Source organism: Microbacterium sp. Bi98, from assembly GCF_918698045.1.
Taxonomy (GTDB): Bacteria; Actinomycetota; Actinomycetes; order Actinomycetales; family Microbacteriaceae; genus Microbacterium.
The window spans coordinates 1-54,691 of sequence record NZ_CAKKLK010000002.1 but is presented as its reverse complement, the minus strand read 5'-3'; the positions used below and the strand labels follow the sequence as shown (position 1 = coordinate 54,691).

General features: G+C 66.6%; 60 protein-coding genes (1 of these 60 cut by a window edge). 39 read left to right on the top strand and 21 right to left on the bottom strand.

The features are described 5' to 3' along the window. The 3 genes in view from LQZ85_RS04010 to LQZ85_RS04000 are tightly spaced (each overlapping or abutting the next) and all read left to right on the top strand, a layout consistent with a single transcriptional unit that may run on beyond the window. On the top strand, positions 1-392 hold the 3' portion of the coding sequence (locus tag LQZ85_RS04010) for a lysophospholipid acyltransferase family protein (RefSeq protein WP_230100552.1). The gene continues 364 nt to the left of window position 1, outside the view; 392 of the gene's 756 nt are visible here — the last part of the coding sequence; its start codon lies off the left edge, out of view; its stop codon occupies positions 390-392. Continuing rightward, positions 358-1,515, top strand: a complete 1,158-nt coding sequence (locus LQZ85_RS04005) for an NAD(P)H-dependent glycerol-3-phosphate dehydrogenase (RefSeq protein WP_230100551.1) — start codon at positions 358-360, stop codon at positions 1,513-1,515. Before LQZ85_RS04010 ends, LQZ85_RS04005 begins: the two co-directional genes overlap by 35 nt. Next, positions 1,421-2,503, top strand: coding sequence for a D-alanine--D-alanine ligase family protein (locus LQZ85_RS04000; protein WP_230100550.1), 1,083 nt, complete (start codon positions 1,421-1,423; stop codon positions 2,501-2,503). Before LQZ85_RS04005 ends, LQZ85_RS04000 begins: the two co-directional genes overlap by 95 nt. An 11-nt stretch (positions 2,504-2,514) precedes the next feature. On the opposite strand, the gene LQZ85_RS03995 is transcribed toward LQZ85_RS04000, so the two are convergent. Then, positions 2,515-3,021, bottom strand: coding sequence for a DUF3515 family protein (locus LQZ85_RS03995; RefSeq protein ID WP_187249561.1), 507 nt, complete (start codon positions 3,019-3,021; stop codon positions 2,515-2,517). Positions 3,022-3,044: 23 nt separating this feature from the next. Here LQZ85_RS03995 and thiL point away from each other — a divergent pair, with 23 nt between their 5' ends. After that, complete coding sequence (thiL, locus tag LQZ85_RS03990; protein WP_056278657.1) at positions 3,045-4,040, top strand: thiamine-phosphate kinase; 996 nt, start codon at positions 3,045-3,047, stop codon at positions 4,038-4,040. On the opposite strand, the gene rsmD is transcribed toward thiL, so the two are convergent. Continuing rightward, entirely contained in the window at positions 4,010-4,612 is a 603-nt protein-coding gene (rsmD, locus tag LQZ85_RS03985) for a 16S rRNA (guanine(966)-N(2))-methyltransferase RsmD (RefSeq protein WP_056278658.1), read from the bottom strand. The genes thiL and rsmD overlap by 31 nt on opposite strands. Positions 4,613-4,673: 61 nt before the next feature. On the opposite strand from rsmD, the gene LQZ85_RS03980 reads away from it, so the two are divergent. The 6 genes from LQZ85_RS03980 (at position 4,674) to mutM (ending at position 9,785) form a co-directional block, all read left to right on the top strand. After that, positions 4,674-6,848 (top strand): ATP-dependent DNA helicase RecG, encoded by a 2,175-nt coding sequence (locus tag LQZ85_RS03980; protein ID WP_230100549.1) that lies wholly within the window; start codon positions 4,674-4,676, stop codon positions 6,846-6,848. A gap of 30 nt (positions 6,849-6,878) precedes the next feature. Further along, positions 6,879-7,376, top strand: a complete 498-nt coding sequence (gene coaD / locus LQZ85_RS03975; protein ID WP_053095905.1) for a pantetheine-phosphate adenylyltransferase — start codon at positions 6,879-6,881, stop codon at positions 7,374-7,376. Positions 7,377-7,458: 82 nt separating this feature from the next. Then, on the top strand, positions 7,459-8,007 hold the full coding sequence (locus tag LQZ85_RS03970; RefSeq protein WP_230100686.1) for a DUF177 domain-containing protein: 549 nt from the start codon (positions 7,459-7,461) through the stop codon (positions 8,005-8,007). 2 nt (positions 8,008-8,009) lie between these two features. Further along, positions 8,010-8,219, top strand: a complete 210-nt coding sequence (gene rpmF, locus LQZ85_RS03965) for a 50S ribosomal protein L32 (protein ID WP_017830754.1) — start codon at positions 8,010-8,012, stop codon at positions 8,217-8,219. Positions 8,220-8,236: 17 nt separating this feature from the next. Further along, a complete protein-coding gene (gene rnc, locus LQZ85_RS03960) occupies positions 8,237-8,929 on the top strand; it encodes a ribonuclease III (protein WP_053095908.1) in 693 nt (230 codons plus the stop codon). Continuing rightward, positions 8,922-9,785 carry a bifunctional DNA-formamidopyrimidine glycosylase/DNA-(apurinic or apyrimidinic site) lyase gene (gene mutM, locus LQZ85_RS03955; RefSeq protein ID WP_230100548.1) on the top strand — a complete coding sequence of 288 codons (864 nt, stop codon included), beginning with the start codon at positions 8,922-8,924 and terminating at the stop codon, positions 9,783-9,785. The genes rnc and mutM overlap by 8 nt, the downstream gene beginning before the upstream one ends. A 3-nt stretch (positions 9,786-9,788) precedes the next feature. On the opposite strand, the gene LQZ85_RS03950 is transcribed toward mutM, so the two are convergent. The 5 genes from LQZ85_RS03950 to LQZ85_RS03930 all read right to left on the bottom strand — a co-directional run bounded on the left by LQZ85_RS03950 (position 9,789) and on the right by LQZ85_RS03930 (position 14,349). After that, positions 9,789-11,111 carry an FtsX-like permease family protein gene (locus LQZ85_RS03950; RefSeq protein ID WP_230100547.1) on the bottom strand — a complete coding sequence of 441 codons (1,323 nt, stop codon included), beginning with the start codon at positions 11,109-11,111 and terminating at the stop codon, positions 9,789-9,791. After that, positions 11,108-11,803: an ABC transporter ATP-binding protein gene (locus LQZ85_RS03945; protein WP_053099093.1), complete on the bottom strand. Its 696-nt coding sequence runs from the start codon at positions 11,801-11,803 to the stop codon at positions 11,108-11,110. Before LQZ85_RS03945 ends, LQZ85_RS03950 begins: the two co-directional genes overlap by 4 nt. An 89-nt stretch (positions 11,804-11,892) precedes the next feature. Next, on the bottom strand, positions 11,893-12,972 hold the full coding sequence (locus LQZ85_RS03940) for a GNAT family N-acetyltransferase (RefSeq protein ID WP_230100546.1): 1,080 nt from the start codon (positions 12,970-12,972) through the stop codon (positions 11,893-11,895). Beyond that, a complete protein-coding gene (locus LQZ85_RS03935; RefSeq protein WP_230100545.1) occupies positions 12,969-14,057 on the bottom strand; it encodes a GNAT family N-acetyltransferase in 1,089 nt (362 codons plus the stop codon). Before LQZ85_RS03935 ends, LQZ85_RS03940 begins: the two co-directional genes overlap by 4 nt. Positions 14,058-14,070: 13 nt before the next feature. Further along, complete coding sequence (locus LQZ85_RS03930) at positions 14,071-14,349, bottom strand: hypothetical protein (protein WP_053095916.1); 279 nt, start codon at positions 14,347-14,349, stop codon at positions 14,071-14,073. A gap of 543 nt (positions 14,350-14,892) precedes the next feature. On the opposite strand from LQZ85_RS03930, the gene smc reads away from it, so the two are divergent. The 3 genes from smc to LQZ85_RS03915 are packed head-to-tail and all read left to right on the top strand — an operon-like array spanning position 14,893 to position 19,874. Next, positions 14,893-18,432: a chromosome segregation protein SMC gene (gene smc / locus LQZ85_RS03925; protein ID WP_230100544.1), complete on the top strand. Its 3,540-nt coding sequence runs from the start codon at positions 14,893-14,895 to the stop codon at positions 18,430-18,432. Positions 18,433-18,456: 24 nt separating this feature from the next. Then, the gene (gene ftsY / locus LQZ85_RS03920; RefSeq protein WP_053095919.1) at positions 18,457-19,329 is read left to right on the top strand and encodes a signal recognition particle-docking protein FtsY; all 873 of its coding nucleotides are present in this window, start codon (positions 18,457-18,459) and stop codon (positions 19,327-19,329) included. A gap of 44 nt (positions 19,330-19,373) precedes the next feature. After that, positions 19,374-19,874, top strand: a complete 501-nt coding sequence (locus LQZ85_RS03915; RefSeq protein ID WP_053095921.1) for a DUF2004 domain-containing protein — start codon at positions 19,374-19,376, stop codon at positions 19,872-19,874. 16 nt (positions 19,875-19,890) lie between these two features. On the opposite strand, the gene lipA is transcribed toward LQZ85_RS03915, so the two are convergent. Then, a complete protein-coding gene (gene lipA / locus LQZ85_RS03910) occupies positions 19,891-20,880 on the bottom strand; it encodes a lipoyl synthase (RefSeq protein WP_056278665.1) in 990 nt (329 codons plus the stop codon). After that, positions 20,877-21,530, bottom strand: a complete 654-nt coding sequence (gene lipB / locus LQZ85_RS03905) for a lipoyl(octanoyl) transferase LipB (protein WP_053095925.1) — start codon at positions 21,528-21,530, stop codon at positions 20,877-20,879. Before lipB ends, lipA begins: the two co-directional genes overlap by 4 nt. A gap of 93 nt (positions 21,531-21,623) precedes the next feature. On the opposite strand from lipB, the gene LQZ85_RS03900 reads away from it, so the two are divergent. Together LQZ85_RS03900 and ffh are read left to right on the top strand one after the other, a co-directional pair. Further along, complete coding sequence (locus LQZ85_RS03900) at positions 21,624-22,244, top strand: TetR/AcrR family transcriptional regulator (RefSeq protein WP_053095926.1); 621 nt, start codon at positions 21,624-21,626, stop codon at positions 22,242-22,244. Positions 22,245-22,257: 13 nt separating this feature from the next. Then, positions 22,258-23,811 carry a signal recognition particle protein gene (gene ffh, locus LQZ85_RS03895; protein WP_053095928.1) on the top strand — a complete coding sequence of 518 codons (1,554 nt, stop codon included), beginning with the start codon at positions 22,258-22,260 and terminating at the stop codon, positions 23,809-23,811. A 9-nt stretch (positions 23,812-23,820) separates the two neighbouring features. Here ffh and LQZ85_RS03890 read toward each other — a convergent pair whose 3' ends face one another. Continuing rightward, positions 23,821-24,729 (bottom strand): EamA family transporter, encoded by a 909-nt coding sequence (locus LQZ85_RS03890; protein ID WP_056278667.1) that lies wholly within the window; start codon positions 24,727-24,729, stop codon positions 23,821-23,823. Between the two features lie 78 nt (positions 24,730-24,807). Between LQZ85_RS03890 and LQZ85_RS03885 the strand changes: the two genes are divergently transcribed. Beyond that, positions 24,808-25,743 (top strand): LysR family transcriptional regulator, encoded by a 936-nt coding sequence (locus LQZ85_RS03885; RefSeq protein WP_056278668.1) that lies wholly within the window; start codon positions 24,808-24,810, stop codon positions 25,741-25,743. Between the two features lie 2 nt (positions 25,744-25,745). Here the strand turns inward: LQZ85_RS03885 and glpK are convergent, their stop codons facing one another. From glpK to LQZ85_RS03870, 3 genes are all read right to left on the bottom strand, one after another. Continuing rightward, on the bottom strand, positions 25,746-27,260 hold the full coding sequence (gene glpK, locus LQZ85_RS03880; RefSeq protein ID WP_053095934.1) for a glycerol kinase GlpK: 1,515 nt from the start codon (positions 27,258-27,260) through the stop codon (positions 25,746-25,748). Between the two features lie 29 nt (positions 27,261-27,289). Continuing rightward, positions 27,290-28,042, bottom strand: a complete 753-nt coding sequence (locus LQZ85_RS03875) for an MIP/aquaporin family protein (protein ID WP_053095936.1) — start codon at positions 28,040-28,042, stop codon at positions 27,290-27,292. A gap of 92 nt (positions 28,043-28,134) precedes the next feature. Next, entirely contained in the window at positions 28,135-29,844 is a 1,710-nt protein-coding gene (locus LQZ85_RS03870) for a glycerol-3-phosphate dehydrogenase/oxidase (protein ID WP_053095938.1), read from the bottom strand. 100 nt (positions 29,845-29,944) lie between these two features. Between LQZ85_RS03870 and LQZ85_RS03865 the strand changes: the two genes are divergently transcribed. Then, entirely contained in the window at positions 29,945-30,916 is a 972-nt protein-coding gene (locus LQZ85_RS03865; protein ID WP_053099094.1) for a sugar-binding domain-containing protein, read from the top strand. 2 nt (positions 30,917-30,918) lie between these two features. Here LQZ85_RS03865 and LQZ85_RS03860 read toward each other — a convergent pair whose 3' ends face one another. Continuing rightward, positions 30,919-32,070 carry a glutamate--cysteine ligase gene (locus LQZ85_RS03860; protein WP_053099095.1) on the bottom strand — a complete coding sequence of 384 codons (1,152 nt, stop codon included), beginning with the start codon at positions 32,068-32,070 and terminating at the stop codon, positions 30,919-30,921. A 209-nt stretch (positions 32,071-32,279) separates the two neighbouring features. Here LQZ85_RS03860 and rpsP point away from each other — a divergent pair, with 209 nt between their 5' ends. From rpsP to trmD, 4 genes are read left to right on the top strand one after another with little or no spacing between them, the layout of a single operon-like run. Continuing rightward, positions 32,280-32,714: a 30S ribosomal protein S16 gene (rpsP, locus tag LQZ85_RS03855; RefSeq protein ID WP_053095939.1), complete on the top strand. Its 435-nt coding sequence runs from the start codon at positions 32,280-32,282 to the stop codon at positions 32,712-32,714. A 6-nt stretch (positions 32,715-32,720) separates the two neighbouring features. Further along, complete coding sequence (locus LQZ85_RS03850; RefSeq protein ID WP_053095941.1) at positions 32,721-32,951, top strand: RNA-binding protein; 231 nt, start codon at positions 32,721-32,723, stop codon at positions 32,949-32,951. Further along, positions 32,944-33,555, top strand: a complete 612-nt coding sequence (gene rimM, locus LQZ85_RS03845) for a ribosome maturation factor RimM (protein ID WP_053095943.1) — start codon at positions 32,944-32,946, stop codon at positions 33,553-33,555. The genes LQZ85_RS03850 and rimM overlap by 8 nt, the downstream gene beginning before the upstream one ends. Before the next feature lie 19 nt (positions 33,556-33,574). Next, positions 33,575-34,285, top strand: a complete 711-nt coding sequence (gene trmD, locus LQZ85_RS03840) for a tRNA (guanosine(37)-N1)-methyltransferase TrmD (RefSeq protein ID WP_053095944.1) — start codon at positions 33,575-33,577, stop codon at positions 34,283-34,285. Here trmD and LQZ85_RS03835 read toward each other — a convergent pair. Further along, the gene (locus tag LQZ85_RS03835) at positions 34,282-34,854 is read right to left on the bottom strand and encodes a histidine phosphatase family protein (protein WP_056279048.1); all 573 of its coding nucleotides are present in this window, start codon (positions 34,852-34,854) and stop codon (positions 34,282-34,284) included. The two genes, trmD and LQZ85_RS03835, sit on opposite strands and share 4 nt — an antisense overlap. An 88-nt stretch (positions 34,855-34,942) precedes the next feature. Here LQZ85_RS03835 and LQZ85_RS03830 point away from each other — a divergent pair, with 88 nt between their 5' ends. Together LQZ85_RS03830 and LQZ85_RS03825 are read left to right on the top strand one after the other, a co-directional pair. Continuing rightward, positions 34,943-35,680 carry a class I SAM-dependent methyltransferase gene (locus tag LQZ85_RS03830; RefSeq protein ID WP_056278669.1) on the top strand — a complete coding sequence of 246 codons (738 nt, stop codon included), beginning with the start codon at positions 34,943-34,945 and terminating at the stop codon, positions 35,678-35,680. Then, positions 35,677-36,153 carry a pyrimidine dimer DNA glycosylase/endonuclease V gene (locus tag LQZ85_RS03825; RefSeq protein ID WP_053095948.1) on the top strand — a complete coding sequence of 159 codons (477 nt, stop codon included), beginning with the start codon at positions 35,677-35,679 and terminating at the stop codon, positions 36,151-36,153. Before LQZ85_RS03830 ends, LQZ85_RS03825 begins: the two co-directional genes overlap by 4 nt. Here LQZ85_RS03825 and map read toward each other — a convergent pair. Further along, complete coding sequence (gene map / locus LQZ85_RS03820; RefSeq protein ID WP_053095949.1) at positions 36,133-36,915, bottom strand: type I methionyl aminopeptidase; 783 nt, start codon at positions 36,913-36,915, stop codon at positions 36,133-36,135. The two genes, LQZ85_RS03825 and map, sit on opposite strands and share 21 nt — an antisense overlap. 121 nt (positions 36,916-37,036) lie before the next feature. Here map and LQZ85_RS03815 point away from each other — a divergent pair, with 121 nt between their 5' ends. The 8 genes from LQZ85_RS03815 (at position 37,037) to dprA (ending at position 42,953) form a co-directional block, all read left to right on the top strand. After that, positions 37,037-37,525, top strand: coding sequence for a hypothetical protein (locus tag LQZ85_RS03815; RefSeq protein WP_056278670.1), 489 nt, complete (start codon positions 37,037-37,039; stop codon positions 37,523-37,525). A 179-nt stretch (positions 37,526-37,704) separates the two neighbouring features. Further along, positions 37,705-38,052: a 50S ribosomal protein L19 gene (rplS, locus tag LQZ85_RS03810; RefSeq protein WP_053099097.1), complete on the top strand. Its 348-nt coding sequence runs from the start codon at positions 37,705-37,707 to the stop codon at positions 38,050-38,052. Positions 38,053-38,170: 118 nt separating this feature from the next. After that, positions 38,171-38,905, top strand: coding sequence for a signal peptidase I (gene lepB / locus LQZ85_RS03805; RefSeq protein WP_053095952.1), 735 nt, complete (start codon positions 38,171-38,173; stop codon positions 38,903-38,905). After that, positions 38,902-39,561, top strand: coding sequence for a ribonuclease HII (locus tag LQZ85_RS03800; protein WP_053095954.1), 660 nt, complete (start codon positions 38,902-38,904; stop codon positions 39,559-39,561). The genes lepB and LQZ85_RS03800 overlap by 4 nt, the downstream gene beginning before the upstream one ends. Positions 39,562-39,608: 47 nt before the next feature. Next, positions 39,609-39,935 (top strand): DUF2469 family protein, encoded by a 327-nt coding sequence (locus LQZ85_RS03795; RefSeq protein ID WP_042541663.1) that lies wholly within the window; start codon positions 39,609-39,611, stop codon positions 39,933-39,935. Between the two features lie 101 nt (positions 39,936-40,036). Beyond that, complete coding sequence (locus tag LQZ85_RS03790; protein ID WP_056278671.1) at positions 40,037-40,399, top strand: YraN family protein; 363 nt, start codon at positions 40,037-40,039, stop codon at positions 40,397-40,399. Further along, positions 40,396-41,925: a YifB family Mg chelatase-like AAA ATPase gene (locus tag LQZ85_RS03785; RefSeq protein ID WP_082586578.1), complete on the top strand. Its 1,530-nt coding sequence runs from the start codon at positions 40,396-40,398 to the stop codon at positions 41,923-41,925. The genes LQZ85_RS03790 and LQZ85_RS03785 overlap by 4 nt, the downstream gene beginning before the upstream one ends. Then, complete coding sequence (gene dprA, locus LQZ85_RS03780) at positions 41,922-42,953, top strand: DNA-processing protein DprA (protein WP_230100543.1); 1,032 nt, start codon at positions 41,922-41,924, stop codon at positions 42,951-42,953. Before LQZ85_RS03785 ends, dprA begins: the two co-directional genes overlap by 4 nt. Positions 42,954-43,177: 224 nt before the next feature. Here dprA and LQZ85_RS03775 read toward each other — a convergent pair whose 3' ends face one another. Next, positions 43,178-44,626 carry an ATP-binding protein gene (locus tag LQZ85_RS03775; RefSeq protein ID WP_230100542.1) on the bottom strand — a complete coding sequence of 483 codons (1,449 nt, stop codon included), beginning with the start codon at positions 44,624-44,626 and terminating at the stop codon, positions 43,178-43,180. A gap of 122 nt (positions 44,627-44,748) precedes the next feature. Here LQZ85_RS03775 and LQZ85_RS03770 point away from each other — a divergent pair, with 122 nt between their 5' ends. Together LQZ85_RS03770 and LQZ85_RS03765 are read left to right on the top strand one after the other, a co-directional pair. Then, positions 44,749-45,006 carry a hypothetical protein gene (locus LQZ85_RS03770; protein WP_230100541.1) on the top strand — a complete coding sequence of 86 codons (258 nt, stop codon included), beginning with the start codon at positions 44,749-44,751 and terminating at the stop codon, positions 45,004-45,006. Between the two features lie 162 nt (positions 45,007-45,168). Continuing rightward, complete coding sequence (locus tag LQZ85_RS03765; RefSeq protein WP_230100540.1) at positions 45,169-46,896, top strand: hypothetical protein; 1,728 nt, start codon at positions 45,169-45,171, stop codon at positions 46,894-46,896. Between the two features lie 304 nt (positions 46,897-47,200). Here the strand turns inward: LQZ85_RS03765 and LQZ85_RS03760 are convergent, their stop codons facing one another. The 3 genes from LQZ85_RS03760 to LQZ85_RS03750 all read right to left on the bottom strand — a co-directional run bounded on the left by LQZ85_RS03760 (position 47,201) and on the right by LQZ85_RS03750 (position 49,606). Further along, positions 47,201-47,656, bottom strand: coding sequence for a response regulator transcription factor (locus tag LQZ85_RS03760; RefSeq protein ID WP_230100539.1), 456 nt, complete (start codon positions 47,654-47,656; stop codon positions 47,201-47,203). Between the two features lie 601 nt (positions 47,657-48,257). Further along, positions 48,258-49,145 (bottom strand): prolipoprotein diacylglyceryl transferase, encoded by an 888-nt coding sequence (gene lgt, locus LQZ85_RS03755; RefSeq protein ID WP_230100538.1) that lies wholly within the window; start codon positions 49,143-49,145, stop codon positions 48,258-48,260. Between the two features lie 167 nt (positions 49,146-49,312). Beyond that, on the bottom strand, positions 49,313-49,606 hold the full coding sequence (locus LQZ85_RS03750) for a metal-sensitive transcriptional regulator (RefSeq protein WP_230100537.1): 294 nt from the start codon (positions 49,604-49,606) through the stop codon (positions 49,313-49,315). Between the two features lie 294 nt (positions 49,607-49,900). On the opposite strand from LQZ85_RS03750, the gene trxA reads away from it, so the two are divergent. From trxA to LQZ85_RS03715, 6 genes are all read left to right on the top strand, one after another. Beyond that, positions 49,901-50,272, top strand: a complete 372-nt coding sequence (gene trxA, locus LQZ85_RS03740) for a thioredoxin (protein ID WP_230100535.1) — start codon at positions 49,901-49,903, stop codon at positions 50,270-50,272. 157 nt (positions 50,273-50,429) lie between these two features. Further along, complete coding sequence (locus LQZ85_RS03735) at positions 50,430-51,839, top strand: MBL fold metallo-hydrolase (RefSeq protein ID WP_230100534.1); 1,410 nt, start codon at positions 50,430-50,432, stop codon at positions 51,837-51,839. Positions 51,840-51,878: 39 nt separating this feature from the next. Further along, positions 51,879-52,625, top strand: a complete 747-nt coding sequence (locus LQZ85_RS03730) for a sulfite exporter TauE/SafE family protein (RefSeq protein ID WP_230100533.1) — start codon at positions 51,879-51,881, stop codon at positions 52,623-52,625. Positions 52,626-52,645: 20 nt separating this feature from the next. Then, a complete protein-coding gene (locus LQZ85_RS03725; protein ID WP_230100532.1) occupies positions 52,646-53,164 on the top strand; it encodes a DUF4395 domain-containing protein in 519 nt (172 codons plus the stop codon). Positions 53,165-53,195: 31 nt separating this feature from the next. Further along, positions 53,196-53,561, top strand: a complete 366-nt coding sequence (locus LQZ85_RS03720) for a rhodanese-like domain-containing protein (RefSeq protein ID WP_230100531.1) — start codon at positions 53,196-53,198, stop codon at positions 53,559-53,561. Between the two features lie 524 nt (positions 53,562-54,085). Continuing rightward, positions 54,086-54,430, top strand: a complete 345-nt coding sequence (locus LQZ85_RS03715; protein ID WP_230100530.1) for a hypothetical protein — start codon at positions 54,086-54,088, stop codon at positions 54,428-54,430. On the opposite strand, the gene LQZ85_RS03710 is transcribed toward LQZ85_RS03715, so the two are convergent. Then, positions 54,431-54,637: a hypothetical protein gene (locus LQZ85_RS03710; protein WP_230100529.1), complete on the bottom strand. Its 207-nt coding sequence runs from the start codon at positions 54,635-54,637 to the stop codon at positions 54,431-54,433. It lies immediately after the preceding gene. Positions 54,638-54,691 lie beyond the last annotated feature (54 nt).

Here is a 54,691-nt window from a genome sequence, read left to right as displayed (position 1 = left end):
GTGTGATCGTCTATCCGGAGGGCACGCTGACCCGCGACCCCGACATGTGGCCGATGCGCGGAAAGTCCGGGGCTGTCCGGCTCGCGCTGACCGACGGCATCCCGCTCATCCCGATGGCCCACTGGGGCACCCAGCGGATCATGGGGCGCTACCAGAAGGGGCTCAGCCTCTGGCCGCTGCGCAAGCCCGTGGACGTCGTCATCGGCGATCCCGTCGATCTGTCGGACCTCCGTGGTCGTGCGGGCGAGGCATCTGCGCTGAACGAAGCCACCGAACGACTGATGCAGGCCATCACGACGCTGCTCGAGGACCTGCGTGACGAGAAGGCTCCGGCCGAGCGCTGGAACCCGTCCGCCCATGGACAGAAGGAGACGGGTCGCCTTGACTCCTAAGCGCAACGCTCCCGCAGGACCACGCGTCGCGGTGATCGGTGCCGGAAGCTGGGGCACCACGTTCGGAAAGATCCTCGCCGACGGCGGGGCGCAGGTCACGATGTGGGCGCGCCGAGCCGAACTCGCCCACGAGATCGACGAGGCCAAGCGCAACTCCCGCTATCTGCCCGGCATCAACCTGCCGCGCACGATGTCCGCGACGCACGAGCTGGCGATCGCGCTCCGCGATGTCAACCAGGTGTACCTCTCGGTGCCGAGTCAGTCGCTGCGGGAGAATCTCAAGGCGCTTCGGCCGCTGCTCGCCGACAATGACGCGAAGATCGTCAGCCTGATGAAGGGCGTCGAGCGCACGACGGGGCTCCGGATGAGCCAGGTCATCGAGCAGGAGCTGCGCTGCGATCCCGACCGTATCGCGGTCGCCTCCGGGCCGAACCTCGCGCTCGAGATCGCTCGCGAGCAGCCCACGGCCGCCGTGATCTCCTCACGCAGTCGGGAGACCGCCGAGGAGGTCGCGCGCGCGGCACGTAACGGCTACTTCCGGACGTTCGTGAACACCGACGTGATCGGCACGGAGTTCGGGGGAGTGCTGAAGAACCTCATCGCGGTGGCCATCGGCATCGTCGACGGCGTCGGGTACGGCGAGAACACCAAGGCGTCGATCATCACCCGCGGTCTCGTGGAGATGACCGATTTCGCCGTCGCCAACGGCGCTCACCCCGAGACCCTGCAGGGACTCGCGGGCCTGGGCGACCTCATCGCGACATGTCAGTCCCCGCTGAGCCGCAACAACACCGCCGGGCGCCTTCTCGGCCAGGGATACAGCTTCCAGGACGTCGTGAAGCAGATGCAGCAGACCGCTGAGGGCCTCGCGTCCGTGGCGCCGGTGCTGCAACTCGCCCGAGAGTCCGACGTGCACATGCCCATCGTCGAGCAGGTGAAGATGGTGCTCGACGGCAAGATGAACCCCCGCGACATCGCACCCCACCTGACGACGGACGACGACACCCCGCAGGGTGAGAGGACCAACCATGGACAAGCAGACGGTGGTGGTGCTCTTCGGAGGGCGCTCCAGCGAGCATTCGATCAGTTCCGCAACGGCGGGCGGAGTGCTGGGCGCGATTGATCGCGATCGGTACGCCGTGATCCCGGTCGGGATCACCCGCGACGGCGCCTTCGTCCTCGAGGACGACGACCCGGCGAAGTTCCCGCTGGATGCCGCTCACCTGCCCGAGGTCGCCGACAACGGCACACGGGTGCTGTGGCCGGAACCCGGCGGAGACCGCAGCCTGCGCGTCGTGCGCACCGACGGCACCACCGAATCCCTCGGCGAGATCGATATCGTGCTGCCGATCCTCCACGGCCCGCACGGCGAGGACGGCACCATCCAGGGGTACTTCGACACCCTCGAGGTCCCCTACGCCGGCGGCGGGGTGCTCGACTCCGCACTGTGCATGGACAAGCACTTCATGAAGATCGCGCTGCGGGCCGCCGGTATCGCGGTGGCGGCCGGACTGACGGTGCGCGCGCGCCAGTGGGAACAGGATGCCGTCGCGATCCGCGACTCGGCGGCGGCGCTCGGCCTGCCGCTCTTCGTGAAGCCGGCTCGCGCGGGATCCAGCGTGGGCGTCTCGAAGGTCGAGAGCGCCGACGAGCTCGATGCGGCGCTGGCGATCGCGTTCGCAGAAGACGACAAGGTCCTGATCGAGGCGGGCGTGGTCGGCCGCGAGATCGAGGTCGCCGTGCTCGAAGGCGCCGACGGCGTCCGAGCGTCGCTTCCTGGCGAGATCGTGCTGACGACTCGAGGGTTCTACGACTTCGAGGGAAAGTACCTCGGCGGCGACGGCGTCGACGTCGTGTGCCCGGCGGCCCTCGAGGAATCCGAGGTCGCGGCCATTCAGGATGCCGCAGTCCGTGCGTTCGAGGCGGTGGACGGGCGAGGTCTTGCGCGCGTCGACATGTTCCTCACGCCTACGGGAGAGCTCGTGGTCAACGAGCTGAACACGATGCCCGGATTCACTCCGATCTCGATGTTCCCGAAGTGCTGGGTGGCGTCCGGACTCAGCTACGGCGACCTGATCTCCGAGTTGATCGAGGCGGGCCTGCGCCGCTGACCCTCGACGCGTCAGCCTTCGGTCGATCCGTCGTCCGGGTTCTCGTCGGTGGGCACCCGGTCGGTGCAGCGTGCCGTGGCCGGTGCGAGGCCCGACTGGATGCTCGTGGAGAGGCTCTCGACGACCGTACGGAAGTCGATCTCCTCGCCACGGCGGATGATCACCTCGATGGCGGGCTCGCGACCGTACGTCACGAGACGCTGCCGGTCTTCCTCCTGATCGAGAACGAGCCAGTCGACGCTGCCGATGGTCGTGCACACCTCTGTCGACGGCGCCGGCGGTTCGACGCCGCAGCGCAGCACGACGGTCGGGTCGCCCCAGGCTCCGGTCGCCTGAGCATCGGTCCACACCCGATCGAGATCGCCGACGGCGTCGGGGAGGAGCACGGACACCTCGGCGCAGGCCGGATCGTTGGCGTCCTCAGCGGGTTCGAGGTGGATCGTCGTCGAGCAGCCGGACAGTGCGGCGAGGAGGACCAGCGAGCCCGCGACGACGGCGAGACGGCGAGAGCGGGGCATGCATCCAGGCTACCTTTGACTGCATGTCCTCCCGACCTCGCGACGATGATCCGACCCTCGGCGAACTGTCGGAGGGGGAGATCCTCAGAGCGATCCTGGCGAGGACGGCGCGGGCCTCTCACACGCTCGTCGGACCCGGCGACGATGCGGCGGTGATAGCCGCTCCCTCGGGTTCGGTGGTCGCCACGACGGACACTCTCGTGCACGGCCCGGACTTCCGGCTCGCGTGGTCGTCGGGGTACGACCTCGGTTGGAAGGCCGCCGCAGTCAACCTCGCCGACGTGGCGGCCATGGGCGCGCGGCCGACGGCGCTCCTGGTGGCGCTGGCCGTTCCCCGCGACCTTCGACTGTCGTTCATCGAGCGCCTCGCAGACGGCTTCCGAGAAGCCTGCGCCGCACTCGCACCGGAATGCGCGGTGGTCGGCGGCGATCTCACGGTCTCGGACGTCCTGACCGTGGCCGTCACCGCGCTCGGCGATCTCGAGGGCCGGCCGCCCGTGACCCGGTCGGGCGCACGGGTCGGTGACGCGGTCGCGGTCGCAGGCGAACTGGGGCACGCCGCTCACGGACTCTCGGTGCTCTTCGGAAGGTTCCGCGAGGGGGAGGCGCCGGTCCCCGTCGATGCGTCCCTGCTCGCCCCGGGTGAGAGCGCTGCTCTGGCGGCTCAGCTCCGTCCATCGCCGCCGATCGGTCTCGGCCCTTTCGCTGCCACTGCGGGCGCGACCGCGATGATGGACATCTCAGACGGGCTCGCGCTCGACGCGCGACGGATGGCAGCGGCCTCCGAGGTCACCATCGCACTCGACAGCGCAGCCCTCGGCGACAGCCCCCAGCGAGCTCTCGCCGGTGGCGAGGATCACGCCCTTCTCGCCTGCTTCCCGCCGGGGATCGTGCCGGCGGGCTTCCGCGTCATCGGCACTGTCGTGCCCCGGGGCGAGCACGAGCTGCTGGTCGACGGCGCACCCGCGGATGTCAGCGGCTGGGATCCCTATCGCGACTGGGACTCGGCCTCGGGCTGAGACGACTCCGTCGCGGGAGTGGGCTCGGCCCACCAGAGGGCGGTGTCGCCGTAGGCCTTCTCGCGGATCAGCTCCAGTCCGGCCGCAGCGAGGTCGGGAGGGGTCGATCGCCGGGCGCGCTCGATGATCACGAGGGCGTCGGGAGTGAGAAGCGGCGCGAGCGTGACGAGGTCCGCCGTCATCGCCTCGTCGTCGAGGTCGTACGGGGGATCCGAGAACACGAGGTCGTACGGGCCGGAGGCGCGCAGCAGGAACGATCGGACGGTGCTCTGGTGCACCCTCGCGCTCGGCGCTCCGGCCTTCGCGACGGTGGCGGCGTTGCGGCGGACCACCGACGCCGCCTCTCGGCCGTGCTCGACGAGATCCGCGCTCGTCGCGCCGCGGCTGAGGGTCTCCAGTCCCAGCGCACCCGAGCCGGCATAGAGGTCGAGCACCCGCGCGCCGACGATGGCATCCGCCGACTCCAGCGCTCCGAAGAGCGACTCCCGCACGCGGTCGCTGGTGGGTCTCGTTCCCGCGCGGGGCACGTCGAGCCGCGCGCCGCGCGCTGTTCCGGCGATGATCCTCGTCACCCGTTCACGATACGACAGCTGCGGCGCACGTCGTGTCCGTGCGGCCTCCTAGACTCGGATCATGTCGCTCACGCTGGATTCGTCGCTCGAGGAGGCGCTGGGCGCCACGCCGGCGAAGTCTCTCGACAGAGCCTTCAGCATGAAGACGGTCGGCGATCTCGTGTCGCACTATCCCCGACGGTACGCGGATCCGGGCGAGCTGACCCCGATCCGTGAACTCCCTCTGGGCGAGACGGTGACGATCGTCGCCGAGGTGCTGTCCTCCAGCGCCAGGGCGATGCGCAACCGTCGTGGTGCGATGGTCGACGTCGTGATCGGCGACGGCATCGGCAAGATGTCTCTGACGTTCTTCGCGAAGAACCTGGGCGCGGCCAAGTGGCGCTCCGAGGACCTCGCGGTCGGACGTCGAGGTGTCTTCTCGGGCAAGGTCGGCGAGTTCAACGGCATGACGCAGTTCGCGCATCCCGAGTACGAGCTGTTCGACGACGAGGATGCGGCCAGACGCCGGGCGGACGCGCGCGCTGCCGTGCTGATTCCCATCTATCCCGCGACGTCGACGCTGCAGACGTGGCAGATCGCGAAGTTCATCACGCGGGCGCTCGACGGCCTCGGCGACGTGCCGGAGCCTCTCGCCCCCGATGTCCGCGCGCGGGAGGAACTTCTGACCGCCCGAGAGGCGCTCGAGCAGATTCACCGCCCGAAGACCCGCAACGACATCGATCCTGCGGTCCGCACCCTGCGGATGCACGAGGCGCTCACTCTCCAGACCGCCCTCCTGCAGCAGCGCGATGCGGTGCGATCGCTGTCGGCGACCGCGCGTCCGTCGAAGCCCGGTGGGCTGCTCGAGCGCTTCGACGCCTCGCTGCCGCACGACCTCACGCCCGACCAGAAGACGGTCGGCGAGCAGGTGGCGAGCGACCTCGTCGCCGCCTGGCCGATGAATCGTCTCGTGCAGGGCGAGGTCGGGTCCGGGAAGACCCTCGTCGCGCTGCGCGCGATGCTCCAGGTGGCCGAGTCCGGCGGTCAGGCGGCGCTGATCGCCCCGACCGAGGTGCTCGCAGGGCAGCATCTGCGATCGATCGCGAAGATGCTCGGGCCGCAGATGTCGCCGCTCGTGATGCCCACCCTGCTCACCGGTCAGATGCCGGCCGCCGAGCGTCGCAAGGCTGCGCTCCGCGTCGCCTCCGGACAGGCGCTGATCGTCGTGGGCACGCACGCGCTGCTCGGCGAGAAGACGACCTTCGCTGATCTCGGCCTCGTCGTCGTCGACGAGCAGCATCGGTTCGGAGTCGAGCAACGAGAGGCGCTCCGCGCGAAGGGGTCCAGCCCGCACGCGCTGGTTCTCACCGCGACCCCGATCCCGCGGACGGTCGCGATGACGGTGTTCGGCGATCTCGATACCTCCGTGATCCGCACGATGCCCAAGGGACGAGCCGGAATCGAGTCCTTCGTCGCTCCGCTCGCAGAGCATCCCGGCTGGTTCAATCGAGTCTGGGAGCGCGCCGCCGAGGAGATCTCTCAGGGCCGACAGGTGTTCGCGGTTTGCGCGGCGATCGACACGACCAAGAAGACGGCGGAAGCGGGGGAGCAGCCCGTGATCCCGCCCGAGGGTGCACCAGGTCCTCGCTGGGGCGTGGTGCAGCTCGATGAGGCCCTGGCGACGCACCCCCGGCTCGGGAACGTCCGACGGGCCGTGCTGCACGGTCGCATGCCGTCCGACGAGAAGGACGCCGTCATGCAGTCCTTCGCGCGCGGCGAGATCGACCTGCTGGTGGCGACGACCGTGATCGAGGTCGGCGTCGACGTCCCGAACGCCTCGACCATGATCGTTCTCGACGCCGATCGGTTCGGGGTGTCGCAGCTGCACCAGCTGAGGGGCCGTGTCGGTCGAGGAGGCGTTCCAGGGCTCTGCCTGTTGGTCACCGAAGCCGAAGAGGGGTCAGTGGCGCGCGAACGCGTGGACGCGGTGGCAGCGACTCTCGACGGCTTCGCTCTCGCGGAGGTCGATCTCGAGCTCCGCGGTGAAGGTGACGTGCTCGGTGCCGCACAGGCTGGAGCTCGGTCCTCCCTGAAGCTGCTGCGGGTCGTCAAGGACTCGGGCCTGATCGTCCGAGCCCGGGAGCTCGCGGAGGGCATCCTCTCCGACGACCCGGATCTGCGGGCGAATCCCGGACTCCGCTCGGCGATCGAGCGACGCGTGAGCGACGACGACCGGGCGGCACTCGCGAAGAACTGACCGCGGCACCGCGTGCTTTAGGCTGGGGGCATGAGCAGCCGGATCGCCGTCGTCCCTGGATCGTTCGATCCGCCGACCCTGGGTCATCTCGACGTGATCCGTCGCGCAGCCAAGCTGTACGACGAACTCCACGTGCTCGTGGTGCACAACCCCGGCAAAGAGGCGCTGCTCCCGATCGCTCAGCGGATGTCGCTGCTCGAGCAGTCGATCGCTGAGGACGGGATCGGCGACAACGTCGTCGTGGGCTCCTGGAGCATGGGGCTGCTCGTGGACTACGCCCGCGACGTCGGCGCGGGAGTTCTCGTGAAGGGCATCCGTTCGCAGATCGACGTCGCGTACGAATCCCCGATGGCGATCGTCAACCGTCATCTCGCCGACATCGAGACGGTCTTCCTCCTGCCCGACCCCGCGCATGCCCTGGTCTCCAGCTCCCTGGTCCGCCAGGTGGCAGGCCTCGGCGGTGACGTGTCGCCGTTCGTGCCTCCGGCGGTCGCCTCCTTCCTCGACACCGGATCACGCGGGATCTGATTTCCGGAGGCGCCGTCTCCACACAGCGCGGAACCAGCCTCCATCCCGCAGGAGCCGGTACCATTGCCGGGTGCGTTCCCGAATGAATGGTCCCTTCGTCCTGCCCGTCCGTGACATCGTCCGCAAGCCGGGCGAGATGCGCGAGCACGAGTTCTCGGTGACCCTCGGCGAAGGCTGGGGAGAGGGAATCGTCGCGTATGAAGCCGGTTCTGCGCTCGACCTGGACGTGCGTCTCGAGTCGGTTCACGAGGGCATCCTGGTCTCCGGAACCGCCGACGCTGAGTACTCCGGCGTATGCGGAAGATGCCTGATCGACATCACCCGGCCCGTCGAAGTCGAGTTCCAGGAGCTTTTCGCGTATCCTGGTGAGGAAGAAACTGACTTCGAGGTTCAAGACGACCACGTGGATCTTGAAACTCTAGTCAGGGATGCGGCCGTATTGGCGCTTCCATTTCAGCCGGTGTGTCAGCCGGCTTGCCCCGGGCTCGACCCGGAGACGGGCGAGAGGCTGACCGCGAGCACCGGGACGGAGCAGGTGGCTCCCATCGATCCTCGGTGGAGCGCGCTCCAGCAGATCACAGACCAAGACGGTGAGGCACAGAGCCGAGCCGCCGAGAAAGAAGAGAGCTAGTCATGGCTGGTAACCCCCCGAAGCGCAAGGTATCCCGTTCGAACACCCGCTCGCGCCGCGCGCAGTGGAAGGCGGCGCCCGTCGCACTCGTGAAGACCATCGAGAACGGTCAGGTCGTCTACAGCCGTCCTCACCAGGCCAAGGTCGTCACCGACTCGCAGGGCACCGAGCTCTTCCTCGAGTACAAGGGTCGCAAGGTCGCCGACGTCTGAGTCGCGACTTCACGATTGTGACTGAGGTCCCTGGGGGGACGAGACCGCTCCCAGAGAAGCTCCGCGTCGATATCGACGCGGAGCTTCTGGAGTTGGCGCTCACCCATCGCTCCTATGCCTACGAGCACGGCGGCATCCCCCATAACGAACGTCTCGAGTTCCTCGGCGACTCCGTTCTCGGACAAGCCGTGACGGTGATGCTCTTCACGACCCATCCGGGGCTGGATGAGGGGGAGTTGGCCAAGCGGCGCGCGAGCGTCGTCTCGACGGTCGCTCTCGCCGAGGTCGCGAGAGCGATCGATCTCGGCAGCCATCTGCTGCTGGGACGCGGTGAGGAACAGACGGGCGGTCGCGACAAGGACTCGATCCTCGCCGACACGATGGAAGCCGTGATCGGCGCGACGTATCTGTCAGCGGGTCCTGAGGCGGCGACCGAGCTCGTGCTCCGGCTGACCGCGCCGCTCCTCGCCGACCCCGAGCGCTACGGCGCGGCGATGGATCCGAAGACGAGCCTGCAGGAGCTGGCTGCGCGAGTCGGTGCGACTCCGCCCCAGTACTCGGTGGAGGCGAGCGGCCCCGACCACGATCGTCGATTCCTCGCAACCGTGGTCGTCGGCGATCTGGCGATGACCGGCAAGGGCAGCAGCAAGAAGACGGCAGAGATGGCCGCCGCGCTCAGCGCGTGGCGACTGCTCAACGAGCGTGCCTGAGCTTCCCGAGGTCGAGGTCGTCCGGGCGGGTCTCGCTCCCGCGGTGATCGGCTCGCTCATCACGGCCGTGAGCGTGTTCGATGAACGAGCTCTCACACGGCATGCGGCCGGGCCGTCCGACTTCGTCGCGCGCCTGGAGGGACGCAGAGTCACTGCAGCCGACCGACGGGGCAAGTTCCTCTGGCTGCCGCTGGACACCGCTGATTCCGCGTTGATCGCGCACCTCGGAATGAGCGGACAGATGCTGCTGCGCGCGCCGGACGCCGAGGCGGAACGCCACGAGCGCATCCGGATCAGCATCGAGCATCCTCGGCATGGCGAGCTCGCGATCGTCTTCGCCGACCAGAGGACTTTCGGGTCGTTGGCGGTCGATGGTCTGGTGCCGGACGGACCGACGTGGATCCCGACTCAGGTCGTGCACATCGCCCGTGATCCGATAGACCCGCTGTTCGAAGACGATCGCTTCCTGCGTGCACTCCGCACACGCGGCAGTGCGATCAAGCGAGTGCTGCTCGATCAGCAGACGATCAGCGGCGTGGGCAACATCTATGCGGATGAGGCGCTGTGGGCTGCGCGCATCCACCCGGCGACGCTCGCGAGTGCCCTGTCGACGCAAGCGAGCAGACGCCTCCTCGCCGAGATCAGAGTGGTGCTCGTGAAGGCACTTGCAGAGGGCGGCACGAGCTTCGACTCCCAGTACGTCAATGTGAACGGTCAGGCAGGCTACTTCGCCCACTCGCTCAACGCGTACGGTCGAGGCGGACAGCCGTGCCCGCGCTGCGGCACTCTGATCCGCCGGGAGGCTTTCATGAACCGCTCGAGTCATTACTGTCCGCGCTGCCAGCGGCGTCGCTGAGACTCACACCATCTCGAACGAACGGGCGAGCAGCGGCCGCGTCGCGCGAGTGCTCATCCAGACGATTCCGATCCCCACGGCCAGTACGAGCGCGATCGTGAGGAGAGACTCGGGTGCCGCGACCAGGGCGATCCCCAGCAGCGGGAAGACCAGCACGCCGGCACAGGTCGCCGAGCCGATCGCGGTCACGAGGAGTGGAGACATGATCGTCCGGCGGCGTGCGCTGTCGACGATCGCGAGCGGCACGCCCAGCCGGTGCAGACTCCGGTGGAGTTCCTGCTGATCGAGAACGGCCGCGGCTTGATTGACCCCCACGGATGCCGCGACCATCAGGAATGAAGCGACGAGGGTGATGACGAGGCCGGTGCGCATGTCCGCGGCGAGGGCCGCATCCGCGGACGTCGTGTCGCCGCTGTTCATCACATTCATCAGGGAGACTCCGGTTCCTGCGAACACGGCCATGAAGCTCGCCATCGCGATGCCGCTCACCTGACGCCACGCGGCTTTGGGGGAGTCCAGCACCAGACGGGCGGCGAGCAGCCGATCTGCGTGCTCGGCCTTGCGCAGCTGACGGCCGGCGGCGACCTTCAGGACCCATGGTCCGATCACGTTGAGCACCGCCAGGGAGACGGCGAACAACAGGGCGAGGACGGCGATGGTCGCCGCGAGTCCTGCGACGGAAGGGAAGACCGTGACAAGGACGAACACGAGCGCAAGAACGGAGACTGCGATGATCGCGCGGAACCAGTGCGCGGTGGAGACGGTCGTCCGCAGGCGCACGCCGAGGGGCGAGATGATCACGCGCCGGAGCCCCAGCACAGCACTCGCTGCCGCCACGAGAAGGACGCCTCCCACGACGGCGAGAACGCTGAAGGGCGAGAGCATGATCGCCTCGACGCCGAGAGCCGTGCCACGGAACGGGATGAGTCCGACGAGAGGGGTGAGGGCGAGATGGACGACGGCTCCGGCGACGGCACCGGCGGCCGCGACGATCATGGATTCGATGACCGTAGCGACGCCGACGCCCAGAGGCGTCACGCCGAGAAGCCGCAGGGTCGAGAGACGCTCGTCACGGCGGCGGGCTGAGAGACGGGCGGCCGCCCCGCCGAGATTCATCAGCGGGACGATGAGGAGCACGAGCGCGATCGCGGCCAACGCCTGGTACACCGGCGCGTACTCATCGGTCCAGGTCCAGAACGACTGAGCCCCGCCCACGACGGTCAGCACGAGGGCTGTGACGATGCCGAAAGCGATGAGCGGAAGCGCGAGCACCGCTTTCTCTCCCGTCCCGGCGCGAAGAAGCACAGCCAGGACGCGGGCGTTCATGCCGTCACCGCCGACGAGATGATCTGGCCGTCGCGCACGGAGACGATCCGCGAGCAGCGCGCCGCCACGTCTGCATCGTGTGTCACGACGAGCAGCGTGCGCCCTTGGCCCGTCGTCGACCACAGCAGCGCATTCATCACGTCTTGCGACGTGTGCGAGTCGAGGGCGCCGGTCGGCTCGTCGGCGAACACGAGTTCCGCACCCGTCGCCTGAGCCCGTGCGATCGCGACGCGCTGCGCCTGCCCGCCGGACAGCTCGCCGATTCGGCGGTCCTCCATCCCGGCCAGCCCGAGCGCGGCGAGCCAGGACGCCGCGTGAGCGGTGGCCTGTGCTCTCTTCACTCCGTTGATCATCGATGCGAGCGCCACGTTCTCGACCGCCGTGAGCTCCGGAATGAGCAGACCCTGCTGGAAGACGAACCCGAACCGCTCTCTCCGCAGCCGGGAACGAGCGGATTCTCCGAGTCCGGCGAGTTCCACCGCCTGACCGACCGAGGGCTGGAACGACACGGTGCCCGAGTCCGGACTGATGATGCCGGCGAGGACATGGAGGAGAGTGGTCTTGCCCGACCCGGAGGCACCCATGATGGCGACCGACTCGCCGCGGTGGATGGTGAGATCCACCCCGGCGAGTGCGCGGGTCGTTCCGTAGGACTTGGTCAGAGAGCGTGCGTCGAGGACCGTCGTGTTCATGCATCCAGCCTCGCGGCCATACGGAGACCGCTGCGTCGGCCGGGCGGATGATCCGTGGCCGGCCGTGTACACCGCTCGGATGATCTCGATCAGATCCGCTTCTGCCACGCTCCCGCATAGGAGACAGGCGCGAAACCGATCGCCTCGTTGATGCTCAACATGGGACGGTTCTCCTCTGCGTTGAACGTCGAGACCGTCGGGGTGAGCGGCATGAGCTCTCTCCAACGGAGGAGATTCGCGCACTTGACGATCGTGCCGAGACGGTGCCCGCGGTGCTCGCGAGACACCAGAGTGCCGAGCTGGTGGGTCACTCCTGCGCGGTCCGCCCCGACGAGCAGCTCGTTGTAGGCCACCATGTCTCCGCTGGGCACATGCTGCACCGCGACGATCGACAGAGCCTGACCGGCCCCCGTGAGCCGTCGCTCACGTCGCACGACACGTTCCGCATCCCACTCCTCGGCGACGAAGTCCATGTCGCCGCTCGGGGCGTCGGTAGACAGGCGAGCGAGGATCGCCGCGTACCCGTCGCGGAACTCAGGCGGTGTCGGCGCCATCCACTGGAGCACCCGGTAATCGTCGCCGGCGGCGGTCTTCGCCGATTCCAGAGCGGCCCGCAGCGGGGCGGGGTCGGAGCGCAGATCGAGCTCGCTGTTGCGTTCGACCTGTTCGAACTCGTATCCGCGGGCGACGAGAGCGTCCGACAGCGGAATCGCCGGAATGCGACCCCACCCTGTTCGCGGTGTGATCATCCGGTCCGACTCCATGGGCCTGTGCAGCGTCCAGGTCTGCACCAGAGAGCGGCCGTGTGCGCGCGCCTCCGACTCGGCGAGCGACAGGAGAGCGTCTTCGACACCGCGTCCCCAGTGCTTCTCCGGCACGAGGAGGTCCGCCTCTGCGGCGTTCGCGTCCGCCTCCTGAGCGTAGGAGAGAGTGATCATGCCGACGATCTCGGTTCCGAGCCTGGCGACGAACCCGGTCTGCAGGGTATCGCTGGGATCCTGCCACGATGCGAGCATCTGCGCGGCATCGGGGGCGATGTCGGGCAGACCGACCAGCTCCTCGCAGATCTGCCTGTTGAGCTCTCCGTATGCGCGGAAGTCCGCGGCATCCTCGGCGTCCAGCGCGCGGGGGACGGCCAGAGGTGTGATCGTCAGTGTGCTTGTGTTCATGACAGCTCCTTCTTCCACGCGCCTTCGTAGGCGATGGCCGTGAATCCCATCGCCTCGTTGATGGCGAGCATCGGCCGGTTCTCCTCGGCGTTGTAAGTGATCACGTCGCGTGACGCGGGAGCGATGCCTGTCCACGACAGGAACGCTTCGCACTTCACGAGCTGCCCCAGACGATGGCCGCGGTGCTCGGTGAGTACCAGAGTGTCGTGCTGGTGTGTGGTGGCGGTGGGATCCGGACCGATTCCGAGTTCGGTGAATGCGGTGAGCTCGCCTGTCGGGATGTGCTGCGCGACAGTGACCTGCATGATCTGGCCCATCTCCGCGACCCTCTTCTCCGTGGCGACCAGACGCTCTGCGTCCCAGGCCTCCTCGTCGGTCTCGAGATCGGCCGAGGGGGCGTCGGTCGACATGCGCGACTTGAGCCATGCGTAGCCGTCGACGTGCTCCGGTGGCGTCGGAAGCATCCACTGGAGCACGCGATAGTCCTGTGAGAGCGCTCGCGCGTCCTCCCGCAGCTCCTCGGCACGCTGAACCGTCTCCTGGGTGACCGCGAGGCGGCTCACCCGATAGACCTGCTCGAGGGTGAATCCATGGCGGATGAGGAATCGTGCGACGTGATCGTCCGGAACGCTGCCGAAGCCCGTCTTCGCCTGCAGCCTGGGTCCGTCGCTGGCCGGCTGCTCCGTCCAGTTCTGAATGACCGCGCGGCCGTGGAGACGGGCGAAGGCCTCGACGTGCGGCAGGATCGCGGTTCCGATCCCCTGACCCCAGACACGGGGGTGGATCTCGATCGCGGCGATCGCCACACGCGACCCCTCCTCATGAGGAATGTCGATGACTGTGCGCCCGACGATCTCGCCTCCGACGCGCACCGCCCACACAGCAGTCGTGCGCTCTTTGCGAGAGCGCAGGATCGGAAGCAGCGCCTCTGGCGTCAGATCCTGCTCGGTGCGTCCGGTGACCTCTCGGTAGACGGCGTTGCGAACACGGGCGAGCTCGCGGAATTCGGCGGCGTCAGCCGCATCCGCTCGTGCCGGCAGCACGAGCGGATGCAGCGACGCATCGGGGGTGAGCGGGATGCTCATGGCGATCTCCAGGTCAGCGCAGCTGACGCTGCAGGTCGTAGGTGAGCAGGGCGTAGGTCTCGCCGGGCGTGCGATCACGTCGATCGAGACGCAGCGCATCCGCTTCGGCGGCGGCGATACGACGTACCGGGCGAGGGCGCTGTGCCCTCTGGAGCAGCCAGAGGCCGATCCGGAGAGAGAGACGATCTGCCAGCGCGAGGCGCCGCAGCTCATCGGGTGCGGGGATGTGGAGGACCTGCTGGTCCTCGGTATCCGGAGGGTGGGGGATGCTGCGGTACAGCGTGGTGTTCACGATGATTCCTTCGAGATGAATGGTGGTGATGGGTGCGGCGAACGCGGCCGCCGGGCCTTCGTTGAAGGGCGGCGGTGCGCGGTGAGAGTCGAGAGCCCGGTGCGCCCGAGGGCGAGCGCCGGGATCGGCGGAGAGCCGTGATCCGGAGAGGATCAGAGGGCGGAGCGCGGAGTAGAGCGGGCGAGAAGCCCCGTCACAGGTCGGAGACCGGTGGATGGTTCGGGGCAGAGTTCTCGGGCTGCGGTTCTACGAGAGAGCGCTTCGACGGACGCCGGCGGTTACCGAGTGCGCAGAGCGCGGCGCGAATGGCGCGGCGAGGCCAGTGGCCTGAGCAGTGAGCTGAGTGATCATCGGTAACCTCCTTTCGTGTGGCGATCCGGAGGTTACGGTAGCGAAACCCGGGCGTGTCCGTCAAGCATGACCGGCGTGGATCGGCGTGTCGCGCGGAATTCCGGTTCACTGCGAACCCGCGCGGGATGCCCGTTCTGAGCCGTCATTCCGGTAGCGTATGGGCGTGATTCACCCCCGAGACGCGGTACGCGCATGCATCTGAAGAGCCTGACCCTCAAGGGGTTCAAGTCCTTCGCGCAGCCGACCAGCTTCGTCTTCGAGCCGGGTGTCACCTGCATCGTCGGACCCAACGGGTCAGGCAAGTCCAACGTGGTGGACGCCCTCGCGTGGGTCATGGGCGAACAAGGGGCCAAGACGCTGCGCGGCGGCAAGATGGAAGACGTCATCTTCGCAGGCACCTCGACCCGGGGGCCGCTGGGCCGCGCCGAGGTGCAGCTGACGATCGACAACAGCGACGGCGCACTGCCGATCGAGTTCGCCGAGGTCACGATCAGCCGGACTCTGTTCCGCAACGGATCGAGCGAGTACGCGATCAACGGAGAGAACTGCCGCCTGCTCGATCTGCAGGAGCTCCTCAGCGACTCGGGGCTGGGACGAGAGATGCACGTCATCGTCGGACAGGGCCGGCTGGACACAGTGCTCCAGGCATCGCCGGAAGACCGTCGTGGCTTCATCGAAGAGGCCGCCGGCATCCTCAAGCATCGGCGGCGCAAGGAGAAGACCCTTCGCAAGCTCGATGCGATGGAGACCAACCTCACGCGATTGAGCGACCTCGCGGGTGAGATCCGCCGTCAACTGAAGCCGCTGGGACGCCAGGCCGAGATCGCGCGAGAGGCGCAGACGATCGCCGCGGTCGGCCGCGATGCCAAGGCCCGGATCTTCGCCGACGACGTCGTGGCGCTGCGCACCGCCCTGGCCGATCACACGCGCACGGAGAACGAGAGACATACCGAACGACTGGTGCTGTCCGATCAGGCGGAGGCGGTGCGGGCGAACATCGCACGGCTCGAGCAGGATCAGAACTCGGCCGCGGTGGATCAGGCGCGAAGCGTCGCCTTCGGTCTCGAGCAGGTGCAGGAGCGGATGCGCGGGCTTTACACTCTGGCCAATCAGCGGCTCGCGTTGCTCGGCTCGGACGACGATGACGCGGCAGTGACCGCCGTCACGGTCACGCAGAGCACGATCGACGAGGCGAAAGATGAGATCACCGTGATCTCCGCGGGCCTCGGTGACGCCCAGGAAGCGGCGACCGTGGCGAGCCGCGAGGTGATGCTCGCGCGCGCCGAACTCGACACTCTCGACGTCGACATCGCCGAACAGAGCGCGCTGGTGTCGGAGTACGACATGCGCATCAGTTCGCTGCGTGGCACAGCCGATGCGGCCGCGTCCGCTCTCGCTGCCGTGCGGGGCGCGGTTCTTCGACAGGAGAACGCTCTCGAGGCGGCGAACGCGCGCCGTCGTGACGCAGCGGAAGCCCTCGAGGCGATCGCCGATGCAGAGGCGCCTGAGGGCACGGCAGCCGAGCATTCCGCAACGTACGAGAGCGCACAGCGGGCTGCGACGGCGGCCGAAGCCGAGCGGGAGACACTCCGTGAGCGGCTGCACGCGGCGGAACGCGAGGTCGACGCGCTCACCGCGAAGTCGGCGGCGCTCGGGAGCGCGCTCGCGATCTCCGGAGGAGCCGCGGAGATCGTGAAGACCGGCGGTCCGGGGATACGCGGACTCGTGGGCGACTCGGTGCAGGTCAGGAGCGGATTCGAAGCTGCCGTCGCGGCGGTGCTGGGTCCCCTCGCCGAAGGCGTCCTCGTCGACGGCGCGGACGATGCGTTCGACCTCGCCGGCGACGCGTCGGAGCAGCGACGGGGAGTGGTCGATTTCGTGATCGCCGACTCCGCGCGTCCGTCGATCGAGCTGCCCGCCATCGATGGGGTGACCCGCGCGGTCGACACGGTCACGGCGCCGGACGGCGTCCTCGGCATCCTGTCGCACGTGGTCATCGCAGACAGCCTCGACGCAGCGCGTGCCGCGCGACTGTCACTCGATCTCGCCGGCGACACCACCACCACGATCGTGACCACCGCCGGCGACGTCGTCACCGCTCAGACTCTGCGCACGGGTTCCGGCGGCGAACGCTCGCGCCTCGAGCTCGCCGCCGAACGAGACGCGGCGAACGACCGCCTGGCCGAAGTGCAGGTCATCGTCGACTCGCTGCGGGAGGCGCGTGAGGACGCGAACGAGTCCGTCGAGACATCCCGTCGTCTGGCGAAGGACGCGCTCCGGGCGCTCCGCGAGCACGATGCCGCGCTGGCGACGCACGCCGAGCAGGTCAACCGCATCACGGTCACCCACGAGTCGGCGGTCGCCGAGTGCGAGCGACTCGAGAACGGGCTCGCGCAGGCGCAGAGCGCGGTGCAGGAGGCCGAGGCCGCGTCGGAGGCAGCCAAGGCCGAGTGGGACGCCGCTGTCGCGGCGCCGCGGCCCGTGCTCGACGCCTCAGCGCGTGACGGACTGCTCGAAGCGCTCGAGATCGCACGCGAGGGTGAGGTCAGGGCTCGCCTGGAGATCGAGACGCTGCGTGAGCGCGTGCGGGCTGCCCAGTCCCGGGTCGTCGGTCTCGAGCGGCAGCGCGAGCAGGAGCGGGACGCGGCTGCCGAGGCAGCGCGCCGGGCCGTCATCCGCCGTGCGCAGCGCGAGGCGGCATCCGGCGTCGCGCTAGAGCTCCCGCGCATCCTCGATTCGATCGATCGGTCCGTCACCGAGGCACGCGTCGCGCTGGCCGAGGCGGAGTCGGCGCGATCGGCGCAGAACCAGGAGTTGACGGCTCTGCGCGCGCAGGAGACCTCGCTCCGGGAGAGGTTGGCCGGCCTCACTGAGAGCGTCCACGGTCTCGAGCTGCAGATCCATGAGAAGAAGCTGCACCTCAACAGCCTCCTGGAGCGGGTGGCGTCGGAGCTCGCGCTCGACGAAGATATTCTCGTGGCGGAATATGGTCCCGACCAGCTCGTTCCGCGGGACCCCGCTGCGGAGCCCGCCGATGACGAGCAGCTCGACACGGCGATCCCGTTCGATCGACGGATTCAGCAGCGTCGACTGGCTGATGCGGAGCGCAAGCTCGCTCAACTCGGACGCGTGAACCCGCTCGCGCTGGAGGAGTTCGCGGCACTCGAGCAGCGCCATGCATTCCTCACCGAACAGCTCGCCGACCTGACCCAGACCCGTCAGGATCTGCTCACGATCATCGCCGATCTCGACGAGCGGATGCAGACGATCTTCGCGAGCGCGTTCGAAGACACGAGGGTCGCGTTCGGAGAGGTCTTCCCGCTGCTGTTCCCCGGCGGATCCGGAAGCATCTCGCTCACAGATCCCGAGAACATGCTCACCACGGGCATCGAGGTGTCGGTGCGTCCGGTCGGCAAGAAGATCGAGCGGCTCTCCCTGCTCTCGGGAGGTGAACGCTCCCTCGCCGCGGTCGCGCTGCTCGTCGCCATCTTCAAGGCGCGCCCGAGCCCCTTCTACATCCTCGACGAGGTCGAGGCGGCGCTCGACGACGCCAATCTCGGCCGCCTGCTCACCGTGTTCGAGCAGCTTCGCGAGAGCTCGCAGCTGCTCGTCATCACCCACCAGAAGCGAACCATGGAGATCGCGGACGCTCTCTACGGTGTGTCGATGCGTCAGGACGGCGTCTCTGCGGTCGTCGGGCAGCGCGTGGGCGACCGCGCGGCCGCCGTCTGACGGCGCTACCCGTAGGCTGGAGTCATGGCGGAGAAGTCGTGGTCCCTCACTCGCGCGCTGCGCGGGATGTTCGTCAAGCCCACTATCGACGAGACGACGTGGGAGGACCTCGAGACCGCCCTCATCACGGCTGACTTCGGTCCCGACATCAGCGAGAGGGTCGTCGAGGAGCTTCGAGAGAAGGTCGAGCGCTACCGCACGACCGATCCGCAGGATCTCCAGCGGATGCTGCGCGAGACGCTCGAGGAGCACTTCGCGAAGTTCGACACCACCCTGAAGCTCACCGAGCGACCGGCGGTCGTGCTCGTCGTGGGCGTCAACGGCGTCGGCAAGACCACGACGATCGGCAAGTTCACCAAGTTCCTCCGCGGGTTCCAGCGCAGCGTGGTGGTCGGCGCAGCCGACACGTTCCGTGCGGCGGCCGTCGATCAGCTCGCCACCTGGGCGCAGCGCGGGGGAGCGGCGATCGTCCGTCCCCAGCAGGAGGGCCAGGATCCGGCATCCGTCGCCTACCAGACGATCGAGTTCGCCCAGCGTGAGGGCATCGAGATCGCGATCATCGACACGGCCGGTCGTCTGCACACCAAGGGCGGGCTGATGGATGAGCTGGGAAAGATCCGTCGCGTGATCGAGAAGCAGGCGCCGATCAGCGAGGTCCTTCTCGTGCTCGACGCCACGACCGGGCAGAACGGAGTGATGCAGGCCGAGGCCTTCCTCCAGCATGCCGGCGTCACCGGTCTCGTCCTGACCAAGCTCGACGGATCGGCGAAGGGCGGTTTCGTCCTCGCCGTGCAGGAGCGCACCGGCATCCCCGTCAAGCTCCTCGGGCAGGGCGAGGGCATCGATGATCTGACCGGATTCACCCCCCATGTCTTCGTCAAGTCGCTCGTCGGCTGACGACGGGACTACCGCCGCGAGCACGAGGCTGGTTTCATAGCGTTATGGCGATCGAACACGACTACTTCGGACTCCTGTCCTCAGGGCCCGACGGCTCGATCTTCTGGTCCGAGACGGTGGAGCTCGGTGACCAGAGCGTCACCGTCGACCTCACGGCTCCCGACCAGGACGATGTCTCTGCCGACGCGCTCGACATCGCCGCTTCGCTCATCGCGGGGATCGAGAACGTCGACGCGGTCTCGCGGCGGGGCATGCTCGCGGAGGTCGACGATCGCACGAGCGAGGTCACCGAGTACATCCTTCAGCAGCAGGAGGCGTATGGTGACGAGCTCGAAGACGTCCTCGTCGACGTGAGCGGTGACGCCGCCGTCGACATCATCCGATCGCTCCGGCTCATGAGCATGACGATCCTCGCCGACGAGCACGGTGGGTCCGAGCCCTTCGCCGTGTTGGAGTACGCGCTCGACGCCACCACCACCGACGACGTCCTGCTCGTGAACCTCGGCTCCGACGGCAGCGTGCAATCCGTGATGAGCGCGGACTGACCGTTCCCGCCTCAGTTCAGACGGCTTGGGCGAAGCCGAGGTCTGCACTCTCGGCGATGTGCGCCAGGTGCGGCGGGATCTCGCGTCCTTTCGACACCATCGACTGCGCCCACAGCCGGCCGGCGCGGTAGGACGAGCGCACGAGGGGGCCTGCGAGCACGCCGAGGAAGCCGATCCGCTCGGCCTCCTCCTTGAACTCCACGAACTCGGTCGGCTTGACCCACCGTGCGACAGGCAGGTGATGAGGAGACGGCCGCAGATACTGCGTGATGGTGATGATGTCGCAGCCGGCGTCGTGCAGGTCGTTCAGCGCCTGGACGACCTCCTCCGGTTCCTCGCCCATTCCGAGGATGAGGTTGGACTTGGTGATCAGTCCCGCGTTGCGTGCCTGGGTGATCACATCGAGCGAGCGCTCGTACCGGAATGCAGGGCGGATGCGCTTGAAGATGCGCGGCACGGTCTCGACGTTGTGGGCGAAGACCTCGGGGCGTGCGTCGAAGATCTGGCCGAGGAAGGCCGGATCGGCGTTGTGCTCGTTGGCGAGCAGCTCTACTCCGGTGTTCGGGTTGAGCTCGTGGATCTTCCGGACGGTCTCGGCATTCAGCCAGGCTCCGGTGTCCGGGAGGTCGTCGCGGGCGACGCTGGTGACCGTCGCATAGCGGAGGTTCATCCGCACGACGCTCTCGGCGACCCGGCGCGGCTCGTCCGTGTCGTAGGCGTCGGGCTTGCCGGTGTCGATCTGGCAGAAGTCGCACCGACGGGTGCACTGCGACCCGCCGATGAGGAAGGTCGCCTCTCGGTCCTCCCAGCATTCGAAGATGTTCGGACACCCCGCCTCCTGGCACACGGTGTGGAGGTCCTCGCTCTTCACCAGCGAGTGGAGTGCGGTGTACTCGGGCCCCATCTTCGCCTTCGTCTTGATCCATTCCGGCTTGCGCTCGATGGGCGTCTCGGCGTTGCGGATCTCGAGGCGGAGGAGCTTGCGTCCTTCGGGTGCGGCGGTCATCTGGAGGCTCCTACACGGTCGGCGGTCGAGTATTCGGCGAGGAAGGCGGCGGACACGGAGGCGCTGATGTCGGCGGGGGAGACGTCAGCACCGACGACCTCGCTCACCGTCGTCACGCCCGCGTCGGTGATCCCGCACGGGATGATGCCGCCGAAGCCCGCGAGAGTGTTGTCGCAGTTGATCGCGAAGCCGTGCATCGTGACGCCCTGCTGCACACGCACCCCGATCGCCGCGACCTTGTCCTCCGAGAGCGGGCGGCGGACCCATACGCCGCTGCGTCCCTCGACCTGGTACCCGTCGACGCCGAGCGGACGGAGCACGTCGATCAGGATGCGCTCGAGGCGGCGGACGTGAGCGACGACGTCCATCGGCTCGGGCAGTCGGACGATCGGGTATCCCACGAGCTGGCCGGGGCCATGCCAGGTGATCTTCCCGCCGCGGTCGACGTCGATCACCGGAGTGCCGTCGTGGGGGCGCTCCTGCGGCTCGGTCCGCTTGCCGGCGGTGTACACGGCCTCATGCTCGAGGAGGATGAGCGTGTCCGGACGGGTGCCGGACACGACGTCGGCATGGATGCTGCGCTGCAGATCCCAGCCCACGGTGTAGGGGACGTACGTCGGGGCGAGACCCGCCGTCAGTATCTCGAGCATGGAGACCACTCTCGTCAATAAATGGATTGCGTCTAAGAATACTCCTCCGCACTGACGGCGGCGCGCCGCAGCGACGCGCGGTAGCGTGTTGACATGAGCAGCACGAGCCGAGCAGGGCGGCCGAAGGCGTCTTCGCGGGAGACTCTCGCCGAGGCTGCCTGCGAGCTGTTCCTGGAGCAGGGGTACGACGCCACCTCGGTCGCCGACATCACCCAGCGAGCCGGAGTGAGCCGCTCGAGCTTCTTCAACTACTTCTCGTCGAAGAGCGACGTGCTCTGGTCCGGTCTCGACGACCGCATCGGTCGTGCGGTCGAAGATCTGGTCGCGGTGCACGAAGATCGCGACGGCGCGCACGTCAGACGCATCCTCTCGGCTCTCGTCGACGACTTCGCACCCGACAGCCTCGCACTCGCGATCAACAACTCGTCCGCGATGGGGCTCGACGACGAACTCGAGCAGGACGCCGCACGGCGACAGGCGCGCCTGGCTGCGACCCTCGCCGATCTCGCCCGGCGCTCCGGCGTCCCCGCGCTCACCGCCGACATCGCGGCAGCGACGTGGGCCGCCGCGGTTCTCGCTGCGGTGCGAGCCTGGGCCGAGAGCGGCGCAGGTCGCGGTTCGGTCAGCGATCGATTCGCCGACGCTGTGCGCGCGATCGCGCGGTTGCCGTGGACCGCGGCAGCGAGCGCGGAGAACGGGTCAGGATTCGCGTAAACTCGGTGTCACCATGGCTACCTTTGGCACGCTCTCCGATCGGCTCACCGAGACCTTCCGCAACCTTCGCACGAAGGGAAAGCTCACTGCGGCCGACGTCGACGGCACAGTGCGCGAGATCCGGCGCGCGCTGCTCGACGCCGACGTCGCTCTCACGGTCGTCAAGGACTTCACCGCGAAGGTGCGCGAACGTGCCCTCGGCGACGAGGTCAACAAGGCACTGAACCCGGCCCAGCAGGTCGTGCAGATCGTCAACGAGGAGCTCGTGCAGATCCTCGGAGGCGAGCAGCGTCGTCTCCAGTTCGCCAAGACCGCGCCGACGGTCATCATGCTCGCAGGACTCCAGGGTTCGGGTAAGACGACGTTCGCGGGCAAGCTCGCGAAGCAGCTCGAGGGGGAGGGGCACACTCCTCTGCTCGTCGCGGCGGACCTCCAGCGCCCGAACGCCGTGAACCAGCTCCAGGTGGTCGCCGAGCAGGCCGGTGCCACCGTCTACGCACCCGAGCCGGGCAACGGCGTGGGCGACCCGGTCAAGGTCTCGCGCGACGGCGTCGAGCATGCGCGACGTCACCAGCACGACGTGGTCATCATCGACACCGCCGGACGCCTGGGCGTGGATGCCGAGCTCATGAAGCAGGCATCCGACATCCGCAAGGCCACCGACCCCGACGAGGTTCTCTTCGTCATCGACGCCATGATCGGCCAGGATGCGGTGAACACCGCTCGTGCGTTCCAGGAGGGTGTCGACTTCACCGGCGTCGTGCTGTCGAAGCTCGACGGAGATGCCCGCGGTGGTGCGGCGCTGTCCGTCGCCTCCGTGACCGGACGCCCGATCATCTTCGCATCGACCGGTGAGCGCCTCGAAGACCTCGAGCCGTTCCACCCCGATCGCATGGCCAGCCGGATCCTGGATCTCGGCGACATCCTCACCCTCATCGAGCAGGCCCAGCAGGCCTTCGATGAGGAAGAGGCCGTCAAGATGGCCGAGAAGCTCGCGACCGAGCAGTTCACACTCGAAGACTTCCTCGACCAGCTTCAGCAGATGAAGAAGATGGGATCGATGAAGAAGATGCTGGGAATGCTTCCCGGCATGGGGCAGATGAAGCAGCAGCTCGAGGACTTCGACGAGCGCGAGATCGATCGCACCGAGGCGATCATCCGCTCCATGACTCCCGGTGAGCGCCGCAATCCGAAGGTCCTCAACGGCTCGCGTCGCCTGCGTATCGCCCGCGGTTCGGGAATGACGGTCACGGATGTCAACCAGCTCGTCCAGCGCTTCGATCAGGCCGCGAAGATGATGAAGACCGTCGCGCGCGGTGGCACCCCGAACATCCCCGGCATGGGGTCGATGCCCGGCATGGGCAAGCCCGGCGCGTCGTCGAAGCGCGGCAAGAAGGGCAAGTCCTCCGGCGGTTCACGTTCGGGCAACCCCGCCAAGCGCGCCGCCGAGAACGCCGGCCTCGCTCCGACGTCGACTCCGACGGGTTCGGGTTTCGGTCTCGGGGGCGCGAAGGCGCCGAGCGAAGCCGACCTCGCGGAGATCCAGAAGCTCTTCGGCAAGAGCTGAGGCGTCCCTTCAGAGTCGGCGCGCGGGCAGCGCCGGTTCGGGAACACGTGACGACCGGCGGGGTCGCCGGAGCGCGGTCAGCTGTCCTCCGACGAGGGCGACCAGGACGAGAACGACACCGACGACCTGAGCCGTCGTGAACCTCTCGCCGGCGACGAGTGCGCCCAGCAGAGTCGCCACGACGGGGGAGAGCAGAGCGAGCAGCCCGGGTGCGATCACCGGCAGCTGCTGGATGCCTCGAAACCACAGTATGTAGGCGAGCAGGCCTCCCACCGATCCGAGCCAGACGTACCCGAGCGCTGCTCCGCCGTCGACGGTCGGGGGAGTGCCTTCGAACAACAGGGCGAGGGGCAGCAGGACCAGCCCGCCCGCAGTCAGCTGCCACCCCGCGTAGGCGACGGCCCCCACGCCTGCCGGGCGCCCCCAGCGCTTGGTGAGGATCATGCCCACCGAGGTCGCAGTCACCCCGCCGAGTGCCGCCAGGATGCCGAGGGCATCGAGCTGGGCTGCTGGTCCGAGCACGACGAGAGCGACGCCTCCGGCACCCACGGCGGCAGCGATTGCCGTGACAGGGCGGATGCGGTCTCCGAGCAGCAGAGCACTCAGTCCGAGGATGGTCAGCGGTTGGACACCCGCGACGGCGGCGGCGACTCCGCCGGGCAGCCTTTCCGCGGCGATGAACAGGAGCGGGAAGAATGCGCCGATGTTGAGGGTTCCGAGTGCGAGAGATCTCAGCCACCAGGCTCCGCGCGGCAGAGCGCGACCGATCGCCAGTGCGACGAGTCCCGCAGGAAGCGCGCGGAGGAGTCCTGCGAAGAGGGGATGACCGGTCGGGAGCAACTCCGTCGTCACGAGGTAGGTGGTGCCCCACGACAGAGGGGCCAGCGCGGTGAGCAGCAGCAGGGCGAGGCGGTTCATTCCTTCAGCCTGAATGCCCATCAGCCATGAGTCCAACGCATGGTTCTCACCTGACACATGAGCTGCGATCATGAATGCATGGATCTGCAGCAGTTGAGATACGTCGTCGAAGTCGCGTCGTCCGCCAGTTTCACGCGCGCCGCCGAGCGCTGCTTCGTGACGCAGTCGGCGCTGAGCCACCAGATAGCTGCTCTCGAGCGGGAACTCGGGCAGCGGCTGTTCGTCCGATCGAGCCGCAGCGTACGCACCACCGAGGCGGGTGAGGCATTCCTCGTCCATGCGAATCGGGCGGTCAGAGCAGCGCACGATGCGCGTGACGCTGCGGCTGCCACGGCCGGCCGCGTCGTGGGCACCCTTCATCTCGGTGTCATCCCCACGGGCAGCGCCGTCCCTGTCCCGCAAGCGATCGCACGGTTCCGCGCCGCTCATCCGGATGCCGCGGTCGAGCTCACGGTCGGCAACAGCGACACGCTGGTGGAGGCCGTTCGGCGCGGCGACCTCGATGTCGCTCTGCTGGGACTGCGAGAGGGCGTCGAGCCTCGGAGCGTGGCATTTCGTGCACTCGCCCGCGAACGCCTTGTCGTCGCGGCATCCCCTGCTCACCGCATCTCCGGGCATGTCGGCGTCAGCCTCGCCGACCTCGCGGATGAGGTCTTCGCGGACTTTCCCGCGGGCACATCTGGCCGCGCCCAGGCGGACGCTGCCTTCGCGGCAGCCGGCATCACACGTGACGTGCCCTTCCAAGCGGACTCGTCTGAGCTGATATTGGGTCTCGTCTCCCAGGGGCTCGCGATCTCACTGCTGGCACCGAGGGTGATCGCTACGTCGTCCTTCGACGTCGCGGCGGTCGATCTCGTCGATGGTCCCGTACGGGTTCAGTACGTCGCCTGGGACGATCGCGCCCCGCGCAACGTCACGTCCGCCTTCCTCCGCGTCGTCGAGTCGATGACGTCGCGCCGGAATGATGAAGCGGGCCCGGAGGAATCCTCCGGGCCCGCCCACTCAGGTATCTGAGGTCACTTCACGTCTTCGTCGACCCAGTCCATCGACTTGCTGACGGCCTTGCGCCACAGACGCAGCTGGCGATCGCGCTCTCCGTCCTCCATGGAGGGCTCCCAACGGCGGTCCTCCTGCCAGTTGGCGGAGAGATCGTCGAGTCCGTTCCAGAATCCGACGGCGAGACCGGCCGCGTAAGCGGCGCCGAGCGCTGTCGTCTCCGCCACGACGGGGCGAACGACCGGCACACCGAGCACATCGGCCTGGAACTGCATGAGCGCGTCGTTCGCGACCATTCCGCCGTCGACCTTGAGCTCCGTGAGGTCGACTCCGGCATCCGCGTTGACGGCGTCGAGCACGTCGCGGGTCTGGAATGCGACCGCCTCGAGCGCTGCGCGAGCGATGTGATTCTTGTTCGCGTAGCGGGTGAGGCCCACGATGGCGCCGCGGGCGTCCGGACGCCAGTAGGGCGCGAACAGACCGGAGAACGCCGGGACGATGTACACGCCGCCGTTGTCGTCGACCTGCTTCGCGAGTTCTTCGACCTCGGGAGCGGAGCCGATGATGCCGAGCTGGTCGCGCAGCCACTGGATCAGGGATCCGGTGACGGCGATCGAGCCCTCGAGCGCGTAGTGCGTCGGTCCGTCGCCGAGCTTGTAGCCGACAGTGGTGAGCAGGCCGTTCTTCGAGTGGACGATCTCCTCACCCGTGTTGAAGATCAGGAAGCACCCGGTGCCGTAGGTGTTCTTGCTCTCGCCCGTGTTGAATGCGGCCTGGCCGAAGGTCGCGGCCTGCTGGTCGCCGAGGATGCCGGCGATCGGCGTCTCGCGCAGCAGCGACGAGTCCTCGGCTGCGCCGTAGACCTCGGAGGAGGAGCGGATCTCGGGCATCATCGAGCGGGGAACGCCGAACGCCTCGAGGATGTCGTCGCGCCACTCGAGCGTCTCGAGATCCATGAACATCGTGCGCGAGGCGTTGGTGACGTCCGTCACGTGAACGCCGCCGTCGACACCGCCGGTGAGGTTCCAGAGCACCCAGCTGTCCGTCGTGCCGAAGACGAGGTCGCCGGCATCCGCCTTCTCGCGAGCGCCCTCGACGTTCTCGAGGATCCAGGCGATCTTGGTGCCGGAGAAGTAGGTGGCGAGGGGGAGGCCCACGATGGGCTTAAACCGCTCGACCCCGCCGTCGGCCGCGAGGCGGTCGACGATCTCCTGCGTACGGGTGTCCTGCCAGACGATGGCGTTGTAGACGGCCTTGCCGGTGGTCTTGTCCCAGACCACAGCGGTCTCGCGCTGGTTCGTGATTCCGACCGCGGCGATGTCGTGGCGCGTCAGGTCGGCACGACTCAGTGCGAGTCCGATGACCTCCTGCACGTTGCGCCAGATCTCAGCGGGGTCGTGCTCGACCCAGCCTGCCTTGGGCAGGATCTGCTCGTGCTCCTTCTGACCGGTCGCGACGATGCTGCCCTTCTTGTCGAAGATGATCGCGCGGCTGGAGGTGGTGCCCTGATCGATGGCGATGATGTAGTCGGCCATTGTGTTCTCCTTTGAAGTCAGGTTCGGGTTCAGGCGAGGTTGAGCAGTACCGGCGCAGCGACGGCGGCGAGGACACCACCGATGAGCGGACCGACGACCGGGACCCACGAGTAGGACCAGTCGCTGGAACCCTTGCCCTTGATCGGGAGGATGGCGTGGGCGATGCGGGGGCCGAGGTCACGTGCCGGGTTGATCGCGTATCCGGTCGGTCCACCGAGCGATGCACCGATGGCGACCACGACGAGCGCGACGGGAAGGGCGCTGAGCGGGCCGAGGCCTCCGGGGACGCCGATCTCGATGTCGCCGTAGTCAGCGAACGCGAAGACCGCGAACACGAGGACGAACGTGCCGATGACCTCGGTGACGAGGTTCCAGCCGTACGAGCGGATCGCGGGACCGGTCGAGAAGACGCCGAGCTTGTTGGCGGGGTCGGGCTCCTCGTCGAAGTGCTGCTTGTAGGCCAGCCAGGTGAGGATCGCACCGACGATCGCGCCGAGCAGCTCAGCACCGGTCGCGACCGCGAACTGAGAGAAGTCGATCTTGCCTGCGACGAGAAGGCCGATGCCGACAGCAGGGTTCAGGATGGCGCCGGAGTAGGCGGAGGCGAGGACACCCACGAAGACCGCGAGACCCCATCCCCAGTTGACCATCAGGAAACCGCCGCCGAAGCCCTTGTTCTTGGCTAGCGCGACGTTGGCGACCACACCACATCCGAGGAGGATCAGCAGCGCTGTGCCGACGAACTCCGAGAGGAAGTAGAGACCGAGATTCACTTCAGTCATGTCTTCATTGACCTTTCTTGAGTGCCAGGGCCCCTTAGCCCTGGCACTTGTTGGGAATTACACCGCGTGGAGGGCGGTGTTCGGATGTCTCGTCAGCCGCGTGCGCGTGACGAGATCTGGAGTCCATGGCGTTCGTTCAGCAGCGCCCGCGTCTGCTCGAGTTCGGCATCGTGCCGTGCGCGATCCCAGTCGAGCAGAGGAGACAGCGCGTCTGCAAGCTCTTCGAGCACATCCGCGTCGGCGTTGCCGGTGAAAGCGATGCTGGTGCGGCGCAGAACGACGTCCTGCAGTCGCGCGACCATCTCGTTCTCGACCATCCATGCCAGCTCGCGCGTCGAGAGGTCGCCTCCGACCAGAGGCGCGTCGTCTCCCTGCTCGATGAACTCCCAGACCTGCGCGGCGCGGGTTCCGTATCGGGCGAGAAGACGCTCGGCGCGATCGCCGGCTCCGGGCAGGTTCTCCTGGATCCAGATGCGACGTGCCTTCTCGGTGCGCGGGAAGTCACGGCCTCCGCCGATGGCGCGTCCGGCGGTGGACACGGTGCGGGTGCGACCGATCAGACCGAGCACCACATCGGAGAGCGATTCGCCGAGGGCTCGGAAGGTGGTCCACTTGCCTCCGACGAGACTCACGAGAGGGGCGGCACCCTTCTCGTCGACTTCGATGCGATAGTCGCGAGAGACGAATCCCGGCGCGGTGTCCTCGTGCCGGGGGAGCGGACGGATCCCCGAGAAGTTGAAGACGATCTGCTCGCGGGTCACGTCGATCGTCGGGAAGACGTGGTGGATGAGGTCGAAGAAGTAGTCGATCTCCTCCTCGGTGCACACCGGGACCTCGCGGGGGTCTGCATCGATGTCGGTCGTTCCCACGAGAACGCGACCCTTGAGCGGGTAGATCAGGACGATGCGACCGTCGGAGTGCTCGAAGAAGATCTCGCGTCCGCGCGTCGCCTCGAGGAGCTCGGGGTGGTCGAGGACGATGTGGGATCCCTTGGTGCCGCCCATGAAACGCGTGTCGTTGCCCAGCGCGTCGTTGGTGAGATCGGTCCACGGACCGGATGCGTTCACGACGACATCGGCGGTGACGGTGAACTCGGTCCCGCTCTCACGATCGCGGAGGACGACCTTCTCGCCGTCCCGCGCGATCGCCTCGACGTAGTTCAGTGCGACGGCGCCGGGGTGTGCGGCGCGTCCGTCCTGCAGGACGTCGAGCGCGAGGCGCTCCGGGTCGTGCATAGACGCGTCGTAGTAGGTGGCCGTGTACTTGATGTTCGGGTCGAGCGAGGGGAGCTCGGCGAGCGAGCGCTTGCGGCCCAGGAACCGGTGACGGGGCACCATGCCGCCGTCGCGGGAGAACGTGTCGTAGATCGTCAGTCCGACCTTGATCAGGAACGCTCCACGCTCCTGGGGCTTGCCGCTCTTGTGCGTGAGGAAGCGCAGGGGAGCGGACAGGATGCCGGAGAAGGTCGAGTAGATGGGGATCGTCGTCTCGAGCGGCTTGACGTAGTGCGGGGCGATCTTCAGCAGACCGTTGCGCTCTTCGACCGATTCGCGCACGAGTCGGAACTCGCCGTTCTCGAGATAGCGGATGCCGCCGTGGATCATGTGGCTCGACGCCGCCGACGCGCCGGAGGCGAAGTCGCCTCGCTCGACGAGCAGTACGTCGACGCCCTGCAGCGCCAGATCACGGAACGCGGAGATCCCGTTGATCCCGGCTCCGATGACAAGGACGCTCGTGCGTCCGGACTCACGGACGGCGCGGACTGCCGCGCGTTCCGGTGATGAGTGTGTCGACTCGATCATCTTCGACCCTTCTCTGTGCGTGCTCCCAGCTTCGACCTGATCGCCCACCACGCGCAAGCCCGTTGCACATATGTGCAAAGATCGACTCGAGGAGGTCGTCATGCGCCAGTCTGACGCGGGATCGCGCGATTCCAAGCTGATCGCCGCGCTCACCGCGGCACAGCTCTACTACATGCAGGACAAGACCATGGAGGTGATCGCGCAGGAGCTGAAGACCTCGCGATCATCGGTGTCGCGCCTGCTCAGCTTCGCCCGCGAGAGCGGACTCGTGGACATCCGCATCAATTCCCCTCTCGAGCGACTCGGCATGCTGGAGCAGCGCATCCGGGACAGGCATCGCCTCGTGGCCCACGTCGTACCGATCCCCGAGATCGTCAGCGAGGTCGAGAGGCTCGAGCGGGTGGCTCTGACCGCAGGGCGGCTGCTGTCGCAGTTCGTCGACTCGAACATGATCGTGGGTGTCGCGTGGGGATCCACGATCAGCGCGGTCAGCCGTGGTCTCACCCAGAAGGAGACGCACAACACGACGTTCGTGCAGTTGAACGGTGCCGGGAACACGCAGACCAGCGGGGTCGAGTACTCGAGCGACATCCTCCAGCGCTTCGGCAGCGCGTTCGGTGCGCAGGTGCAGCAGTTCCCCGTGCCCGCGTTCTTCGACGATCCCTCGACGCGCGAGGCGATGTGGCGAGAGCGGAGCACTCTGCGGGTGCTCGACCTGCAGTCGAAGATGGACATCGCCGTGTTCAGTCTCGGCTCTCCGGCCGCGGAAGTCCCCAGTCGCGTGTACGTCGGCGGCTATCTCGGTCGCGACGACTACCGGAGCCTCCGGGAGGACCATGCGATCGGCGACGTGGCCACGGTCTTCTTCCGCGCGGACGGGTCCTGGAGGGACATCCGTGTCAACGCACGGGCGACGGGTCCGGGTCTCGACCGGCTGCGGCGGGTGCCCCGACGCGTGTGCGTGGTGTCCGGTGTTCCGAAGCTCGCCAGCCTCCGCGCCGCCATCGCCGCCGACCTCATCACGGACGTGGTGCTCGATGAAGGACTCGCGCGCAGGCTCGTCGAGGACTGACCCTACGGCTCGTCGGTCGAGGATTCCGGGCCGGAGCGGAACTCTCGTATCAGATGCTGGACGACTGCACCGAGGTCGCCGCCCGTCGCGTTCGCGATCGTCAGCTGACGCTCGTAGCTCGCGCCGTCCGTGAGGATCGTCTCGATGCTGCCGAACTCACGCACGCAGCCGAGTTCGACCGCGACCGGGGCGAGCTCCTCGAGCACCTCCGCAAGATGCTCCCGCACGGGACGCTGGGTTCCGGCGGCGTCGACGATCACCCGCGCGTCCAAGCCGTAGCGCGCGGCGCGCCACTTGTTCTCCCGGTGGTACCAGGCAGGCATCTGCGCGAGGGGGAGTCCCTCGTCCATCTGACGCGAGAGATGCTCGACCAGGACCTGCACGAGCGCGGCCACCGCCGCGAGCTCCGGCAGCGTGGAGAGCCCGTCGCATGCCCGCACCTCGATCGTCCCCCACCGCGGTGCGGGCCGGATGTCCCAGCGCACTTCGGTGGCGTCCGCCATCACACCGGTGCGCACCATGTCGTCGAGGTAGGCCTCGTACTCCGACCAGTCCTGCAGCGGCCACGGGAGCCCCGCAGTGGGCAGCTGCTGGAACACCAGAGCACGGTTCGAAGCGTACCCGGTGCGCTCACCGGCCCAGAACGGACTCGAGGCGGAGAGAGCCTGCAGATGCGGGAGATAAGCGGCGAGGGCGTTGATGATCGGGATGACCTTGCGCTGATCCTCCACGCCGATGTGGACGTGGATCCCCCAGATCATCATGTTCCGACCCCACCACTGGGTGCGCTCGATCAGGGTGTGGTAGCGCGTCTTGTCGGTCACTTCCTGGTGGTACCACTGCGCGAACGGGTGACTGCCGGCTGAGAGCAGCTCGATGCCGGCCGGATCCGTCGCCGCACGAACAGCGGTGATCGCGTTGGCGATGTCGTCCACGGCATGGGCCACGGAATCGCCGATGCCGCTGGTGACCTCGATCGTGTTGGTGAGGAGCTCGCCCGTCACGGTGTGCCGTTCTTCTGCACTCTCATCCTCGAGTGCCGACAGCAGCTCGGGGGCGCGGCCGACGAGATCACCGCTCACCGGATCGGCGAGCATGATCTCCCACTCGAGACCGACGGTGGACCGGGCCGATGGCGCGAAATCGAGCTTCACGAGCACAGTCTGACACGCGCTGTCGGCGACACGGCAACCGTCGTGTCGCCGCGTTTCGCTCCTGGGCCGCGGATCTGGCAGAATAGAAGGTCGGACGACGTGCTCGACCCTCTATCCAGCACTCGTCCTCCCTATTTGAGCTTCCGCCGGGTGTGCACCCCACTCTCCAGGCGATCGGTTCGTTACCTTCCACACAATTCAGGAGAATCGTGGCTGTCAAGATTCGTCTCAAGCGCCTGGGCAAGATCCGTGCGCCGTACTACCGCATCGTCGTCGCCGACTCGAAGACCAAGCGCGATGGTCGCGTGATCGAGGAGATCGGCAAGTACCACCCCACCGAGGAGCCCTCGTTCATCGAGATCGACTCCGACCGTGCGCAGTACTGGCTCTCCGTCGGCGCTCAGCCGACCGAGCAGGTCGCTGCTCTGCTCAAGATCACGGGCGACTGGGGCAAGTTCAAGGGCGACAAGGACGCGAAGTCCACGCTGAAGGTCAAGGAGCCCAAGGTTCCGTTCGAGATCGACGCGTCCAAGAAGTCCGTCGTCAAGCCCAAGGCCGAGAAGAAGGTGGAGGCCCCCGCTGAGGAGGCTCCCGCCAAGGCCGACGCGGAGGCCGCAGAGGCTCCCGCCGCCGACGCAGAGTAATTCGTCGTGCTCGCCGCCGCGCTCGAACACATCGTCAAGGGGATCGTCGATCACCCTGAAGATGTCCGCATCAACGCTTCCACGACGCCGAGAGGCGACCTGCTCGAGGTGCGTGTGCACCCCGACGACCGTGGTCGAGTGATCGGGCGCGGCGGCCGCACCGCAAAAGCACTGCGCACGCTCATCGCCGCTCTCGCGGATGGGCGGCGTGTCCGGGTCGACGTCGCGGATGACTGACGTGGTGTCCAAGGACCGCAACCAGGGCAAGAACCAGCTGCGGGTGGGGCGCCTCGTCAAGGCCCACGGCCTCAAGGGCGCTCTCAAGCTCGAGCTGTACACCGACAACCCGGAACGCCGATTCACTCCGGGAGCCGAGTTCACGTTGCAGGTGCCTGAGGCATCTCCGTGGCATGGCAAGACCGTCGTCGTTCGCGAATACCGCGTGATGAACGGCAACCCCGTCGTCTTCCTCAAGGATGTCGACGATCGCGAGGGCGCAGAGACTCTCGTCCGAGCCATCCTCTGGATCGATCAGGACAACGACGAGGTCGAGGACAACGCGTGGTTCGACCATCAGCTCGTGGGTCTCGACGTCGTCCGTGACGGCGTCGTCGTGGGCAAGGTGGCTCGCGTCGAGCATTTCCCTGCGCAGGATCTGCTCATCGTCAGGTCCGGCGAGCAGGACATCATGGTGCCGTTCGTCCAGGCGATCGTTCCCACGGTCGACATCAGCGCCGGGCGCGTCATCGTCACGCCGCCTGCGGGCCTCTTCGAAGAGCTCCCTGACGCGTCCGATGCGACGGAGGCGGGGGAGTCCTCCGACTCCGACGCCACTGACTGATCCCTCGTTCGGCCCGCCAGTGCGCATCGACGTCCTCTCGATCTTCCCGTCGTACTTCGACGGTCTGACGCTCTCCCTGCTCGGGAAGGCGCAGAGTACCGGCATCCTCGACCTGCGTGTCCGAGACCTCCGTGAGTGGACGTCCGATCGTCACCGCACCGTGGACGACACCCCCTACGGGGGCGGGGCGGGGATGGTGATGAAGCCGGAGCCCTGGGGGCTCGCGCTCGACGAGCTGGCATCATCTGCTCCGTCCGAAGAGGGCAGTCGGCCCACGATCATCTTCCCCTCGCCCGCAGGCGAGGTCTTCACGCAGGCCACCGCACGCGATCTCAGCACTCGCGACCACCTCATCTTCGGATGCGGTCGATACGAGGGGATCGACGAGCGGGTGTTCGAATACGCCTCATCGCTCGGCGAGGTGCGGCTCATCAGTCTCGGCGATTACGTCCTCAACGGCGGGGAAGTGGCGACGATGGCGATGATCGAGGCCATCGGTCGCCTGATCCCCGGTGTTGTGGGAAATCCGGCGAGCCTCGTCGAGGAGTCTCACGAGGACGGACTCCTCGAGTACCCGTCTTACACGAAGCCGTCGGTGTGGCGAGAGCGACCGGTGCCGGACGTGCTGCTGAGCGGCAATCACGGCGTGATCGCTTCCTGGCGGCGGGATCAGCAGATCGAACGGACGCGACGTCGGCGCCCGGATCTGCTGCCGGACGACGACCGCTAGACGATCCGTTCGATCCCCGAGTCGATCTCGAACACCACGCCCTGAGGGTGCCGCAGCGAGAGCGCGGATGCGGGGGCCAGGCCCCGGAGCTCCGCACGCAGCAGCCGACCGATCATCTCGTGACTCACCAGCAGCGGGATCCCGGACGAAGCCCACCCGCACACCGACAGTGCCCGGCGGGCACGTCCCTTCGCCTGGGCGTAGCTCTCACCTCCGGGAAATGCCCAACCATATCGGTTCTCAGCCCGGTCCTCGCGGGCGGTGGGGAATCGTTCATCGATCTCGGACCAGGTCAGGCCGGCCATCTCACCGTGATGGAGCTCGGCGAGCTCCGGTACCTCCACGAGATCTGCGCCGATCCGATCGGCGACGATGACCGCGGTCCGGAGCGCGCGGCCGAGCGGGCTGGAGCACACGGTGGTGATGCCTCGGTCGACGAGGCGCGCGGCGACGCTCTGCGCCTGAAGGATGCCGTCCTCGGTCAGAGGCGAGTCGAGTTGCCCGTGCAGCCGATGATCGAGGTTCCAGCGGGTCTGCCCGTGCCGCACCAGGAACAGGTGTTCTGGCACATGCCGATCCTCCGGAATCATGGACTCAGGATGGCATAGCCGCGTCGCCTCCGTACCCGGTGGAATCGGCGGCTGATAGCGTCGCACCATGGTCGATGAGGTGCTGGCGAAGTCGTTCGAGACGATCGGGGCGGATTACGACCGCTACCGTCCCGGATTCCCCGTGGAGGCGGTCGAGCTCATCGCACCACAGCGCATCGGGACTGCGCTGGACCTCGGCGCGGGCACCGGGAAATTCACGGAACTGCTGTCGGCCCGAGCGGAACGCGTGATCGCTGTCGAGCCTTCCGAGCAGATGCTGTCGGTTCTGCGAGCCAAGCTTCCGGATGTGGAAGGCCTCATCGGCAGTGCCGAGCGGATTCCGTTGCCGGACGGCACGGCGGATGTCGTCGCCGTCGCGCAGGCGTTCCATTGGTTCGATCGGGAGTCGGCCTGTGCGGAGATCTCGCGCATCCTCACGCCGGGCGGAACTCTCGGGCTGGTCTGGAACCACTCGGATCCGTCGAGTTCGTGGGATCGAGCAGCGCACCGTATCGCGCACCCCGCGGTCGCTGACACGGACGGAACGACCAGCACCGCCGCGGCGGAGCTCCCCGGATTCACGTTCGTGACGAGCGAATCGATCCACTGGACGGAGCAGATCAGCCGCGAGGCATACCTCCGTCGCTGGTCGACGGTGAGCACCTTCCTCGTGGCCGACGACCATGCCCGTTCGGTGATGTCGACCGCCATCGAAGCGGTGCTCGACGGGGACCCGGACACACGCGGGCGCGAACAGCTCGAGTTGCCGATCATCACCGACGTGTTCGTCTATCGGCGCGCATGAGGATCTGGTCACTGCACCCGCAGTACCTCGATCGCCAGGGTCTGGTGGCCTGCTGGCGGGAGGCGCTGCTCGCTCAAGCGGTGCTCGCCGGGCGAACCCGTGGCTACACCGGTCACCCCCAGCTGGAGCGGTTCCGTGCCTATCCCGACCCGCTCGATGCGATCGGCGCGTACCTTCGGGGCGTCGCCGTCGAGGCGGACGTGCGCAGCTATACCTTCGACCGATCGCGAATCGATCGACCGGATGCGAGAGGTGAGTCGATCCTGTCCGTGACCACCGGCCAGCTCGCGCTGGAATGGTCGCATCTCAGCGCGAAGCTCGCGGAGCGCAATCCCGACGTGCTCGGACTCTGGTCCGCGGTCTCGGTGCCCGAACCGCATCCGGCGTTCCACGTCCTCGAGGGTCCGGTCGCCGCGTGGGAACGCGCGCTGCCGCCGGCTGAGCCCCGCGGGTCAGCGAACGCCGAGGAATGACCTGTCGGTGAGGACGATCGGACCATCGGCCGTCACTGCCACGGTGTGCTCGGAATGCGCGCCCCTGGAACCGTCCACACTCCGCAGGGTCCATCCGTCGGGATCGGTCACGAGTTCGTCCGTGGTCTCGAGCAGCCACGGTTCCAGCGCGAACACCAGGCCCTCGCGCAACGGGAATCCACGTCCCGCGCGACCGTCGTTGGGGACGTGGGGGTCGCCGTGCATGATGCGTCCGACACCGTGACCGCCGAAGTCGGTATTGATCGAATACCCCTCGCCGTGTGAGATCGCGGCGATGGCGGCTGAGATGTCGCCGATCCGGTTGCCGACCACGGCCGCGTCGATGGCCGCAGCGAGAGCGCGCTCTGTCGTCTCGATGATGCGGAGGTCCTCGTCGCGGGGAGTGCCGACGACGAAGGACACCGCGGAGTCGGCCACCCATCCGTCGACGGAGACGGCGAAGTCGAGCGACACCAGGTCGCCGTCTCGCAGCGTGTAGTCGTGGGGGAGGCCGTGCAGTACAGCGTCGTTGATCGAGGTGCAGATCACCTTGCCGAAGGGACTGGCGCCGAAGGACGGGTGGTAGTCGATGTAGCAGGACTCCGCTCCGGCCTTACGGATCATGTCGTGCGCTCGGCGATCGATCGACAGCAGGTTCGTGCCGACCTTCGTCTCGTCGCGCAGGGTTGCCAGGGTCTCGGCCACGAAGCGACCGGCGGCGCGCATCTCGTCGATCTCGGCAGGGGTGCGCAGTTCGATCATCGGGTGTCCTCTCGTCCTCTCCATTCTCCCCGATCTCCGGGTGACGGGCGTCCGCCTCGAGGCCGGGTGCTCAGAGCGAACACCTGGATCATCGGCCGCACGCCGTCGTACGATTTGTGACATGTGGTTGCGTCAGGCGTTCTTCCGGTGGCTCATTCCGGCAGCGTTCCTCCTGCCGCTCTGGTTGCTCGTGGGGTGGGGCGTCTTCCAAGGCGGTTGGGCCATCCTCTGGGTCCTCTTCATCGCGGTCCCCTCCGTGTTCGTCGGCCAGCTTCTTCTCACGCTCCTGACTCGGTCTCGCCCGTCGGTGCGGGTCGAGAGGGCCGTCTCGTGGTGGGATGTCGGCGGTTTCACGCTCTGGCACGGGCTGATCATCGCTGTCGGATGCTTCATCGACGGCGCGTTCGGCTGGCTTCTCGCCGCCGCCGTCGTCGTCGGCATCGGTCTGGTCTGGCTGCAGCTCTGGCAGCTGTGGAACGAGGCGAAGGGAAGCGGAGCACGGATCCGCGAGACCATCTCGTGGTCCACCGTTCCCGGCGTCGACGAGCCCGCGCCGGAGACCCGCGTGCGAGAGGTCTTCGTCATCCGGGAGAAGGACTCGCCGGAGTGACGGAAACGCACGCGACGTTTTGGCCGTGTGCGGCATCCATGGCAGAATGAGTGTTTGTGCCGTGACCGGTTCTGCCTCAGGGGAGCCCACGGACGCTTCGGCGCCGTTCAGCACACACTTCTTCTTATTCCTACTTACAGCATGCAACCGACCTGAGGCGAGTGCAGAGAGAGACGATCATGCAGATCCTCGACGCCGTCGACGCAGCATCCCTGCGTTCAGACGTTCCCGTCTTCCACCCCGGTGACACGGTCAACGTGCACGTGAACATCACCGAGGGCACCCGCTCGCGTATCCAGGTCTTCAAGGGCGTCGTCATCGGCCGCCAGGGCGACGGCGTGCGTGAGACCTTCACCGTTCGCAAGATCAGCTTCCAGGTGGGCGTCGAGCGTACGTTCCCGGTGCACTCCCCGGTGATCGACCACATCGAGGTCGTCACCCGCGGTGACGTGCGTCGCGCAAAGCTCTACTACCTCCGTCAGCTGCGGGGCAAGAAGGCCAAGATCAAGGAGAAGCGCGACAACTGACGCGCAGGCTCTCCACAGCACCCCGGGACACGATGTCCCGGGGTGCTGTGTTCTCCCCGGGGTGTGCGACCCTTGATACTGCCGTCTCCGTGCGGTGCGAGACTGTGAAGGAAACCCCATGACGACTGACTCCGCCGCCGCGTCCGCTCGACCGACGAAGCGGCGTCGTGGGTTCCTCGTGTTCCTGCGCGACGTCCTCGTGATCGTCGTCATCGCGGCGCTCGTCTCCTTCGTCGTCAAGACCTTCATCGTCCGCTCCTTCTACATCCCGTCCGCGTCGATGGAACGAACTCTCCTGGTCAACGATCGGATCCTCGTGGACGAGCTGACGCCGCGGTGGACCGCCTACGAACGCGGCGACGTCGTGGTCTTCAAGGACCCGGGCGGGTGGCTCGACGGCCAGCCGCAGACTCCTGCGCAGCCGCCTCTCGTCGAGGCTTTCGACTGGATGCTCAACGTCGTCGGGATCTCGGCCACGGATTCGCAGGATCACCTCGTCAAGCGTGTGATCGGTCTCCCGGGTGACCACGTCGTCTGCTGCAACGCGCTCGGACAGATCACGGTCAACGGAGCGCCCATCGACGAGCTCAGCTACCTCAACCTGCCAGACGGCGACACCGCAGCGTCGAACGATCCGTTCGACGTGGTCGTGCCGGATGGGTCGCTGTGGCTCCTCGGAGACAACCGCGATCGCTCGCGCGACTCGCGGGCGCATCAGGATCTTCCGAGCGGCGGCTTCGTCCCGATCGAGAACGTCGTGGGCAAGGCGTTCTTCACCACGTGGCCCTTCGACCGTCTGGGCACGATCGACGGCCACCATGACAGCTTCAACGGCGTCCCGGATCCGGAATGACCGTCGTCGCTCCGAAGCTCACTCTGGAGCGCAGGCTGCTGAGCGAGTGCGATCTGATCATCTCCCTCGATGAGGTCGGACGCGGTGCGCTTGCCGGGCCGGTGGCGGTCGGAGCTGCCGTGATGGATGCGGCAGGGGCGCGCCGCCGCGTTCCCGAAGGGCTTCGGGATTCGAAGCTGGTCACCGAGAGGCGTCGGCCCGATGTCGCTGCGCGAGCCGCGGCATGGGTGCAGGCTTCTGGAGTCGGTTGGGCCAGCGCGGCCGAGGTCGACGAGGTGGGCATCATGCGAGCGCTCGGTCTTGCGGCGTCGCGCGCCGTGCAGAGCGTCGTCGATTCGGGAGTTCGCCTCGACGGGGCTCTGGTGCTCCTCGACGGCAACCACGACTATGTCTCGCGGGTGCATCCGGTGCCTCTACGGGTGCGACCGGTCGTCAAGGGCGACCGCGACTGCGCATCGGTCTCGGCGGCATCGGTGATCGCGAAAGTGGCGAGGGACACCTACATGGCGGAGCTCCACGAGGGTCACCCCGCGTACCAGTGGGACCGGAACAAGGGATACGCGAGCCTCGAGCATCGCGATGCGATCCGCAGCCTCGGGCTCTCTCCACACCACCGATCATCCTGGGCGATCGCGGATGTCCCGACTCTGTTCTGAGCCTGCGTGCGGCATCGACGCGTCGCCGACTCTAGGATGGAGTGATCATGGATGAGGAAGCCTTCGACGACTACGACCGCGAGCTCGAGCTGGCGCTGTTCCGCGAATACCGCGATGTCGTCGCGCAGTTCCAGTACGTTGTCGAGACGGAACGCCGGTTCTACCTCGCCAACGAGGTGAACGTCGTGCGTCGTGACACCGAGCACGACTTCTACTTCGAGATCTCGATGAGTGACGTCTGGGTGTGGGACATCTATCGTGCCGACCGCTTCGTGAAGGCTGTGCGCGTGCTGACGTTCAAGGACGTCAACGTCGAAGAGCTTCAGCGCCGCGAGTTCGAGCTGCCCCAGGAGCTGTCGCTCGACGGGGAGTGACCACTTCTGCACAGTCCGGCTTTCTGATGGGCTGTCCCCGCACTCCGTAACGTCCCCACTCCTGAAGCGCGGTCGTCGATCCCGATCGACAGGCTGTCTTCATGGCAGCGAAAGACGAGCTCGGTAGATCCGGCGAAGAACATGCGGTTCGGTATCTGACCGGCATCGGATATGTGGTCCTCGACCGCAACTGGCGATGTGCGCAGGGCGAGATCGACATCGTCGCCTGTCGCGGTCACCACCTCGCCATCGTCGAGGTCAAGACACGACGGACGATCTCCCATGGACACCCGTTCGAGGCCGTGGATTCCCGCAAGATCCGACGACTGTGGCGATTGGCTCATGCGTGGGCGGCCGACCATCCCGAACAGGCGGTCGGCCTCGTGATCCGGATCGAGGCGATCGGGATCATCGGAGCCGACCCGCAGCACAGCACTCTCGAACATCTCGTGGACGTGTCGTGAAAACGGCCCGCACGTGGGCGGTCGCGCTCACCGGGGTCGACGGGCACATGGTCGAGGTCGAAGCCGACATCTCGAACCAGACCCCCGACTTCAAGATCATCGGCCTGCCGGACAAAGCGCTCGGCGAGGCGGTTCAGCGGGTTCACAACGCCTGCAAGAACACGCAACTCGATCTTCCGCGCCGCCGCCTCACGGTCAACCTCTCGCCCGCCAGCCTCCCCAAGCAGGGAGCCGGTTTCGACCTGAGCATCGCGGTCGCCGCTCTCGCGGCAGGGGGAGCGCTGTCCACGCGGTCCATCGCGGGAACGGTGCATCTCGGCGAACTCGGACTCGACGGCCGGCTCCGTCCCGTGCCCGGGGTGCTCCCGTCCGTCTTCGCCGCTGCGCGTGCGGGGTTCGACACCGTGATCGTGCCGTGGGGCAACGAGGCGGAGGCGAGGCTGGTGCCCGGAATCGAGGTTCGCGCAGCAGCGAGTCTTTCGCAGGTCGCCGTCTGGCACGGCGCGGAGATCGACGTGCTCGATGCCGATCCGGTCGCCTCGGCGACACTCGCGCCGGAGCATCGCGAGAGGCTGGACCTCGCGGACGTCGTCGGCCAGGACGAGGCGGTCGAGGCTCTGATCGTCGCGGCAGCAGGAGGCCATCACATGCTGCTCAGCGGCCCGCCAGGCGCAGGTAAGACCATGCTCGCGCGGCGACTCCCCGGCATACTTCCGAGTCTCTCCGACGACGAGGCTCTCGAAGTGGCCTCGATCCGCTCACTCACCGGCGACGCTGTGCGAGCTCTCGACGCCACGCCGCCGATGGAGTCGCCTCACCACAGCGCCTCGGTTGCGGCGCTCGTCGGAGGCGGCACGAGGTCTGTTCGTCCTGGCGCCATCTCTCGCGCGCACCGGGGTGTGCTCTTCCTCGACGAAGCAGCGGAATTCTCGAGAGTCGCGCTCGACGCACTGCGGCAGCCGCTCGAGTCCGGCGTCATCGAGGTGAGTCGATCGGGCGTCACCGCACAGTTCCCCGCACGCTTCCAACTGGTCATGGCGCTCAATCCGTGCCCGTGCGGCAACTACGGGGTGCGCGGTGCGGAATGCACCTGCCCGTCGTTGGCGATCCGGAGATACTCGACCCGACTGTCCGGTCCGCTTCGCGACCGGGTCGATATCGAGCTGCATGTCTCGCGCGTGTCTGCTTCTCGGGCGATGATCGGCGACCGTACGGAGGTGACGAGCGAGCGAGCTCGAGCGAGAGTCATGCAGGCGCGTGAGCGGGCGGCCTCGCGGTGGCGGGGGACACCGTGGGTCCGCAACAGCGAAGTTCCGGGCGCCCGATTGAGGCAACTCGATCTGCGGATCGCCGCAGAGGCAAGGGCGCCACTGGACAGGGCTCTCGAGCGGGGAGCTCTCACTCTTCGAGGCTATGACAGGGTTCTGCGGCTGGCTTGGACCATGGCGGACCTCGCACAGGTCGACAGTCCAGGCCGGGAAGAAATAGGACGGGCACTGTTCTTGAAGAGGGGATACCTATCGTGATCGAGTCTCTCAGAGGCGATGCGGCGGTGCGGCGATCGCTGCGACAGGTGCGACTAGTCGATGACCTGGACGAGGCGCTGGCACGAGTGTCGTGGTCAGTCCTCACCGAGCCGGGGGACGGAGTCGCCGGAGCGCTCATCGCGGAGCGGGGCGCAGTGGCATCACTGGGGCTGGCGATCGGCGGAGGGGCCGTGGCGAGTTCGGAGGTCAGTGAACGGACTCTCGCCGAGGGACGAGCCAGGTGGATGGTCCGCGCGGATGCGCGCAGCGTTCTCGATGCGATCCGTGCAGCAGCCGAGGTCGGCGCTCGGCTGCTTCTGCCGGGGGACGACCTCTGGCCGAGATCTCTCGACGACCTTGGGGTGCATGCGCCGACAGTGCTCTGGGTTCGCGGAGACCCGGCGCTGCTCACGGCTCCGAGCCGAGTCGCGATCGTGGGCGCGAGGGCGGCCAGCGGTTATGGAGAGATGCTCGCCGGTGACTTCGCCGGCGAGCTCGCAGCCTCCGGCACGGTCGTCGTATCCGGCGGAGCGTACGGCATCGACGGGGCAGCTCATCGGGCCGCCCTCGGCGTGAGCGGCAAGACCGTAGCCTTCCTCGCCGGGGGAGTCGATCGCGCGTATCCCCAAGGCCATCAGCCGCTGCTGCGGAGAATCGTGGAGACCGGAGCCGTGGTGAGCGAAGTGCCCTGCGGCACCGCGCCGACGAAGTGGCGATTCCTCTCGCGCAACAGACTCATCGCCGCTATCAGCGACGCGACGGTCGTGGTGGAGGCAGGGTGGCGGAGCGGTTCACTGAACACCGCAGGACACGCGGCTGCGCTCGGACGGCCGCTCGGTGCGGTGCCTGGGCCTGTGACCTCTCTTATCTGGGTTGTGTCAAGCGTGATTCAGCTAAACGAGGGAAAATCCGGTGTCATCGATGTCATCGACACGAACGTCCGCGCACTCGCGTTACACGCGATCAAGAGGCAAGCTAGGTACTCCGCACAGGGACGCTCGTCGCGCTCACCTAGAGAGGCTGGATGAGCCTATGCTTCGGCGCGGTGGTCATCGTCATCCGCGTCTCGCACGTCGCAGTGTGAAGGGCTTGATGCGCGATTGACCTATGAGGTGGCTCCGCAGGAGCGATCGATCCATGCAAGAGCTTCGAGCGCAGAACCGCACGGGTCGTCGAACCTCGCGGCAGTCGACTGGTGCTGCGCTCATCCAGTGTGGAGGAAGCGCCGGTTGCCGCATCTCACAGACACGCCCTACACCTCGAATTCGCCTTCCTCGAGCTTCCATTCTTCGGTCGGTTCGTCGTCGGTCATGGAGTCTCGATTGCTTTCAATCTCTCCTCGAACGATGGACCAGCTGACGAAGGCCTTGCCTTCCGCAATAAGCGCTGACTCCCAATCGCTAGTCGGTTCCCACTTGCCCGCGCCCGAGCTGTCGTCGAAATAGGCCTTGGCGTATGCGTGCTGGAGCGGTTCGTCGAACCTGTAGACACCGGATGACGACTTACGTATCAGTGCACCGCGCTTCTCTTCCTGCAGCTCGAGCAGGTACTTGGTCGCGTTGCTCGACGGGTACTTGGGCTTCTCCCGGCGAATGATCGAGAGAATCTCCCCGACAGTGCCGCCGCTCTCCGGGAGCTGCGTGAGAGCACGCAGGATGATCTCGGTGTTGTCATACATGCGCTTGCGGTGCACTTTGAGAGCGCTGGTGAAGCGGGCTTTAACTCCACCCGACCGCGTGCGTACGTAGGATTGCGCGGCTTCCTGATAGTCGCCCTCAGTGAAGACCACTCTCTCCTGGACAGCTTGGGTGACGTCTCGTTCGTTACAGCATGCAAGAGCGAGCGCGTGCGCGATGCTTGCTGTACCGACCGCCGTATTCAGAAGGCGGGCGCGAACGTTCGAGAAGTCGAGATTCAGAAGAGATTCGCCGACATCGAGTATCTTGCCCAGCTCGTTGTGATCTAGGGGAGCCACGTGGATGTCAACGAGACGGTTCTTGACGTTGGTAGCGTCAGTCACAAGTTCGTCGACAGACTCAGATACTCCGAGCACGATCACTCGCGTAGAGACATACTTGCCCCCCTCGTCGGAGAAGACCTTAAGGGCGTGCGCGATCTTCGATCTTTCTGACTTCTCCATCTTGTGGAAGTCTTCGATGACCCACGAGTAGTTCCGCTTGCCAAGCTCAGCAACGAGTCTCTGAGGGCTGAGCTGCGGCTTAGTGATCGGTTCTCGCTTGACGCCCTCCCCGGTGCTCAGTTCGGCGGTGGCCGTTACTTTCGCGCCGATGAGTTCACTGCCAACGACCGAGCCAACGGAGAGATTCACGTCTGTGTGCTCGGTGGTTTCGGCAACGTAGAACGCTCCAGTTCCCGCGAAAGCAGCGGCAAGCACCTGCTCGTACGTCGAGTCCGGCGTACAAGAGGTTTTCACTGCGACCAGGCCTTCATCCACGAGGGCCTTATTGATCAGCGACGACTTGCCGGCCCCGGACTCGCCCCACACCACAACCTGAGTGCCAGGCACCCGCAGCCCGCCGTTGCGAAGGTCCTTCATCTCCCTCTTTCGACCGACGAAACCACGGCTGGCAGGAACGGATGGGGTGAACACCTCCACGACCCTCACTGGCTTCTTAGGCTCGGGAGCTGGGACCGACGTCGCTAGCTCCTGCGTCTTGTTCTTCTTTCCCAGCCTGACCATGCTCCACACTCTAGCCAGGTGTCGGTTCACGCTTTCACTACCCGGGCCGCCTAGATCTGTGATTGGGTCACAGCATGACATCCCAACGCTCAGCGCGCGTCGATTACACAAACGAGTGCACCGTGATCATCACTTACGTCGAAGGCGACCGCCAGGACCGCGTAGTCTATGAGCGGCCGCAGCCGCTGGTTCCCGACGGCCCGCTCAGTACGTTCGATCGCATCCGCATTTCACAGTTTGCGACCGACGATGAGCTCACTATCGAGGCTCGTCGAATCTTTGCGGACATGAAGCTCAAGCGCCGCATCGGGGAGGCCGCATCGTTGAGCTCGGTGTTCATCGCTCGCACCGCTGGAGCGGCCCTCGAAATGGGGTTATAACTCTCTGTCGGAAACGGTCGTTTGTGACGCCCCAGGCCGTGCCGTGAACGATCGATGTTGGACGAGGTAGTCCGGATCCGGGACTGAATTGCAGGGCTCAACGAACGAACGATCGGTTCTGATCATCAGTGGCGACCCGCGAAAGGGCGCTAGCTTTTGACTATGAGTCCCGATGAGCGGCTGCGACCTGAGGTTTTTGACGAGGCCGCTGCCGAGCAGCAAGCGGCTGAGCGTGCGTCCAGGCTGGTTGAGGAACGCCAGCGAGAAGGTTTTCGCGGAGACATTCACCGCCTGCACCAGATCGTCTCCACCGAGGGAGAAGGTCGGCTCCTACCTCTACTCATCTCGCGAGGCGAACGCCGGTCGGCTACCAACGCGGTGGAGCCGTTGCTGATGCCCTCGTGGATGTGGAGGGCCGGTATAGGTGTTGGGACAGCTGATGTGTTGCTCGAACGTTTAGAGACTCCCTGGCATACCGACCTACCTGTCGACGAAACCGCGCAGGGATGGGCGCTGCACCTGCGAGACGGTTTGGACTCATTCGCGAGAGTGGCATGGTGCCTCCGCTTTGGATACACGACCGCAGCGGTGGCGATCGCACGGAAAGCGTTCGAGCGGTGGTCCTTCAACATTGCAAGCTCGATGGAGCTCGAAGTCCTCGACAACGAATCTGAGGACGCCTTCTACACTCGCGCATGGCAGGCCAGCGGGAACTACGTCGACGAACGAGAGCTCGGCGCCGAGTGGGGACTGCTCTCAGAGTTTCTTCACGGTCGCACGGCGGAGCTTGCGGGGCGACACATCGCTCTATCTCTGGACATGCAATTGGTTGACCGCACACGCATACACCGGTTCGTCGCTCTCTTCGCAGAAGTCTGGCTTCGCCAGGTTCGCGGAGCGGTAATCAGGCTCGCGCTCGAGAACAACAAGCTCAGTGATGACGAAGCTCAGATTGCTTGGTTGCCGGTAAATGCGATCGAAGGTCTGCCCGCTCCGCCCGAATTCTTGTTTGTGTTTTGGGAACCGCTGCTGCACGGCTTCGTCACTTCGGAGGGCGCCGAAACTTACCTCGGGTGGGGCACGACGTATAGACGGATGGTCGCAACTCGAGCTACACGTGCTCTAGACCTTGGCATTGCCTCAGACTGGATGTCTATCGAAGAGCGATGGGTGCGTTCCATCGAGGTCTCACAACGCTCGTTTCAGCGAGAGCAGGAAACCTTGGGGGACGAGTTCTCCCCCTTCTCAGTGCGAGTTCGCGTTTCGAGGTATCGCCTAATCTGTGAGATGGCGGACCTCCTTGCTGACTCGATGGGACAAAGCCATCAGGGCAACGCCATGAGAGCCGCGGCCGCAGCTCTCGAATCAGCGTGGGTGATGTGGCTTCAAGACATCGATGATTCGCTGGCTCTCGCGCGATCAGTTCTCGAAAGCACCGCACGGGCTCGTGCCCACCGGCGGAAACCTCTCAGAGCCCTCAAGATGGAGAACGGGCCACAAACCCACAAGACTCCAACCCGATGGGTCGACGAGGCCGGTTGGGGGCGGCTATCGCCGTTCATGCGCGCGCTGAGCGAGTACTCGCACATGCAGGGGAGATCGCGCCACCGCGAATCCTGGGGCCTGTTGGTGAAAGTGCAGGAACTGGAACCGAGCGCCGCTGCTCAACACACGGCCCGTGGGCATGCCCTTGAGCGCGTTGCTGTCATGCTTGCGCACGAAGTCATTGCTTCGTTGCCGCCTGAGTGGGAGTCGTTGTCGAACGAATTCAGTGAGCTGGTTCTCCTCGAGGGGAACGAGGCAGAGAGCGAGCGCGACTTCGAACGTTGGCTCAACGTCACACTCGGGCTGAAGGCTACACACAGCTTCGACCCACCAGATAGCCAATGACGGATTGCGGTATAAAACACGACTCTGGGCCCCTGACGCCGCATCCCTCGATACACCGAAAACGATCGTTTACGACTGCTTCGCGCGGAGTGGACAAATATGCCCGCCGAAAACGTGGATCAAAACCGGGTTTCGGCAGCCGTTTTCGGTGGCTATCTGGCTAACCCGAAGGGACCGCCCTACCGAGGGTCCATGGAGTCAATCGCTTCCGACATCGAGGCGAGGAAGCCGGCGACGTAGCGGTGTCGACTTGGGGAGAGTTTCATGGCGGCGGCGCACGTGCGCGGGTGCATGCCAGCCGGCGTCACGCTCCTGGTGCCTGTCCGGCGTCGGGCGATGACCGTGTCCCGGCCGTGCCAGGGGCGAAGAGGGAGCGTCCGGCGGCGACGTCGCGGATGGCGTCGATCAACCCGAATCCGCGGATGTTCTTGACGACGAGTCCGGCCGCGCCTGCACGGGCGGCGGCATCGATGACGTAATCCGTGCCGTGGGCGGTGAGGATGAGGCAGCGGATGTCGGGGTTGCTGGTGCGCAGCTGATAGCATGCGTCGATCCCGTTGCCGTCGGGGAGCTGAAGGTCCAGGACGACGACATCGGGTGTCGTGGAGCGGATGCCCGAGAGAGCTTGGGCGGTCGTGGCGGCTTCACCGACGAACTCCAGGCCTCCGGTGGATGTGACAAGGTCCGCGACTGCTTCACGGACGAGGTCGTGATCGTCGACCAGGAATACTCTGGTTGGTGATCCTGTGATGGTATCCATCCTCGGAGCGTAGGGGACCCACGGGTGGGATCCACGCGGCCATCCCACGGTAGAGCCGAGCCGAGGACCGGCAGTAGTGCCGTAAGTCCCGTTGTCGCAGTGCGGGCTGACAGGCATCCGCCGAACTTCGTTCGGCTCGACGTCAGCACGACCACGGGAGTCGCCCCTACATCCCGGAGCACGAGCGCTTACCGGTCGACCGGTAAGCGCTGCGTGACGAGTTGACCGAGTTGCAGGCTGGCATTCCGTTCCGATTCACCTGGATCCTTCCGAAACACCAGCTAGCGACGTTAGTCCTCGACTCCCCGTCGAGCCGACATCCTCGAACGCCGCTGTGGATTGTTGCGGCACCAGCCGAAGCCCCCCCTGTCAGAACGGGGTTCCGGCTCCCATTAGCGGCGACCGCCCCGGGCAACCAAGCGGCACCCGCGCCGGAAACGATCGTGTTTGGCGTTACTGGCCCGGTGGCTCCTTATGAGGCGCCACCAAACGATCTCCGGAATCCCCTTTCGGCAGGGATTCTCGCCGCATCACGTCAAGAGGCGTTGTGTCGGTGATCGCTCAGACAGAACTAGCTGACAGTTGGAGGGGTCGGTGGTGTTCAGCTCGCGTCTGCGCTGCTGGGCTGATGTTCCGCCGCTGGCGCGCGTCCTTCTTGGTGCACGGAGGGTTCCGGTTCCGGGTGGCGCCGGCCTTGGACGATGAATAGCGCGATGCCGAGGGCGACGACGACGAAGGATGCCCAGACGTTCGCGGGGATGCCGAACAGGGCGTCGCTGGTGGGGTCGATTCTGATGGCCTCGAGCCAGCTGCGTCCGAGGCCGTACCAGATCAGATAGAGGGCGAAGGTTCGTCCCCACCGGAACCGGTATCTGCGCTCGAGGAGGAGGATGATCGCGACGCCGATCAGGTTCCAGATGATCTCGTACAGGAACAGCGGGTGGAACAGTGTTCCGTCCGGGAGGCCGTCCGGGAACATGGTGTCTGTCGGCAGGATCTCGAGCCCCCAGGGAAGGGTGGTGGGGAGCCCGAAGAGTTCGTGGTTGAAGTAGTTGCCGATCCGACCCATGGACTGCGCGATGAGCATCGCGGGCGCGAGAGCGTCGGCGAAGGACCAAAGCCGGATGCCGGTTCGTCGGCAGCCGATGTAGGCGCCGACAGCGCCGCCGAGGAGGGAGCCGTAGAGGGCGTTGCCGCCGTCCCAGATGGCGAAGATGTTTCCGAGGTTCGCGCCGGGGTAGAAGTAGTCCCCGACGTGGGTGAACACGTGGTAGAACCGGGCTCCGATGATGCCGATCGGGACCGCCCAGATGACGATGTCGATAACCACGCCGTCCTCCGCGCCGCGTGCGGAGAGGCGTCGTTGGGTGATGATCACGGCGGCGATGATCCCGGCGATGATGCACAGCGCGTAGGTGTGGATTGTGAGCGGCCCGAGGGTGAACTGTGCCCACGACGGTGGGGGGCTGGGAAGACTCGTCAAAAGCACGAAGCACCGCTCCTCATCTGGCATCGCTGTGAATGCCTCAACACATCATTGTTCAGCGCCGGACCCATCTGAACAGCGCCCTGGGAAGACTAACGGTGTTCAATACGGGAATCGTCGAACTCCTTCCAGGTCACCAGGCGAGGGCCCGAGGAGCGAGCCTGACCGGTTCAGGCCAGGGAGAGGAAGAGCTTCTCCAACTCGGCGGGGGAGGTGACGTCGTCGGCGTCCGGATCGGTGAGGCATTCCCGCAGCGCGGTCGAGATCACGAGGAATCCGGCCCGGTCGAGGGCCTTCGAGACGGCGGAGAGCTGCTGCACGACGTCGCGGCAGTGCGCGTCGTCCTCGACGGCCGTAATGACCGCAGCCAGCTGGCCCTGAGCTCGCTTGAGGCGGTTGACGACTTTGCGCTTGGCTTCGGGGTCATGGGCGAGCGGGTCGCCGGTGACGAGGGTGTCGGTCATGGGTGGTCCTTCCGTCGAGTTGACAACCACTATACCCCCTGGGGTATCGTATCCACATGAACTGATACTCCCCGGGGTATCGCCGAACAAGGAGACCAGCGTATGTGCAGAGCAACGAAGTGCCACACCTGTGGAAAGACGACCTGGACCGGTTGCGGCCAGCACGTCGCATCCGTGCGGAAGTCCGTGCCCGCATCGGACTGGTGCAACGGTAGCCACACGCGCGCCGAGGTGCAGGCTGCCCAGTCTCAGCGGCGCGGCTTCTTCGCCCGCCTGTTCGGACGGTGATCGGCGATGGCGACCGTTGAACTGACCACCGGGAACTTCGAGCAACTGGCCCACGCCGACGGCATCGTGCTGATCGATTTCTGGGCGGAGTGGTGTGGTCCGTGCCGGGCGTTCGCACCGGTGTTCGATGCCGCATCCGAGAAGCACCCCGACATCGTGTTTGGGAAGGTCGACACCGAGGCCGAGACAGACCTCGCCTCCGATCACCACATCACCTCCATCCCGACCCTGATGGTCGTCCGCGACGGCGTCCTGGTTTACCGGCAGCCGGGAGCTCTCGCGGAACCGCAGCTCGAGCTGCTCATCGAGAAGGCTCGCGACCTGGACATGGACGACGTCCGCCGCCAGCTCGCCAGCACCGCTACCCCCACCCCCTGAAAGGACTCACCGTGTGCGCACGAATCACCTGCTCTTCCTGTGACAAGCCCACCTGGGACGGCTGCGGCCAGCACATCGAACACGCCCTCGCGGGCGTTCCCGAGTCCGAGCGCTGCGCCTGCGCGCACTGAATCCGACGAAAGCGACGTAGACCCTCATGCTCCTCGAACGCCTCTACGACGACGACCTCGCCCACGCGAGCTACGTCATCGGCTGCCAGCGCACCGGCGAAGCTATCGTCGTCGACCCGCGCCGCGACATCCAGGTGTACCTCGACCTTGCCGCGAAGAACGGCATGACCATCACCGCGGTCACCGAGACCCACATCCACGCCGACTATCTCTCCGGCACCCGCGAGCTCGCCGCTCGCACGGGCGCGACGATGTACATCTCCGGCGAGGGCGGTGAGGACTGGCAGTATGGTGCCGGGTTCCAGGACGCCACACGGATGTCGCACGGCCACCGCATCAGTGTGGGGAACATCTCGGTTGACGCCGTCCACACCCCCGGGCACACCCCAGAGCACCTGTCTTTCCTTGTCACCGACGGCGCCGCATCACCCGAGCCTGGCTATTTCCTCTCCGGCGACTTCGTGTTCGTCGGGGACGTCGGACGCCCCGACCTGCTGGACGAGGCCGCCGGCGGCATCGACACCCGCTTCGACGGCGCACGGGATCTTTTCGCGAGCCTCCGCGACCACTTCCTCACCCTTCCCGACTACGTGCAGGTGCTCCCCGCGCACGGGTCGGGTTCCGCGTGCGGCAAGGCGCTCGGAGCCGTCCCCAGCTCCACGGTCGGCTACGAGCGCCGCTTCGCCTGGTGGGCTCCTTACCTTGACGCCGGCGACGAGCAGGGCTTCATCGACGCACTGCTCAACGATCAGCCCGACGCGCACGCGTACTTCGCACGGATGAAGAGGCAGAACCGTGTCGGCCCGGCCATCCTCGGCCAGCTCGCCCCGCTCGTCGAGCACAGCGCCTCCGATCTTGACGCCGACCTGGAGACCGACCGGGTCGTCGTGATCGACACCCGCCACCATTCCCTCGTACACCAGGGCACGGTGCCCGGTGCGCTGAACGTGCCCGGAGTCGCGAAGGCGGCCAGCTACGGCGCTTGGGTCTACGACCCCGAGGCCGAGACCCGGCCGCTCGTCCTGCTCATAGATTCGGCGGACGCCGCAGCCCAGTTCCGCGACCACCTGCTGCGCGTTGGAATCGACGACGTCGAGGGCTACATCACCACCCTGGATGGGCTACCGACCGTGCGGCCGAAGACCATCGCCCCGACCGACCTCGATCAGATCGACGCCGCGCTTCTGCTCGACGTGAGAAACCGCACCGAGTACACCGCCGGGCACATCCCCGGTGGGTCGCAGCTGTCGGGAGGTCGGGCGCTCTGGCATGCGGACGAGCTGCCCGATGGCACGATCCTCACGTACTGCCAGAGCGGGGTACGCAACAGCGTCGTCGCCAGCGCCCTCCGCCGGGCCGGACACGACATCGTCGAGATCGAGGGAAGTTACAACGCCTGGCTCGCGGCGACGACGTCTCAGCCGACGGCCGCCTGAGCGGCAGGGGCCCGAGTGGACACCTCTATCGCCGTCGCGATGACCCTCGCAGTCCTGGTCGGCGTCGCACTCGGGCTCCTCGGCGGTGGGGGCTCCATCCTCACTGTCCCCATCTTCACCTTCGTGCTGGGCATCGGAACGAAAGAAGCGATCGCATCTTCGCTCTTCGTCGTCGCCGTCACCGGCGCCGTCTCCGCCGCGACCCGACTGCGGCAGGGTGAGGTTCGATGGAAGGTCGCCGGCGTCTTCGCTGCGGCGGGGGTGATCGGCGGAGTCGCTGGAGGTTTGATTGGGCAGCTCCTGCCGGCCCCTGTCCTCACTGCGCTTTTCGCGGCGATCATGATCGTCACAGCGATCACCATGATGCGGCCACGACGACAACGCACTGAGCACCTCGGCCGGACGCCGACAATGCTTGGCACTCGAATGATGGCCACAGGTCTCGGCGTCGGAGTGCTCACCGGAGCGCTCGGAGCAGGCGGGGGGTTCCTTCTCGTTCCCGCCTTCACCTTCCTCGGGCTCCCGATCGCCGCCGCCGTCGGAACATCCCTGCTCGTCATCGCAGCGAATTCCTCCGCCGGGTTCGTTACACAGATCGCGTCCGTTGCCATCAACTGGCCCACCGTCCTCGCCTTCACCGCTCTCGCCATAAACGGGTCATTCATCGGAATGGTGATCTCGCGCCGCCTCTCGGCCGCCGCACTCCGCACCGCGTTCGGTGTCCTCGTACTGGCCGTTGGCGTCACGATGCTCGCCACAGTGATCATCCCCACGATCTCCGCCTAACTCCGATCGGAAAGAACTCCATGCCCCACGCGACCAACACCGCGCCCCGCACCGGAGCACACCTCAACGGATACGACGTGCCCGTCCTCGACGAACACGCTGTCCGCATCGCCGCCGGCATCCTCCTCGCAGTCGGCATCACCGCTGTCACCGTCACCCTCGCCGCGGACGCCACCCGGCCGCTGCAGATGTTCGGCTTGTTCTTCCTCGTCGACATGGTCACCCGCGTCCTCATCAGCGACCGCCTCTCCCTCCCGCTCACCCTCGGGCGCGCACTGACCCGCCGCCGTCTTCCGTTGTGGGTAGGCGCACCCCAGAAGGTCTTCGCATGGTGGCTGGCGATCGGTATCGCTGCCATCTCCTGCATAACCATGAGCACCGGAGCCGTGCCCCTGGTTGTCACTCTCGGTCTCTGCGGTGTCTGCTTCACTCTTCTCTTCCTCGAAGCAGCGTTCGGATGGTGCGTGGGATGCGCCCTGCATACACGCTTTAGCAGGCAGCCCACCCGCCACTGCGCCAACAACACCTGCGACCACTAGCACCCGCAGACCCCCACATGAAAGGACGCACATGCGCCGCCTCACCCTCACCACTCTCACCCTCGTCACCGCACTCGCGCTCACTTCCTGCGCCAGCACAGCCGCACCCCACGACGAACTCGACCCGGACGCGGTCATCATCGACGTGCGCACCCCAGCCGAGCAGGCGACAGGCCACCTCGACGGCGCCCTTCTTCTCGACGTCACCAGCGGCGACCTCCAAGCCGCGCTGCCCGACCTCGACCCGAAAGTCACCTACCTCGTCTACTGCCGATCCGGAAACCGCGCAGGAACCGCCATCGACCTGATGAAGCAGGCCGGATTCACCGACCTCCGCAACCTCGGATCCCTAGAAGACGCCGCCATCACGACAGGCGTCCCCGTTGTCCAGCCCTAGGATGTACGCGCTCGCCCCCAGGAGCGCGTACCTGCGCGCAAAGCGCGCTGCCGCATCGCTCGAGCTGGCCTCGCGATGCACCGTCGGGGCGGGTTCCCCAGAAACCCGCCCCGACCGTTCCATCCTGCTCACGCGGTCCACCGAAAACGATCGTTTGCGGCAGAGCACGCGACGGCCAGCGCCGAGCATTCGACACGCCGAAGAGTGACCTGCCGAAACCTCCATGCGCCCAAAGGAGGTCGAGTGCCGTTCCGGCCGGCCTCCGTTGGGCCCAGCCACCGCCTTGCGATGCGTCGCTTGGTCCCATCAACTGGAGCTCCGTGGGGAAATCGTCGACTCCGGTAGCCGTGAACCCAAGTTCGCCATCTTCCCAGGGCGAAGTCATTGGGATCTCGTGTGACCCTGTAGCTCTCGTGTACTTGGGCTCACGAGTCCGCCTGGATGCAGCGAAATCTTGGTTGCGGAGTTGCTGGGGCTCCAAACACGAACGTCAAGAGTCCGTCCGGCACGAATAGGATCACACCATGCCCGCTTCTGACATCGACGAACTCGTTCGTCGACTGATCGCCGTGTTGGGTCCGACGCTCGTATCGACTCTGGCTGGTTCCAGAGACACGCAAGCCGCGGTCAGCTGGGACGGCAACGGCCGCGATCTCGATGTCGAGACGATCGCACGCCTCGAGTGCGCCGAGGCGGTATGGCGCCAAGTCAGCGACGCTGAAGGCGACCACTTGGCGCGGGTGTGGTTTATCGGCGCCAATCCGTTTCTTCGTGGCGAGGACACTGTGATTACTGCGATCCGCGAGGGACGATTCGATGAGGTCGCCGGCGCCGCTCAGGCATTCGTGGATGGCTCCTTCACAGGCTAGCTAGTTGGCGCGTTCGTCGTCGACGAGCGCCTTGAGTGCTGCATCCAACTCCGTCCGCGCCGCTTCCGGAGTGAGCTCCCTGGTGAGGATGCGCCGAGCCCGATCGAGGTCTTCGTGTGTAAGCTGGTGCGCTCCGAGCTCGTGGCCCTTCTGAATAGCGGCGAGGGCTCTCCGCACCTCTGAGGGCGTCAGCGGCTCAGCGCACACTCGAGATCTCCAAGGTGTCTTCCTTCGGCGTTAGAACAGTCACTGGGGTGGGCG

What these genes read in the sequence shown, in the direction of transcription:
- LQZ85_RS03715 (WP_230100530.1), top strand. Translation starts at nt 54,086, where the DNA reads ATGCCCGCTTCTGACATCGACGAACTCGTTCGTCGACTGATCGCCGTG.
- LQZ85_RS03750 (WP_230100537.1), bottom strand. Translation starts at nt 49,606, where the DNA reads ATGACCGACACCCTCGTCACCGGCGACCCGCTCGCCCATGACCCCGAA.
- LQZ85_RS03950 (WP_230100547.1), bottom strand. Translation starts at nt 11,111, where the DNA reads ATGAACGCCCGCGTCCTGGCTGTGCTTCTTCGCGCCGGGACGGGAGAG.
- map (WP_053095949.1), bottom strand. Translation starts at nt 36,915, where the DNA reads ATGATCGAACTGCGCACCCCTGCCGAGATCGACGAGATGCGCGCCGCC.
- lipA (WP_056278665.1), bottom strand. Translation starts at nt 20,880, where the DNA reads ATGACCGCCGCACCCGAAGGACGCAAGCTCCTCCGCCTCGAGATCCGC.
- smc (WP_230100544.1), top strand. Translation starts at nt 14,893, where the DNA reads ATGCATCTGAAGAGCCTGACCCTCAAGGGGTTCAAGTCCTTCGCGCAG.
- LQZ85_RS03885 (WP_056278668.1), top strand. Translation starts at nt 24,808, where the DNA reads ATGGATCTGCAGCAGTTGAGATACGTCGTCGAAGTCGCGTCGTCCGCC.
- rpmF (WP_017830754.1), top strand. Translation starts at nt 8,010, where the DNA reads ATGGCTGGTAACCCCCCGAAGCGCAAGGTATCCCGTTCGAACACCCGC.
- LQZ85_RS03760 (WP_230100539.1), bottom strand. Translation starts at nt 47,656, where the DNA reads ATGGATACCATCACAGGATCACCAACCAGAGTATTCCTGGTCGACGAT.
- LQZ85_RS03815 (WP_056278670.1), top strand. Translation starts at nt 37,037, where the DNA reads ATGTGGTTGCGTCAGGCGTTCTTCCGGTGGCTCATTCCGGCAGCGTTC.
- LQZ85_RS03800 (WP_053095954.1), top strand. Translation starts at nt 38,902, where the DNA reads ATGACCGTCGTCGCTCCGAAGCTCACTCTGGAGCGCAGGCTGCTGAGC.
- LQZ85_RS03900 (WP_053095926.1), top strand. Translation starts at nt 21,624, where the DNA reads ATGAGCAGCACGAGCCGAGCAGGGCGGCCGAAGGCGTCTTCGCGGGAG.
- LQZ85_RS03870 (WP_053095938.1), bottom strand. Translation starts at nt 29,844, where the DNA reads ATGATCGAGTCGACACACTCATCACCGGAACGCGCGGCAGTCCGCGCC.
- LQZ85_RS03775 (WP_230100542.1), bottom strand. Translation starts at nt 44,626, where the DNA reads ATGGTCAGGCTGGGAAAGAAGAACAAGACGCAGGAGCTAGCGACGTCG.
- LQZ85_RS03765 (WP_230100540.1), top strand. Translation starts at nt 45,169, where the DNA reads ATGAGTCCCGATGAGCGGCTGCGACCTGAGGTTTTTGACGAGGCCGCT.
- coaD (WP_053095905.1), top strand. Translation starts at nt 6,879, where the DNA reads ATGAGCAGCCGGATCGCCGTCGTCCCTGGATCGTTCGATCCGCCGACC.
- LQZ85_RS03935 (WP_230100545.1), bottom strand. Translation starts at nt 14,057, where the DNA reads ATGAGCATCCCGCTCACCCCCGATGCGTCGCTGCATCCGCTCGTGCTG.
- LQZ85_RS03945 (WP_053099093.1), bottom strand. Translation starts at nt 11,803, where the DNA reads ATGAACACGACGGTCCTCGACGCACGCTCTCTGACCAAGTCCTACGGA.
- glpK (WP_053095934.1), bottom strand. Translation starts at nt 27,260, where the DNA reads ATGGCCGACTACATCATCGCCATCGATCAGGGCACCACCTCCAGCCGC.
- trxA (WP_230100535.1), top strand. Translation starts at nt 49,901, where the DNA reads ATGGCGACCGTTGAACTGACCACCGGGAACTTCGAGCAACTGGCCCAC.
- LQZ85_RS03790 (WP_056278671.1), top strand. Translation starts at nt 40,037, where the DNA reads ATGGCAGCGAAAGACGAGCTCGGTAGATCCGGCGAAGAACATGCGGTT.
- LQZ85_RS03735 (WP_230100534.1), top strand. Translation starts at nt 50,430, where the DNA reads ATGCTCCTCGAACGCCTCTACGACGACGACCTCGCCCACGCGAGCTAC.
- LQZ85_RS03995 (WP_187249561.1), bottom strand. Translation starts at nt 3,021, where the DNA reads ATGCCCCGCTCTCGCCGTCTCGCCGTCGTCGCGGGCTCGCTGGTCCTC.
- LQZ85_RS03940 (WP_230100546.1), bottom strand. Translation starts at nt 12,972, where the DNA reads ATGAACACAAGCACACTGACGATCACACCTCTGGCCGTCCCCCGCGCG.
- ffh (WP_053095928.1), top strand. Translation starts at nt 22,258, where the DNA reads ATGGCTACCTTTGGCACGCTCTCCGATCGGCTCACCGAGACCTTCCGC.
- LQZ85_RS03725 (WP_230100532.1), top strand. Translation starts at nt 52,646, where the DNA reads ATGCCCCACGCGACCAACACCGCGCCCCGCACCGGAGCACACCTCAAC.
- LQZ85_RS03970 (WP_230100686.1), top strand. Translation starts at nt 7,459, where the DNA reads ATGAATGGTCCCTTCGTCCTGCCCGTCCGTGACATCGTCCGCAAGCCG.
- LQZ85_RS03980 (WP_230100549.1), top strand. Translation starts at nt 4,674, where the DNA reads ATGTCGCTCACGCTGGATTCGTCGCTCGAGGAGGCGCTGGGCGCCACG.
- thiL (WP_056278657.1), top strand. Translation starts at nt 3,045, where the DNA reads ATGTCCTCCCGACCTCGCGACGATGATCCGACCCTCGGCGAACTGTCG.
- LQZ85_RS04005 (WP_230100551.1), top strand. Translation starts at nt 358, where the DNA reads ATGGACAGAAGGAGACGGGTCGCCTTGACTCCTAAGCGCAACGCTCCC.
- lipB (WP_053095925.1), bottom strand. Translation starts at nt 21,530, where the DNA reads ATGCTCGAGATACTGACGGCGGGTCTCGCCCCGACGTACGTCCCCTAC.
- LQZ85_RS03890 (WP_056278667.1), bottom strand. Translation starts at nt 24,729, where the DNA reads ATGAACCGCCTCGCCCTGCTGCTGCTCACCGCGCTGGCCCCTCTGTCG.
- LQZ85_RS03825 (WP_053095948.1), top strand. Translation starts at nt 35,677, where the DNA reads ATGAGGATCTGGTCACTGCACCCGCAGTACCTCGATCGCCAGGGTCTG.
- rimM (WP_053095943.1), top strand. Translation starts at nt 32,944, where the DNA reads ATGACTGACGTGGTGTCCAAGGACCGCAACCAGGGCAAGAACCAGCTG.
- rplS (WP_053099097.1), top strand. Translation starts at nt 37,705, where the DNA reads ATGCAGATCCTCGACGCCGTCGACGCAGCATCCCTGCGTTCAGACGTT.
- ftsY (WP_053095919.1), top strand. Translation starts at nt 18,457, where the DNA reads ATGGCGGAGAAGTCGTGGTCCCTCACTCGCGCGCTGCGCGGGATGTTC.
- LQZ85_RS03720 (WP_230100531.1), top strand. Translation starts at nt 53,196, where the DNA reads ATGCGCCGCCTCACCCTCACCACTCTCACCCTCGTCACCGCACTCGCG.
- LQZ85_RS03830 (WP_056278669.1), top strand. Translation starts at nt 34,943, where the DNA reads ATGGTCGATGAGGTGCTGGCGAAGTCGTTCGAGACGATCGGGGCGGAT.
- LQZ85_RS03915 (WP_053095921.1), top strand. Translation starts at nt 19,374, where the DNA reads ATGGCGATCGAACACGACTACTTCGGACTCCTGTCCTCAGGGCCCGAC.
- LQZ85_RS03865 (WP_053099094.1), top strand. Translation starts at nt 29,945, where the DNA reads ATGCGCCAGTCTGACGCGGGATCGCGCGATTCCAAGCTGATCGCCGCG.
- LQZ85_RS03795 (WP_042541663.1), top strand. Translation starts at nt 39,609, where the DNA reads ATGGATGAGGAAGCCTTCGACGACTACGACCGCGAGCTCGAGCTGGCG.
- LQZ85_RS03875 (WP_053095936.1), bottom strand. Translation starts at nt 28,042, where the DNA reads ATGACTGAAGTGAATCTCGGTCTCTACTTCCTCTCGGAGTTCGTCGGC.
- LQZ85_RS03730 (WP_230100533.1), top strand. Translation starts at nt 51,879, where the DNA reads ATGACCCTCGCAGTCCTGGTCGGCGTCGCACTCGGGCTCCTCGGCGGT.
- lepB (WP_053095952.1), top strand. Translation starts at nt 38,171, where the DNA reads ATGACGACTGACTCCGCCGCCGCGTCCGCTCGACCGACGAAGCGGCGT.
- LQZ85_RS04000 (WP_230100550.1), top strand. Translation starts at nt 1,421, where the DNA reads ATGGACAAGCAGACGGTGGTGGTGCTCTTCGGAGGGCGCTCCAGCGAG.